Source organism: Pseudomonas parafulva (assembly GCF_000800255.1).
In the GTDB taxonomy this organism is placed as follows: Bacteria; Pseudomonadota; Gammaproteobacteria; order Pseudomonadales; family Pseudomonadaceae; genus Aquipseudomonas; species Aquipseudomonas boreofloridensis.
On the sequence record NZ_CP009747.1, the window covers coordinates 569,866 to 626,641 of the forward strand.

The 56,776-nt window shown below is 61.7% G+C and carries 49 protein-coding genes, 2 tRNA genes and 3 rRNA genes (2 of these 54 running past the window's edge); 28 read left to right on the forward strand and 26 right to left on the reverse strand.

Translation table 11 applies throughout. The features are described 5' to 3' along the window. The 8 genes from nhaA to NJ69_RS02555 all read right to left on the reverse strand — a co-directional run. On the reverse strand, positions 1–185 hold the start of the coding sequence (gene nhaA / locus NJ69_RS02520; protein WP_029613211.1) for a Na+/H+ antiporter NhaA. 1,006 nt of this gene lie to the left of the window's left edge; the window shows 185 of its 1,191 coding nt (coding positions 1–185); it begins with the start codon at positions 183–185; its stop codon lies beyond the left edge, outside the window. A gap of 228 nt (positions 186–413) precedes the next feature. Next, positions 414–2,027: an NAD(P)/FAD-dependent oxidoreductase gene (locus tag NJ69_RS02525; protein ID WP_039575986.1), complete on the reverse strand. Its 1,614-nt coding sequence runs from the start codon at positions 2,025–2,027 to the stop codon at positions 414–416. Between the two features lie 102 nt (positions 2,028–2,129). Then, on the reverse strand, positions 2,130–2,804 hold the full coding sequence (locus NJ69_RS02530; protein ID WP_039575987.1) for a COG3650 family protein: 675 nt from the start codon (positions 2,802–2,804) through the stop codon (positions 2,130–2,132). Between the two features lie 110 nt (positions 2,805–2,914). Continuing rightward, positions 2,915–3,616, reverse strand: coding sequence for an ABC transporter ATP-binding protein (locus tag NJ69_RS02535; RefSeq protein ID WP_029613208.1), 702 nt, complete (start codon positions 3,614–3,616; stop codon positions 2,915–2,917). Continuing rightward, on the reverse strand, positions 3,617–4,384 hold the full coding sequence (gene livG, locus NJ69_RS02540; protein WP_029613207.1) for a high-affinity branched-chain amino acid ABC transporter ATP-binding protein LivG: 768 nt from the start codon (positions 4,382–4,384) through the stop codon (positions 3,617–3,619). Then, complete coding sequence (locus tag NJ69_RS02545; RefSeq protein WP_039575988.1) at positions 4,381–5,637, reverse strand: high-affinity branched-chain amino acid ABC transporter permease LivM; 1,257 nt, start codon at positions 5,635–5,637, stop codon at positions 4,381–4,383. Before NJ69_RS02545 ends, livG begins: the two co-directional genes overlap by 4 nt. Beyond that, a complete protein-coding gene (gene livH / locus NJ69_RS02550; protein WP_039575990.1) occupies positions 5,634–6,557 on the reverse strand; it encodes a high-affinity branched-chain amino acid ABC transporter permease LivH in 924 nt (307 codons plus the stop codon). Before livH ends, NJ69_RS02545 begins: the two co-directional genes overlap by 4 nt. 189 nt (positions 6,558–6,746) lie before the next feature. Beyond that, positions 6,747–7,862, reverse strand: coding sequence for a branched-chain amino acid ABC transporter substrate-binding protein (locus NJ69_RS02555; protein WP_039575992.1), 1,116 nt, complete (start codon positions 7,860–7,862; stop codon positions 6,747–6,749). Between the two features lie 360 nt (positions 7,863–8,222). Between NJ69_RS02555 and NJ69_RS02560 the strand changes: the two genes are divergently transcribed. Both NJ69_RS02560 and NJ69_RS02565 read left to right on the forward strand, forming a co-directional pair. Next, positions 8,223–8,534 carry a DUF2288 domain-containing protein gene (locus tag NJ69_RS02560; RefSeq protein ID WP_039575994.1) on the forward strand — a complete coding sequence of 104 codons (312 nt, stop codon included), beginning with the start codon at positions 8,223–8,225 and terminating at the stop codon, positions 8,532–8,534. A 173-nt stretch (positions 8,535–8,707) separates the two neighbouring features. Continuing rightward, a complete protein-coding gene (locus NJ69_RS02565; protein ID WP_039575996.1) occupies positions 8,708–9,595 on the forward strand; it encodes an NAD(P)-dependent oxidoreductase in 888 nt (295 codons plus the stop codon). Here NJ69_RS02565 and NJ69_RS02570 read toward each other — a convergent pair. From NJ69_RS02570 to rapA, 3 genes are all read right to left on the reverse strand, one after another. Further along, positions 9,495–11,759, reverse strand: a complete 2,265-nt coding sequence (locus tag NJ69_RS02570) for a putative bifunctional diguanylate cyclase/phosphodiesterase (RefSeq protein ID WP_039575998.1) — start codon at positions 11,757–11,759, stop codon at positions 9,495–9,497. The two genes, NJ69_RS02565 and NJ69_RS02570, sit on opposite strands and share 101 nt — an antisense overlap. A gap of 187 nt (positions 11,760–11,946) precedes the next feature. Then, positions 11,947–12,576, reverse strand: coding sequence for a hypothetical protein (locus NJ69_RS02575; protein WP_039576000.1), 630 nt, complete (start codon positions 12,574–12,576; stop codon positions 11,947–11,949). 71 nt (positions 12,577–12,647) lie between these two features. Next, on the reverse strand, positions 12,648–15,494 hold the full coding sequence (gene rapA, locus NJ69_RS02580) for an RNA polymerase-associated protein RapA (protein WP_039576002.1): 2,847 nt from the start codon (positions 15,492–15,494) through the stop codon (positions 12,648–12,650). Between the two features lie 118 nt (positions 15,495–15,612). Between rapA and NJ69_RS02585 the strand changes: the two genes are divergently transcribed. The 7 genes from NJ69_RS02585 to NJ69_RS02610 all read left to right on the forward strand — a co-directional run bounded on the left by NJ69_RS02585 (position 15,613) and on the right by NJ69_RS02610 (position 20,477). Next, a complete protein-coding gene (locus NJ69_RS02585; RefSeq protein WP_039576004.1) occupies positions 15,613–16,311 on the forward strand; it encodes a M949_RS01915 family surface polysaccharide biosynthesis protein in 699 nt (232 codons plus the stop codon). A 109-nt stretch (positions 16,312–16,420) separates the two neighbouring features. Next, positions 16,421–16,759, forward strand: a complete 339-nt coding sequence (locus NJ69_RS02590) for a hypothetical protein (RefSeq protein WP_039576006.1) — start codon at positions 16,421–16,423, stop codon at positions 16,757–16,759. Between the two features lie 84 nt (positions 16,760–16,843). Then, entirely contained in the window at positions 16,844–17,005 is a 162-nt protein-coding gene (locus NJ69_RS22715) for a hypothetical protein (protein ID WP_162889493.1), read from the forward strand. Between the two features lie 133 nt (positions 17,006–17,138). Next, positions 17,139–17,249, forward strand: a complete 111-nt coding sequence (gene ccoM, locus NJ69_RS22990) for a cytochrome c oxidase subunit CcoM (RefSeq protein WP_029613199.1) — start codon at positions 17,139–17,141, stop codon at positions 17,247–17,249. A 165-nt stretch (positions 17,250–17,414) separates the two neighbouring features. Then, positions 17,415–19,403, forward strand: a complete 1,989-nt coding sequence (locus tag NJ69_RS02600; protein WP_039576008.1) for an FUSC family protein — start codon at positions 17,415–17,417, stop codon at positions 19,401–19,403. Then, on the forward strand, positions 19,390–19,596 hold the full coding sequence (locus NJ69_RS02605) for a DUF1656 domain-containing protein (protein WP_029613197.1): 207 nt from the start codon (positions 19,390–19,392) through the stop codon (positions 19,594–19,596). Before NJ69_RS02600 ends, NJ69_RS02605 begins: the two co-directional genes overlap by 14 nt. Positions 19,597–19,607: 11 nt before the next feature. Beyond that, a complete protein-coding gene (locus NJ69_RS02610) occupies positions 19,608–20,477 on the forward strand; it encodes an efflux RND transporter periplasmic adaptor subunit (protein ID WP_029613196.1) in 870 nt (289 codons plus the stop codon). Between the two features lie 31 nt (positions 20,478–20,508). On the opposite strand, the gene NJ69_RS02615 is transcribed toward NJ69_RS02610, so the two are convergent. Then, positions 20,509–21,705, reverse strand: coding sequence for a GAF domain-containing sensor histidine kinase (locus NJ69_RS02615; RefSeq protein WP_039576010.1), 1,197 nt, complete (start codon positions 21,703–21,705; stop codon positions 20,509–20,511). A 200-nt stretch (positions 21,706–21,905) separates the two neighbouring features. On the opposite strand from NJ69_RS02615, the gene NJ69_RS02620 reads away from it, so the two are divergent. Next, positions 21,906–22,229, forward strand: a complete 324-nt coding sequence (locus NJ69_RS02620; protein ID WP_029613195.1) for a DUF2025 family protein — start codon at positions 21,906–21,908, stop codon at positions 22,227–22,229. An 8-nt stretch (positions 22,230–22,237) separates the two neighbouring features. Here NJ69_RS02620 and NJ69_RS02625 read toward each other — a convergent pair whose 3' ends face one another. Beyond that, on the reverse strand, positions 22,238–23,305 hold the full coding sequence (locus tag NJ69_RS02625; protein ID WP_039576012.1) for a diguanylate cyclase: 1,068 nt from the start codon (positions 23,303–23,305) through the stop codon (positions 22,238–22,240). A gap of 165 nt (positions 23,306–23,470) precedes the next feature. On the opposite strand from NJ69_RS02625, the gene NJ69_RS02630 reads away from it, so the two are divergent. Then, positions 23,471–24,502 carry an MBL fold metallo-hydrolase gene (locus tag NJ69_RS02630; RefSeq protein WP_039576015.1) on the forward strand — a complete coding sequence of 344 codons (1,032 nt, stop codon included), beginning with the start codon at positions 23,471–23,473 and terminating at the stop codon, positions 24,500–24,502. A gap of 3 nt (positions 24,503–24,505) precedes the next feature. On the opposite strand, the gene NJ69_RS02635 is transcribed toward NJ69_RS02630, so the two are convergent. Continuing rightward, positions 24,506–25,399: a formate/nitrite transporter family protein gene (locus tag NJ69_RS02635; RefSeq protein WP_029613193.1), complete on the reverse strand. Its 894-nt coding sequence runs from the start codon at positions 25,397–25,399 to the stop codon at positions 24,506–24,508. A 455-nt stretch (positions 25,400–25,854) separates the two neighbouring features. Between NJ69_RS02635 and NJ69_RS02640 the strand changes: the two genes are divergently transcribed. The 8 genes from NJ69_RS02640 (at position 25,855) to NJ69_RS02675 (ending at position 34,943) form a co-directional block, all read left to right on the forward strand. Further along, positions 25,855–27,390 (forward strand): 16S ribosomal RNA (locus NJ69_RS02640). A gap of 86 nt (positions 27,391–27,476) precedes the next feature. Then, positions 27,477–27,553: transfer RNA gene (locus NJ69_RS02645), tRNA-Ile, on the forward strand. Positions 27,554–27,590: 37 nt separating this feature from the next. Next, positions 27,591–27,666, forward strand: a tRNA-Ala gene (locus tag NJ69_RS02650). Between the two features lie 254 nt (positions 27,667–27,920). After that, positions 27,921–30,812 (forward strand): 23S ribosomal RNA (locus NJ69_RS02655). A gap of 137 nt (positions 30,813–30,949) precedes the next feature. Next, a 5S ribosomal RNA gene (rrf, locus tag NJ69_RS02660) occupies positions 30,950–31,065 on the forward strand. The 16S, 23S and 5S rRNA genes sit together here with 2 tRNA genes alongside, the layout of an rRNA operon. Before the next feature lie 283 nt (positions 31,066–31,348). Continuing rightward, positions 31,349–32,992: an acetolactate synthase large subunit gene (locus tag NJ69_RS02665; RefSeq protein WP_039576017.1), complete on the forward strand. Its 1,644-nt coding sequence runs from the start codon at positions 31,349–31,351 to the stop codon at positions 32,990–32,992. Between the two features lie 177 nt (positions 32,993–33,169). Continuing rightward, positions 33,170–33,724, forward strand: coding sequence for a UPF0149 family protein (locus NJ69_RS02670; RefSeq protein WP_029612939.1), 555 nt, complete (start codon positions 33,170–33,172; stop codon positions 33,722–33,724). Between the two features lie 757 nt (positions 33,725–34,481). Continuing rightward, positions 34,482–34,943 carry a hypothetical protein gene (locus NJ69_RS02675; RefSeq protein ID WP_029612937.1) on the forward strand — a complete coding sequence of 154 codons (462 nt, stop codon included), beginning with the start codon at positions 34,482–34,484 and terminating at the stop codon, positions 34,941–34,943. 65 nt (positions 34,944–35,008) lie between these two features. Here the strand turns inward: NJ69_RS02675 and NJ69_RS02680 are convergent, their stop codons facing one another. Then, positions 35,009–36,262: a ribonucleotide-diphosphate reductase subunit beta gene (locus NJ69_RS02680; protein WP_039576020.1), complete on the reverse strand. Its 1,254-nt coding sequence runs from the start codon at positions 36,260–36,262 to the stop codon at positions 35,009–35,011. Positions 36,263–36,529: 267 nt separating this feature from the next. Beyond that, complete coding sequence (locus NJ69_RS02685) at positions 36,530–39,409, reverse strand: ribonucleoside-diphosphate reductase subunit alpha (RefSeq protein WP_039576021.1); 2,880 nt, start codon at positions 39,407–39,409, stop codon at positions 36,530–36,532. A 675-nt stretch (positions 39,410–40,084) separates the two neighbouring features. Here NJ69_RS02685 and NJ69_RS02690 point away from each other — a divergent pair. Together NJ69_RS02690 and NJ69_RS02695 are read left to right on the forward strand one after the other, a co-directional pair. Further along, complete coding sequence (locus NJ69_RS02690; protein ID WP_039576023.1) at positions 40,085–40,786, forward strand: response regulator transcription factor; 702 nt, start codon at positions 40,085–40,087, stop codon at positions 40,784–40,786. After that, entirely contained in the window at positions 40,783–42,387 is a 1,605-nt protein-coding gene (locus tag NJ69_RS02695) for an ATP-binding protein (RefSeq protein WP_039576025.1), read from the forward strand. Before NJ69_RS02690 ends, NJ69_RS02695 begins: the two co-directional genes overlap by 4 nt. 3 nt (positions 42,388–42,390) lie before the next feature. Here the strand turns inward: NJ69_RS02695 and NJ69_RS02700 are convergent, their stop codons facing one another. Next, positions 42,391–43,092: a 4'-phosphopantetheinyl transferase family protein gene (locus NJ69_RS02700; protein WP_039576026.1), complete on the reverse strand. Its 702-nt coding sequence runs from the start codon at positions 43,090–43,092 to the stop codon at positions 42,391–42,393. 51 nt (positions 43,093–43,143) lie between these two features. After that, on the reverse strand, positions 43,144–43,935 hold the full coding sequence (locus NJ69_RS02705) for a dienelactone hydrolase family protein (RefSeq protein ID WP_039576028.1): 792 nt from the start codon (positions 43,933–43,935) through the stop codon (positions 43,144–43,146). 138 nt (positions 43,936–44,073) lie between these two features. Between NJ69_RS02705 and NJ69_RS02710 the strand changes: the two genes are divergently transcribed. From NJ69_RS02710 to NJ69_RS02725, 4 genes are all read left to right on the forward strand, one after another. Further along, complete coding sequence (locus tag NJ69_RS02710) at positions 44,074–44,679, forward strand: outer membrane protein (protein ID WP_039576030.1); 606 nt, start codon at positions 44,074–44,076, stop codon at positions 44,677–44,679. Positions 44,680–44,787: 108 nt separating this feature from the next. After that, positions 44,788–45,465 carry a response regulator gene (locus NJ69_RS02715; RefSeq protein ID WP_039576032.1) on the forward strand — a complete coding sequence of 226 codons (678 nt, stop codon included), beginning with the start codon at positions 44,788–44,790 and terminating at the stop codon, positions 45,463–45,465. Then, positions 45,462–46,808, forward strand: coding sequence for an ATP-binding protein (locus NJ69_RS02720; protein WP_029612929.1), 1,347 nt, complete (start codon positions 45,462–45,464; stop codon positions 46,806–46,808). Before NJ69_RS02715 ends, NJ69_RS02720 begins: the two co-directional genes overlap by 4 nt. 303 nt (positions 46,809–47,111) lie before the next feature. Then, positions 47,112–48,437 carry a dicarboxylate/amino acid:cation symporter gene (locus NJ69_RS02725; RefSeq protein ID WP_039576034.1) on the forward strand — a complete coding sequence of 442 codons (1,326 nt, stop codon included), beginning with the start codon at positions 47,112–47,114 and terminating at the stop codon, positions 48,435–48,437. A 69-nt stretch (positions 48,438–48,506) separates the two neighbouring features. Here the strand turns inward: NJ69_RS02725 and NJ69_RS02730 are convergent, their stop codons facing one another. Further along, complete coding sequence (locus NJ69_RS02730; protein ID WP_039576036.1) at positions 48,507–49,001, reverse strand: SprT family zinc-dependent metalloprotease; 495 nt, start codon at positions 48,999–49,001, stop codon at positions 48,507–48,509. A gap of 163 nt (positions 49,002–49,164) precedes the next feature. On the opposite strand from NJ69_RS02730, the gene ttcA reads away from it, so the two are divergent. Together ttcA and NJ69_RS02740 are read left to right on the forward strand one after the other, a co-directional pair. Further along, positions 49,165–49,989 carry a tRNA 2-thiocytidine(32) synthetase TtcA gene (gene ttcA / locus NJ69_RS02735; protein ID WP_029612927.1) on the forward strand — a complete coding sequence of 275 codons (825 nt, stop codon included), beginning with the start codon at positions 49,165–49,167 and terminating at the stop codon, positions 49,987–49,989. A 4-nt stretch (positions 49,990–49,993) separates the two neighbouring features. Further along, positions 49,994–50,665 carry a DNA-3-methyladenine glycosylase I gene (locus NJ69_RS02740; RefSeq protein ID WP_039576038.1) on the forward strand — a complete coding sequence of 224 codons (672 nt, stop codon included), beginning with the start codon at positions 49,994–49,996 and terminating at the stop codon, positions 50,663–50,665. 17 nt (positions 50,666–50,682) lie between these two features. On the opposite strand, the gene NJ69_RS02745 is transcribed toward NJ69_RS02740, so the two are convergent. From NJ69_RS02745 to arsC, 3 genes are read right to left on the reverse strand one after another with little or no spacing between them, the layout of a single operon-like run. After that, complete coding sequence (locus tag NJ69_RS02745) at positions 50,683–51,096, reverse strand: DUF2069 domain-containing protein (protein WP_039576039.1); 414 nt, start codon at positions 51,094–51,096, stop codon at positions 50,683–50,685. Beyond that, complete coding sequence (gene wrbA, locus NJ69_RS02750) at positions 51,089–51,694, reverse strand: NAD(P)H:quinone oxidoreductase (protein ID WP_039576041.1); 606 nt, start codon at positions 51,692–51,694, stop codon at positions 51,089–51,091. Before wrbA ends, NJ69_RS02745 begins: the two co-directional genes overlap by 8 nt. Beyond that, complete coding sequence (gene arsC, locus NJ69_RS02755) at positions 51,691–52,044, reverse strand: arsenate reductase (glutaredoxin) (RefSeq protein WP_039576043.1); 354 nt, start codon at positions 52,042–52,044, stop codon at positions 51,691–51,693. The genes wrbA and arsC overlap by 4 nt, the downstream gene beginning before the upstream one ends. 87 nt (positions 52,045–52,131) lie before the next feature. On the opposite strand from arsC, the gene NJ69_RS02760 reads away from it, so the two are divergent. Further along, a complete protein-coding gene (locus NJ69_RS02760; protein WP_039576045.1) occupies positions 52,132–52,596 on the forward strand; it encodes a TlpA disulfide reductase family protein in 465 nt (154 codons plus the stop codon). A 72-nt stretch (positions 52,597–52,668) separates the two neighbouring features. Here NJ69_RS02760 and NJ69_RS02765 read toward each other — a convergent pair whose 3' ends face one another. The 4 genes in view from NJ69_RS02765 to NJ69_RS02780 are tightly spaced (at most 27 nt apart) and all read right to left on the reverse strand, a layout consistent with a single transcriptional unit that may run on beyond the window. Next, positions 52,669–53,073 carry an META domain-containing protein gene (locus tag NJ69_RS02765; RefSeq protein WP_039576047.1) on the reverse strand — a complete coding sequence of 135 codons (405 nt, stop codon included), beginning with the start codon at positions 53,071–53,073 and terminating at the stop codon, positions 52,669–52,671. Further along, a complete protein-coding gene (locus tag NJ69_RS02770; protein ID WP_039576049.1) occupies positions 53,070–53,507 on the reverse strand; it encodes a hypothetical protein in 438 nt (145 codons plus the stop codon). The genes NJ69_RS02765 and NJ69_RS02770 overlap by 4 nt, the downstream gene beginning before the upstream one ends. A gap of 25 nt (positions 53,508–53,532) precedes the next feature. Next, positions 53,533–54,522 carry a 2-hydroxyacid dehydrogenase gene (locus NJ69_RS02775; RefSeq protein WP_039576051.1) on the reverse strand — a complete coding sequence of 330 codons (990 nt, stop codon included), beginning with the start codon at positions 54,520–54,522 and terminating at the stop codon, positions 53,533–53,535. Between the two features lie 27 nt (positions 54,523–54,549). Beyond that, positions 54,550–56,776: the 3' portion of a response regulator gene (locus NJ69_RS02780; protein WP_039576052.1), read on the reverse strand. It continues 530 nt past the right edge of the window; the window shows 2,227 of its 2,757 coding nt (coding positions 531–2,757); the start codon falls outside the window, past its right edge — the gene reads right to left on this strand; its stop codon occupies positions 54,550–54,552.

Here is a 56,776-nt window from a genome sequence, read left to right on the forward strand (position 1 = left end):
CACAGCAGCAGGGGCTTGGCGATAAGCAGGTCGCTGATCTGCACGGCCACCGGCACGTCGAGAAAACTGACGTACCACGGCGAGAGTGAAGAGTTGTTGACGATCAGGGCAATGACCGCTGCAGTGATCAGCAGCAGGCCGCTGGCGGATTCCAGCTGAAGGAAGCGATTGATAAGACTGCGCACGGATGAACGGCTCCACGACTTGGGCGAACAGGGGATACACCCTAGCGTGCAGCGTTATGCTTTAGAATAAAAACTATATTCTTTTTTGTTATAACGTGTTGCCGTTCGGGTAGGGGAAGGCTAGAGGTCTTAAAGGCTGAGTGCTGAGCGAAAAGTCTCTGCGTGGCGTCGAAAGTTCCGAAAATTGGCTACAGCCCCGGGGGCGACGTTGCCCCCAGGACAGCGCGATCAGGCGTCGATACCCAGCATGCTTCTGGCCACCGCTTCGGCAATGCGAATGCCGTCCACACCGGCCGAAAGAATACCGCCGGCATAGCCTGCGCCCTCACCGGCAGGGAACAGCCCTTTGAGGTTCAGGCTCTGGTAGTCCTGCCCGCGGGTAATGCGCAGTGGCGAGGATGTGCGCGTTTCGATGCCCGTGAGTACCGCGTCGTGCAGGTTGTAGCCTTTGATCTGCCGGTCGAACGCTGGCAGTGCCTCGCGGATCGCTTCGATGGCGAACGCAGGTAGGCTGGGCGCCAGGTCGCCGAGGCTGACGCCCGGCTTATAGGAAGGCTCCACGCTACCCAAGGCGGTGGACGCACGCCCGGCGACGAAGTCGCCCACCAGCTGCGCAGGCGCCTGGTAGTTGCTGCCGCCCAGCACGTACGCGTGTGCCTCCAGACGCTCCTGCAACTCGATACCGGCCAGTGGACCCCCTGGGTAGTCCCGCTCCGGATCAATACCCACGACGATGCCCGAGTTGGCATTACGCTCGTTGCGCGAATACTGGCTCATGCCATTGGTGACCACCCGGCCTGGCTCGCTGGTGGCGGCCACTACCGTGCCTCCCGGGCACATGCAGAAGCTGTACACCGACCGGCCGTTGCTGGCGTGGTAGACCAGTTTGTAGTCCGCCGCGCCCAGTTTCGGGTGTCCGGCATACTTGCCCAGGCGCGCTTTGTCGATCAGCGATTGCGGATGCTCGATGCGAAAGCCCACCGAGAACGGCTTGGCTTCCATGAACACGCCCCTGGCGTGCAGCATGCGGAAGGTGTCGCGGGCGCTATGCCCCAACGCCAGCACCACATGTCGCGAGTGCAGTTGCTCGCCGCTTTCCAGCACGACCCCCGTGAGTTGCTCGCCCTCGGTCAGCAGGTCAGTGACTTTTTCCTGGAAACGGATCTCACCGCCCAGGGCAATGATTTCCTCTCGCATCTTTTCGACCATGCTGGTCAGACGGAACGTACCGATGTGCGGCTTGTTGATGTAGAGGATTTCCTCCGGCGCGCCGGCCTTGACGAACTCGTCGAGCACCTTGCGGCCGTGATGCTGGGGATCCTTGATCTGGCTGTACAGCTTGCCATCGGAGAACGTACCGGCGCCGCCTTCGCCGAACTGCACGTTGGACTCGGGGTTGAGCACGCTTTTGCGCCACAGGCCCCAGGTGTCCTTGGTGCGTTGGCGCACTTCCTTGCCGCGCTCCAGCACGATCGGCCTGAAGCCCATCTGCGCCAGCAGCAGGCCGGCGAAGATACCGCAGGGGCCGAAGCCGACTACCAGCGGACGCTCGGCCAGTTCGGCAGGCGCATGGCCGACGAATTTGTACGTGACATCCGGCGCCACACCGACATTGCGATCGTCGACGAAGCGGCGCAGCACTTCGTCTTCGTTGCTGGTTTCCAGGTCGATGGTATAGATGAACAGCAGCTCGCTGTTCTTCTTGCGCGCATCGTAGCTGCGCTTGAACAGGTTGAAGCTCAGCAGTTGATCGTCACGGATGCCCAGGCGCTGGACGATGGCCTCGCGCAGGGCCTCGTCGGGATGGTCCAAGGGCAGCTTCAGTTCGGTGATTCGTAGCATGGCACGTCCAGTATCGCGGCCATGGGCGGCCGGCGGCTTTAAACAAACCGCCAAGTATAAGCTGTTCGCCGCCTCGACTGGCAGGATAAAAGTGTCCGGCGATCACTTGTCCCGCGCACCACCGTAGTAGGCGCAGCCTTGCAGGGTCTGGCCGTCGATGCGCAGTTCGGCGCGCAGGTGACGCATGGCGCCCGTACCCCGCTCGACGCAGCGTTGCGGCGCCACCCACAGTTCGACACGCTGACCGTCGGCTTCGCTGGACAGACTCAAGCCACCACCGGGCATCTGCTCTTCGAGGAACGGCAATGGTAGCGGATCCTTGCCTGCACGGTTGATCACCATACCCTTGCCGCTGGCCTTGATGTCCCAGTCGGGCTCATGCCCGCCGGCGCGTAGCGTCAATTGCTTGAAGTTCGGGTCTTCGCAGGCGTTGGCCGACGCTTCTACGCGGTACAGCCGAGTCACCTCCAACTGCCCATCGCTGTTGGCAGCGCGACTGCCGGCCAGACGCCCGCGAACATCGGCGAACAATGTGGCTTTTGGCCCGCCGGCCAGGTTGGCCGCCTCCTGAAGAATGCCGGTGCCGGCCGCGTCCTTGACCACGAAGTGGCGCGCTTCGCTGCAGGGTTTGAACAGCAGTTGACCGTCGGCCGCGCTCAATTCGCCCTGCAAGCGTGTGCTGCCGACGTTGGGATCGCTCGGTTGCTCGGCGAACATCTGGCAGCCGGCGAACAGCGGCAGCATGGCAGCGAGCAGAAGAGGGGAGGTGAAGCGCATCGGGTGGACTCCGGGGTCGCGTGGGTCGAGGGAGCTCACGTTACCCAGCGTAGGTCCGGTCCACAAGAGGGGGGCAGGAGCGACGAAGCGCCACTCCTGTCGCGCGAGCATCAGCCGCCGAGGTAGGCGTCGCGCACTTTCGGATCGGTCAACAAGGCTTCGCCTGTGCCTTGCATCACGACCTTGCCGTTTTCCAGCACATAGGCGCGGTCGGCGATCTTCAGGGCCTGATTGGCATTCTGCTCCACCAGGAACACCGTTACGCCATCGCGGCGCAGTTGCTCGATGATGTCGAAGATCTGCTGAATGATGATCGGCGCCAGGCCCAGCGACGGCTCATCGAGCAGCAGCAGCTTGGGCTTGCTCATCAATGCCCGACCGATGGCGAGCATCTGCTGCTCGCCGCCGGACATGGTGCCACCACGCTGGTTGAAGCGCTCCTTCAGGCGCGGGAACAGGGCCAGGACCTTGTCCATCTGGGCTTGATAGTCGCCCTTGTCGGTGAAGAAACCGCCCATGGCCAGGTTTTCCTCGACCGTCAGACGGGCGAACACGCGGCGGCCCTCGGGTACGACCGCGATGCTCTTGCGCATGATGTGCGAGGAGGGCTGGCCCACCAGTTCTTCGCCCAGGTAGCGGATACTGCCGCTATGCGCCTGCGGCGAGCCGCACAGGGTCATCAGCAACGTCGACTTGCCCGCGCCGTTGGCACCGATCAGGGTGACGATCTCACCCTGATTGATCTCCACATTGACGCTGTGCAGCGCCTGGATCTTGCCGTAGAAGGTGGAAACGTTCTCGAACTTCAGCATTTACGCTTCCCCCAGGTAGGCCTTGATCACATCAGGGTTGGCCCGGATCTGCTCCGGTGTGCCATCGGCCAAGGGAGTACCCTGGTTGATCACCACGATATGGTCGGAAATGCTCATCACCAGTTTCATGTCGTGCTCGATCAGCAGTACGGTCACGTCATGGGACTCGCGCAGATACCCGATCAAGGCCTTGAGGTCTTCGGTTTCCTTGGGGTTCAGGCCAGCGGCCGGCTCATCGAGCATGATGATGCGCGGCCGGGTCATCATGCAGCGGGCGATTTCCAGGCGGCGTTGCTGACCATAGGCCAGCGTGCCAGCGGTGCGGTTGGCGAACTCGGTCAGGTTGACCTTGTCCAGCCAGTACTGGGCGCGCTCCATGGCTTCCTTCTCGCTGCGGCGGAAACCTGGCGTCTTGAACAGCCCGGCGAAGAAGTTGGTATTCAGGTGGCGGTGCTGGGCGATCAGCAGGTTTTCCAGCGCGGTCATTTCCTTGAACAGGCGAACGTTCTGGAAAGTGCGCACCACGCCTTTGCGGGCAATCTGATGTCCGGCCAAGCCCTGAATGGGCTGGCCATCGAGCAGGATAGTGCCGCCGCTGGGCTTGTAGAAGCCGGTCAGGCAGTTGAACACGGTGGTCTTGCCGGCACCATTCGGACCGATCAAGGCCACCACCTGTTTTTCCTTGACGGTCAGGCCCACGCCATTGACCGCCAATAAGCCGCCGAAGCGCATGCTCAGGCCGCTGACTTGCAGAATTTCGCGGCTCATCGACGCAGCTCCATATGAGGACGTTGCATGGGCAGCAGGCCCTGCGGACGCCAGATCATCATCAACACCATCAGCGCACCGAACATCAGCATCCGATACTCGCTGAACTCGCGCATCAACTCAGGCAACAGGATCATCACGATGGCCGCGAGAATTACGCCCAACTGAGAACCCATGCCGCCGAGCACGACGATGGCGAGGATGATCGCTGACTCGATGAAGGTGAATGACTCCGGTGTCACCAGTCCCTGGCGCGCGGCGAAGAAACTGCCGGCGAAGCCGGCGAAGCTCGCGCCGAGAGTGAAGGCGGAGAGCTTGATGATGGTCGGGTTCAGGCCCAGCGCACGGCAGGCGATCTCGTCTTCGCGCAGCGCTTCCCATGCTCGTCCGATGGGCATGCGCAGCAGGCGGTTGATCACGAACAATGCGAGCAATGCCAATACCAGCGCTACCAGGTAGAGGAAGATGACCTTGTTGATCGAGTTGTATTCCAGACCGAAGAACTCGTGGAAGGTCTGCATCCCCTCGGCGGCGCGGCGCTCGAAGGTCAGGCCGAAGAAGGTCGGCTTCTCGATGCCGCTGATGCCGTTGGGCCCGCCGGTCCAGTCGGTGAGGTTGCGCAGGAACAGGCGAATGATCTCGCCGAAGCCCAGCGTGACGATCGCCAGGTAGTCGCCGCGCAGGCGCAGTACCGGGAAACCGAGCAGGAAGCCAAAGGTCGCGGCCATCAGGCCGGCGATCGGCAGGCACACCCAGAAGCTCCAGCCCAAGTAATGCGAGAGCATGGCGTAGCTATAGGCGCCGACGGCATAGAAACCGACGTAACCCAGGTCGAGCAGACCGGCCAGGCCCACCACGATGTTCAGCCCTAAGCCCAGCAGAACGTAGATGAGGATCAACGTGGCGATATCGACCGCCCCGCGTGAGCCGAAGAACGGCCATACCAGTGCAACTGCGATCAGGCCGAGGATGACCCAGCGCTGGGTCTTGGGCAGGGTCAGGAAGTTGCTCACCGAAGGCGGAATCAGTTTGCGTTCGGTGCGGCTACCCATGACCGCGCTCCACTGCCGGTCGAACAGCACGCGCAGGAACATCAGCAGCGAGCACGCGGCGATCACGGCGAGGGTGAATTCGCCCTGGCTGTGCACGACCAGGTTGATGCCGTCGATGCTCAGCTTCAGACCCAGCACCGGGAAGGCCACGGCCCAGACCAGCAAGGCGCTGAACAGCGCCTGTTTGAGATTTTTGTTCATACTTTTTCAACCTCCGGACGGCCCAGGATGCCGGTCGGCCGGAACAACAGGACAAGAACCAACAAGCCGAACGCCACGACGTCCTTGTATTGGTCGCCGAAGATGTCTGCGCCGAACGCTTCGGCCACACCCAGCACCAGCCCGCCGAGCATGGCCCCCGGGATGCTGCCGATGCCGCCCAGTACTGCTGCGGTGAATGCCTTCAGCCCCACGAGGAAGCCGGCGTTGGGGTTGATCACCCCGTACTGCATGCTCAGCAGCACGGCTGCGACAGCCGCCAGTGCGGCGCCGATGACGAAGGTCAGGGCGATGATGTTGTTGGTGTTGATGCCCAGCAGGTTGGCCATCTTGATGTCCTCGGCACAGGCGCGACAGGCGCGGCCCAGGCGGGAGCGGGAGATGAACAGCGTCAGGCAGGTCATCGCCACCAAGGTGACCACGAACACCAGGATCTGCATGTAGGACACCAGCACTTCTTCCGCGCCGCCCGGACCGAAGGAGAAGGCTCCCGGAATCAGGTTGGGGATGGATTTGTCCTTGGAGTCCTGCGACAGGAGCACGGTGTTCTGCAGGAAAATCGACATGCCGATCGCGGAAATCAGCGGGATCAGGCGATTGCTGTTGCGCAGCGGACGGTACGCCACCCGCTCGATGCTGTAGCCATAGGCGCTGGTGACGCAGATGGTGGCGACGAAGGCCACGGTCATCAGGATCGGCAGCGAGTGAATGCCCATCATGGCTAGCCCGGCAAGGGCGATGAAGGCCACGTAGGATCCGATCATGTACACCTCGCCGTGGGCGAAGTTGATCATCCCGATGATGCCGTACACCATCGTGTAACCGATGGCGATCAAGGCATAGGTGCTGCCGATGGTCAATCCATTAACCAGTTGTTGGAAGAAATGGTAGATCTCAGGCATTACAGCGCTCCTAAAAACCTGATGTGCATTTCGCTGGCCGGGGTAACGGCCAGGAAACCGCGGGTGACGGTTTTAAGATTTTCAGGTGAGTCCGCCCCCGGATCGCGGGAGTCGGGCCCATGAACCTCGTAAAACAAAGCCCACTGCTCGCACAGTGGGCTTCTACGGTCAGCTATTTAGTCACGCGTATTACTGAGGGGAGACTTCGGTCTTCGGCTTGCCGAAGTGCCATTCGTAGACCACGAACTTGAAGTCTTTCAGGTCGCCCTTGGCATCGAAGGACAGGGTGCCGGTTGGGGTCTTGAAGGAGCCAGCGTGGAGCGCATCAGCCACCTTGGTGGTGTCTTCGGACTTGGCAGCCTTGATGCCTTCGGCGATCAGCTCGACGGCCGAGTAGGCCGGGAACACGAACGGACCGCTCGGGTCCTTGCCGTCGGCCTTGATGGCGTCGACGATGGCCTTGTTCTCTGGATCGGCGTCGAACGACTTCGGCAGGGTCACCAGCAGGCCTTCGGCAGCGCCTTGGGCGATCTGCGAGATGGAGTCGTTGCCGACGCCTTCCGGACCCATGAACTTGGCTTTCAGGCCTTTTTCCTGAGCTTGGCGCAGGATCAGACCCAGTTCTGGGTGGTAGCCACCGTAGTAGACGAAGTCGACGTTGTTCTGCTTGAGCTTCTGAATGATCGAGGAGAAGTCTTTGTCGCCCGCGTTGAGGCCTTCGAAGACGGCGACCTTGACGCCTTTCTTCTCGAGGGTCTGTTTGACCGCGGTGGCGATGCCCTCACCGTACTGTTGCTTGTCGTGCAGCACTGCAACGACCTTGGGCTTGACGTGATCGGCGATGTAGTTGCCGGCCGCTGGACCCTGGGCGCTGTCCAGACCGATGGTACGGAAGATCAGCTTGTAACCGCGGGCGGTGATCTCCGGAGACGTGGCAGCAGGGGTGATCATGATCACGCCTTCGTCTTCGTAGATGTCCGACGCGGGCTGAGTGGAGCTGGAGCACAGGTGGCCGATGACGAACTTGACGCCGTCGTTGACCACTTTGTTGGCGACGGCCACGGCCTGTTTAGGGTCGCACGCGTCGTCGTATTCCTTGGCCTCGAGCATCTTGCCATCGACGCCACCCTTGGCGTTGATGTCCTTGATAGCCTGGTTGGCGCCGATGAACTGCATGTCGCCGTACTGGGTCACAGCGCCCGTCTTGGGACCGGCGATACCGATCTTGATGGTGTCGGCGGCCATCGAATGGCTGGCTACCCCGGCCAGAACCATTGCGGCGAACAGCTTGGAAATCTTGATCATAGTGCTCCACTCATTCTGTTGTAATTCTTAGAGTCCTGGCGGCCAGGGCTACAGACCGGGCGAGATTCGCGGCACGCTCGTGCCATGTCGCGAGCCCACCTTCCCCCGGAACATGTCCCGGAACTGTACCGGTACAGTGTAGAGCGCTCTCCGAGCGCTTGAAAAGCGGGCGAAAAGTCCCTGTTCTGCGGGTTGTCGCATGCTCGACATGAAAATACAGATAAGCGCCATCAAAATGCCTGTATTTACGGGTTTTCTGGTGGAGACGAATACCTGTCGAGCAAATTACTTATTTGAAACGTGGGTTTTTCTGCAAAAATGCGGGCTTTTTAGTTGGCCATGCCATTGGCAGGAATCCCCATGACTGATCACACAAGCACCCTCTATGCCAAATTGCTCGGCGAGACGGCGATTATCGAATGGAGCGCCTTGGAGCGTTTTTGGGCCAAGGGTGACCTGATTTGGGTCGACCCCACCTTGGACTTGATCGCCGTGGCCCAAGCCATGGCAGAAAACCGCAGTGATCTCGTTGCTGCGTGGCGTGAGCAGGGCGCTGTCGCGGCGGTCGATGCAGAGCAGGCGCTAGACATGCAGACGCGTAATCCGCAGATCTGGGCCGTGGTGGTCTCACCGTTCATCCTCATCCAAGTGAAGTCAGCGAAAAACGACTGATCTATTCTGGTGCGGCTGGATGTAAATCGGCACCTTCATGGTGCTTGCGCGGGTTGCGTTACAGTAGCTGTAGGTAACAAAAGAGGTTCGACGGCGCCGTTGCGGTAACAGTTTACGCCATGCGTAATGCCGGCCCGGCCTTGTGTCTATATCGAATATGTCTGGAGTCGTCCATGAGCACAGCCATGCCAACCCTCGGATTTGCCGGAATCGGCTTGATGGGACTGCCGATGTGCCACCGGCTACTCGCCGCAGGCTATTCGCTGACGGTATGGAATCGCAGCGCGCACAAGTGCGCGGAGTTGGTCGCTGCAGGAGCACGACTGGCCGAAAGTCCGGCAGCGCTGTGCCGCGACAGCGATGTGGTGATGCTGTGCCTGGCCGACACGGCGGTTGTGCGCGAAGTGGTGTTCGCAGAGCAGGGGGTGGCCTGCGGTGCAAAGCCAGGTCAGTTGCTGGTCGATTTGTCCAGCCTGGAGCCCGGCGCCACCCGTGAAATGGCCGCCGCACTGGCGGCGCGTTGTGGCATGGCCTGGCTTGACGCTCCAGTGTCCGGCGGCACTGCGGGTGCACAAGCCGGAACCTTGGCGATCATGGTCGGTGGCGAGGCGGCCGACTTGGCGCGCGTGCGCGCAGTGCTGCTCACCCTCGGGCAACGCGTCACGCACATGGGCGGCGTGGGGGCCGGCCAGGTGACCAAGGCCTGTAATCAGATGATCGTCGCCTGCAATGCCCTGGTGATCGCCGAGGCGGTGGCGCTGGCTGAACGCTCCGGGGTCGATGCCAGCCTCATCGCCCAAGCCTTGGCCGGCGGTTTTGCCGATTCGCGACCCTTGCAGATACTCGCGCCACAAATGGCGCAGAGCCAGTATTCGCCGGTCAAATGGCATGTACGCACCTTGCTCAAGGATCTCGATACGGCAGTGAAGCTGTCCCGCGAACAAGGCTCGGCGACACCGATCACCGGCCTCGCCGCGCAATTGATGCGCCTGCACGGCGGCCAGGGGCATCTGCAGGACGACCCTGCAACCCTGGTCGAGCTGTTTCGCACTCGCCTATGACCGTGCTGTCCATGCGATCTAGCCGCTCCAGCACGGCCGGTAACTCGCTCAGTGCCACGGGGCGACTGAGCAGGAAGCCCTGAGCGAAGTCGCAGCCCTGGGTCGCCAGGAAGGCCAGTTGCTCATCGGTCTCCACGCCCTCGGTCACCACCTGCAAGTGCAGGGTGTGCGCCATGATCAGAATCGCCTGGACGATCTCGCGGTCCTGCTGGCTACCCGGTACGTCCTGGATGAACGAACGATCGATCTTCAACACATCCAGCGGTAGGCGCTTGAGGTAGGCGAGCGACGAATAGCCGGTGCCGAAATCGTCGATCGACAGTCCCACGCCCTGGCCACGGATGCGCTTGAGCAGATTGATGGTACGGTGAATGTCGCCCATCAGCGCATTTTCCGTGACCTCCAGTTCCAATTGGCGGGCAGCCAGTCCGGCCTGCAACAAGGCCATCTCGACATCGCTGGCCAGTTCCTCGCGGCCAAGGGTGACTGCCGAGCAATTGACCGTGACCTTCAGATGTCCATAGCCACGACGGGTGAGGTCGGCCAGGTCCTGGCAGGCGCGCTGCAGCACCCACTGGTCGAGCTCGGCGATCAGTCCGTTGGCCTCGGCGATGGCGATGAAACGGTCAGGGCCGATCAGGCCCTGTTGCGGATGGTGCCAGCGCACCAGTGCTTCGAGCTTGGCCACGCGAGCGTCGTGCAGATCGAAGATCGGCTGGTAGTACACGCACAGCCCGCGTTCCTCGAGCAATGCCACGCGCAGTTCTTCCTCCAACTGCAGTTCGAGGGTGGCCCGGGTCTTCAAGCTGCTGTTGAAGAAGTTCAGGTTGTTGCGCCCGCCATCCTTGGATTGATAAAGCGCCAGATCGGCATTTTTCAGCAGTTCCTCAGCACTGCGGCCATCATCCGGGAAAATGCTGATGCCGATGCTGGTAGTCATGACCATGCGCCGCCCACCCAGGTCGATGGGCTCCTTCATGCGCTGCATGATCCGCTGGCCGAGTTTGCGCGCCTCGTCACGGTTGTGCAGGCTGGTGACGATGCAGAACTCGTCGCCGCCAAAGCGCGCCACCAAGTCCTGACTGCGGGTCGCTGCCCGGATATGGGCGGCGATCACCTTGAGCAACTCGTCGCCGGCGGCGTGGCCGAGGCTGTCGTTGATGCGCTTGAAGTGATCGATGTCGAGAAACATCACTGCCAGCAGGCTTTCTGTGACCGCGTGCTCGGCCAGGCGCTCGGCAAAGACCTGGTTGAAGCCCCTGCGATTGACCAGATTGGTCAAGGCGTCGTAGTGAGCGGCCTGCTGCAGCGAAACCCGGGCCTGGTCGAGTTGACTGAGCAGCACATTCACCCTGCGCAGGTCGTGCTCCTTGCTCTGCAGCTTCTTGTCGGCCAGTGCTGCGCTGATGCTGCTGGCGCTGATCAGCAGGGTGATGAAACCGATGCTCAGGCCCAGTTGCAAGCTGTTGTCGGCTGAGGGCAGTTGTGCAGGGGCGCCCTCGGCAATCACCAGCGACAGTGCGGCCATTCCCGTGTAGTGGGTGAAGACGATGCCTGCCGCCATGATCAGGGCTGCCCCATACTTCATCGCCAGGTGCCGCGTACCACTGCCGCTGCCCAGGTAGCGAGTGACCCACACCGCCACCAGGCTGGTGACCACGGCAATACCCAGCGAGGCCACCACCAGCGGGGTCTGATAGTACTGTCGGGCGCTGCTCTGCAGGGCCGCCATGCCGACGTAATGCATGACGCCGATACCCAAACCAATGGCCAGTGCCGCCTGGAGGTAATGGCGCGGTTGCATGTGCAACCGATCCAGCTGGTTCATTGCCAACCAGGCGGCGATCAAGGCTATGAACAAGGAAAGCGCTGTCAACGTCATGTCGTAATGCACTTCCAGCGGTGGCTGGTAGGCCAGCAGGCTGATGAAGTGCATGGCCCATATGCCGCTGGCCAGACAGCAGGCGCCCAGGCCTTTCCATTGGCGACGCGCGCGTGGCTCCTCGCTGTGGATCTGTCGATCAGCCATGTCCAGGGTGGCGAAACAGGCTGCGCCGGCGACCACATAGGCGAGCACTACAAGGAAAGGGTTGTGGTGACAGTCGAGGACGACCTGTCCGTGCGCCGGCAGCTCGGCGAATAATTGAAGTCCCAGCCACTCCATTGCCTGTCTCTTCGTCGAGTACGCGGGGGCCTTCTACGCTCATGGAGAAGACCATCGAGCCGTGAGTATAGGAAAGGCGCTGACCGCGTTCCTGATTGATGGCGATTTGATTTCAATTATTTGGGCATTTGCCATATAGCCGATGGCTATATGTCAGCCCGAGCAACAGGTGGGAGACGATCCCAGGCTATCGGTCGATGGTGGAGGAACGGTCGAAATGCAAGGTGACCAACCTGGCCTCATCATCCTTGTCGAACCGCACGCTCACGCCGTACACGTCGTGCAGCAGGCGCGTGGCGTCGAGGTACTCATCCTTGACCACGGAACTGCCACGACCGGCGGAACTGCGCGTCATGCCCACATTGATCAGCACTCGTGCGTAAGGGTCATCGGTATCTGGAACGTAGCGATGAGCCACTTCAGCGTCGTGACCGATAATGTCGTAGCGCGTGACGCTGTCTACCACGTTGAGGTAGTGCCTGGAGGTGAGTACGTAAGCCTTGCTCGAGGAGTAGTCGACCGTGCCGTCGAGGTAGGGGTTGTCGCGGTTGTCGTTGAACGTCACTTCACCCTTGGCGAGAGCGATCAGATACTTCAGGTCTTCGGCTTGGCAGAAAAAGTGTCCTGTTTTTTCGCTGATAGCTGTACGCCCTGCGCTCAGCCACAGAGGCGAATAACGCTTGCCGCCCATTTCCACAGCCAGTTGGTAGTTGCGCAATACCCGTTCTTCCTGGAACAGGCCGTAGTACCCCGCTACCAGGCAGCCAATGGCCAGCAGCGTTGCAATGACCAACAGTTTGGCAAAGGTCCTGAACATCTTCATTCCACGATGGACGGGCGGCGAGGCGTCCCCTCGCCAGCTTGGCCGAGGGGAGCGCGGTACGGATGTCAGCCGGCGACCAGCACGCGAATCGCTTCCAGGCGCAGAGCGGCCTTGTCGAGCATTGCCAGACCCTGCTCGCGCTGCAGGCGCAGCGCATCGATCTCGCTGTCACGCACGCTCGGGTTGACCGCCTTGAGCGCGGTCAGGCGTGCCAGTTCCTCGTCGGCCTCGGCACTCAGGCGGCGTTGCGCTTCGGCGACGCGCTCGTCGTGCACCGGCAGTACCTTGGCTTCGCCAGCGGCAATGCGCTTGGCCAGCACCTCGCGCTGGGCCTGGATGAACTTGTTGGCGCTGGCCCTGGGCACGCTTTCGAGCTGGTCGTTGAGTGTTTCGAAGGCCACCCGCGCCGCCAGGTCATTGCCGTTGGCATCGAGCAGACAGCGCAGCGCCGCCGAAGGCAAGTAGCGGCCCAACTGCAGGCTGCGCGGCGCCACCACCTCGCTGACGTACAGCAGTTCGAGCAGCACGGTACCGGGCTTGAGCGCCTTGTTCTTGATCAGCGCTACCGCGGTATTGCCCATCGAGCCGGACAGCACCAGGTCCATGCCGCCCTGCACCATGGGGTGCTCCCAGGTGAGGAACTGCATGTCCTCGCGCGACAGTGCCTGGCCGCGGTCGTAGGTGATGGTCACCCCTTCGTCGTCGCCCAGTGGGAAGCTGGCATCGAGCATCTTTTCGCTGGGCTTGAGCACCAGCGCGTTCTCGGAATGGTCCTCGCTGTCGATGCCGAAAGCGTCGAACAAGGTTTCCATGTAGATGGGCAGGGCGAACTGGTCGTCCTGCTCGAGAATGGCTTCGACCAGTGCCTCGCCTTCGCCGGCGCCACCGGAGTTGAGCTCCAGCAGGCGGTCGCGCCCCGTGTGCAGCTCGGCTTCCAGGCGCTCGCGCTCGGCGCGGGCCTCAGCGACCAAGGCGTTCCAGGCGCTGCTGTCATTGGCGGCCAGTAACGTCAACAGGCGCGGGCCGAACTGGTGCTGCAAGGCGTTGCCGGTCGGACAGGTATTGAGGAAGGCGTTCAGGCCTTCCTGGTACCACTGGAACAGGCGTTCCTGAGGACTGTCCTGTAGGTACGGAATGTGCAATTGAATGGTGTGCAGTTGACCGATCCGGTCCAGGCGACCGATGCGTTGTTCGAGCAGGTCCGGGTGGGCTGGCAGGTCGAACATCACCAGGTGGTGAGCGAACTGGAAGTTGCGGCCCTCACTGCCGATTTCCGAGCAGATCAACACTTGGGCACCGAATTCCTCGTCGGCGAAATAGGCCGCTGCGCGGTCGCGCTCGAGAATGCTCATGCCTTCGTGGAACACCGTGGCCGGAATACCGGAGCGCACGCGCAGGGCGTCTTCCAGGTCCATGGCGGTTTCGGCATGGGCGCAGATCACCAGCACCTTGGTGCGCTTGAGCATTTTCAGGGTGTCGATCAACCAGTCGACTCGCGGATCGAAACGCCACCAGCGCTCGTCCTCACCCCCCTCGCCCTGGGCCTGGAACGCCACTTCCGGGTACAGCTCGGCGCGCTCGCCGGCCGGCAGCTCGCTGTACTGTGCGGGATTGGCCAGCGGGTAGGGGTGCAGTTGACGCTCGGGGAAGCCTTGGATCGCCGCGCGGGTGTTGCGGAACAACACGCGACCGGTGCCGTGACGGTCGAGCAGTTCGCGGATCAGCCGCGCGCTGGCCTGGGTGTCGCCATCGGCCACGGCTGCCAGCAGAGCTTCGCCTTCGGCACCGAGGAAATTGTGGATGGTGGCATGGGCCTTGGGCGACAGGCGGCCTTCGTCGAGCAGTTCCTGAACCGCCTCGGCCACCGGACGATAATGTTCGCTCTCGGCGCGGAACGCGGCCAAGTCGTGGAAGCGGTTGGGATCGAGCAGGCGCAGACGCGCGAAGTGACTGTCCTGACCCAGTTGCTCGGGAGTGGCGGTGAGCAGCAAAACGCCGGGAATGACTTCGGCCAGTTGCTCGACCAGCGCATACTCGGCGCTGGCCTGCTCCTCATGCCACACCAGGTGGTGGGCTTCGTCGACCACCATCAGGTCCCAGCCCGCCGCGAACAGCGCATCCTGAGCCTTCTCGTCGTCGACCAGCCACTCCAGTGCCACCAGCGCAAGCTGGGCGTCTTCGAACGGGTTGCTGGCATCGCTTTCGATGAAACGCTCGGCGTCGAACAGCGCCACCTGCAAGTTGAAGCGTCGGCGCATTTCCACCAGCCACTGGTGCTGCAGGTTCTCCGGCACCAGGATCAGCACGCGGCTGGCTCGGCCGGACAGCAGTTGGCGATGGATCACCAGGCCGGCTTCGATGGTCTTGCCCAGGCCGACTTCGTCGGCCAGCAACACACGCGGTGCGATACGGTCGGCCACTTCGCGGGCGATATGCAATTGGTGGGCGATCGGCTGGGCGCGGCAGCCGCCCAGGCCCCAGAGCGGGGAGAGCAACTGCTTGCTGTTGTGCTGCAGGGTGTTGTAACGCAGCGAGAACCACGACAGCGGGTCGATCTGGCCGGCGAACAAGCGGTCGCTGGCCAGACGGAACTGAATGAAGTTCGACAGTTGCGTTTCCGGCAAGGTACGAGGCTGGTTCTGCCCGTCCAGACCGTGATAAACCAGCAGGCCATCGACATCATCGACCTCTTGCACGGTGAGCTTCCAGCCGTCGAAATGGGTGATCTGGTCACCTGGCGAGAAGCGCACGCGGGTCAACGGTGCGTTGCGCAGGGCGTACTGACGGGTATCGCCCGTGGCCGGATAAAGCACGGTCAGCAGGCGGCCATCCTGCGCCAGGATGGTTCCCAGGCCGAGCTCCGCTTCGCTGTCGCTGATCCAGCGTTGCCCCGGTTGATACTGCTGCGCCATACTGCCGAACTCCCGCGATGAAAAAAACGGCCCATCTTAACGGATCGCCCGGGCGGACCAAAGCGTTCAGCCACTTCATCGACGAATCCTGTCTTGCCGACGAGGGCCGTGCGCCAACATGCCTGTCACCCACCGCTGGTTGAATCTTTCCCTGGCCCTGGGCAGCCTGGCCCTGGTCGCTGCCTGCGAGCAGAAGAAGAGTTTCGAAATCCTGGCCCCGTTGCCGGTCGACCAGCTCCAGGCGCTGGACGTGCAGTCGCCGCTCAAGAGCGTTCATTTCCGCGACCGTGAGGGCGAGGGGCTGCTGGTACTGAGTCGGCTCGACGGCCAGGCCGTCGAGCCGGGCAGCGAGCAAGAAGTGGACAAGGTGGTGCTCAAGGCCACGCTGTATGGCCGTGACAACGACCGTGAGGCGTTCAAGCCGCGTTGGCAGATCGATCAGCAGACCACCTGTCCGGGGCTCGACCTGGACGTCGACTTCTACACCGATGTCAGCGATGTCACGGACCTGGACAATAACGGTGTCGCCGAAGTCACCGTGGCCAGCCACGCGTTCTGCGGCGGTGGCATCGACCCGCACGACATCACCATCGAGATGCATCAGGGCCAGGCGGTCTACGGTATCCACGGTCAGTCGCTGATCAGCCCCGCAGGCGAAGAGCCGATCGGCGGCGAGCGCGAAGACAGTGCCTCGCTCAAGGATGCGCCGCCCGTGCTGCGTGAGCACCTGGATGCGGTCTGGCAGCAGGTCTATAAACGTCCCTGGAGCGACGCTAGCGGCCCGGTCGACGATGATTCCGATGACGAAAGCGAGTAAGCGCGGTCTACACTCCACACGCGACCTGTGACAGGCCGCACAAACCTGTGTAGCTGCGCTCAAGGCGATTGCCAGTTGGCCGATAAAGGGGCTACAGGAGAACCGACCCATGCTGCTGCCTATCGTACCGCTCAGTGCTGCCCCCGTGACCTCGCAACACGACCCGGTCAAGCCGACGCCGGACATTCCTCCGGTGGTGCCGGCTCAGCCTGCCTCCAGTGATGGCACCATCGACCTGCGGCATCAGCGCGATCCCGAGGAGCAGGCCTACCTGCTGCGCGAAGAACAGCGCCGTCAGCAGCAGCGTCGTGAGCAGCGCCGCCAGGACGACCAGACCGATCTCTACAGCGCCATGCCAGGCGATGAACTCAACGCCGACAATACCGTGCCGGTCGCGCCGCTGGGTGAGCGCCCCCGGCAGGGCCTGCTGGTGGATATCGAGATCTGACGACACCTGCGTGCAGCGTCTGTCTTGAAACCCGCTGCTTCCAGCCCCCATCATGGACACATCCGCTGTCATCCGAGCCTGCCCATGAGCCAAGACAACCTCATCGACTTCGGCGCCGAGCGCGCCAAACGCATTCACGACATCAAGGACAAGCGCCTCGACGACATGCGCCAGGCCTTCGAGCAGGCCATGCCCCTGGCTCCGGCCAAAAAGAAGAAGAGCAAAGGCAAGCCCAAGAAGCGCTGAAAACTGATGCAGGTCAACCCTGCACCCCCTCCTGTGCCCGGTCCCGGGCAGCATTGACCCCGATCAATTTTCCCTGCCGTCGCTTTGGTTACCTTGGCCACATCGGACAACGGTAACGGGCAGGGAGGCCGACATGTTTTTCGACAACGTGGTGATCGCCGGTGTGGTGACGGTCGGATTGATGGTGGTGTTCTTTGCCGGTCTAGGGATTTTCATCTGGAAGGATGCGAACAAGCGCAAGTAGCGCTGATCCTTCCCGATCTACGAGCACGCAAGGCATTTAGGGCGACTTCGGTCGCCCATTTTTTTATTCATTGCTTAGATGCTTAGCTAGCTAATTGTTTGGTTACACTTTATCCTTGCCGCTGTTGTCTATCGTTCACTCAACAGTCTGTGCAAGGTCCGCTTCGTGCCCATCACCTTTCAGGCCCTGTTCGCGCCCACCGGCCTGGCGCTGAAGTTTGCCGTCAAGACCCTCCTGGGAGGAGGGCTGGCGCTGTGGCTGGCGCTGCGCTGGGGGCTCGAGCAACCCGCGTGGGCGTTGATGACGGCATTCATCGTCGCCCAGCCGCTGTCGGGCATGGTGGTGCAGAAGGGTCTGGCGCGACTGGCTGGCACGCTGGTCGGTACCTTCATGTCAGTGGTGTTCATAGGGCTGTTCGCTCAGACGCCATGGCTATTCCTGTTGGCCTTGGCCCTGTGGCTGGCGTTGTGCACCGCCGCCTCGACCCAACTGCGCAGCGCCTGGGCGTATGCCTTCGTGCTGGCCGGATACACCGTGGCGATCATTGCCCTCCCAGCGATCGATCATCCCCTCCAGGTGTTCGACCAGGCCGTGGCGCGCTGCACCGAGATCTGCCTGGGCATCGTCTGCGCCACACTCAGCAGTGCGCTGGTCTGGCCGCTGCGTGTCGAACAGCAGTTGGGCGACCAGGCACGGCAGGCGTGGCGCAGTGGATTGCAGACCGCCAGCGCGATGTTGGGCGGCGAGGATGAAGCACGCAAAGGCTTGCTGGACATCCTTGGTCGGGTGGTGGCCATCGATGCGCAGCGCGAGCATGCATGGTTCGAAGGCGCACGAGGACGGCAGCGCGCCAGGGCGATCCGTGGCTTGAGCCAGAAACTGATGGTGTTGCTTCGCCTCTCGCGTTCGGTCCGCCGTCAGTGGCGCCAGCTCGATTCGCCGCAGGCTGCACGATTGGCGCCCTGGCTAGAGGAAGTGCGCAGGCAGCTGGCGAGTCCGGAGTTGGCCAGTCTGCTGCTGTTGCGCCAGCGCATTTGGGATGCGGCCCAGGACGAGGCGATCAGCTCGGCGGAACACTTCTGCCTGGCGCGCCTGGCCCTGCTGCTGGACTTCGCCATGGCTGCCACCCAAGCCTTGCTGGATATGGAACAAGGGCGCACGCCCAAGGATGTCTCCCAGGGGCTCGCCGTTCACCGTGACCTGACCCTGGCGCTGCTTTTTGGCTCACGCAGTGCGCTGGCCTTTCTGGTGATGAGCAGCTTCTGGCTGGCAACGGCCTGGCCTTCGGCGCCGGGTGGTCTGGTGCTGACCTGTGTGGTCTGCAGCTTGTTCGCCAGTCGTGAGAACGGTGCCCAGATTGGCCTGAGTTTCCTGCGCGGCATTCTGCTGGCGATTCCCACGGCATTTTTCGTCGGGCAGATCCTGTTGCCGCAATGGAGCAGTTTTGCCCTGCTGGCCCTGGCCATGGGCGTGCCGCTGTTCTTCGCTGCGCTGGGTATGGCACATCCGCGCACCGGACCCACGGCCACCGCGTTCTGCCTGCATTTCATCGTGCTGGTCGGGCCTGCCAACGTCATGCACTACGACGTGGCGACGTTGCTCAACAGTGCCCTGGCCATGCTGGTCGGTGTGTCGGCGGCGGTGCTGGCCTTTCGTCTGGTGGTGCTGCGTCATCCGAGGTGGTTGGGGCGGCGGTTGCGTTCTGCTACCCAGAGCGATCTGGTGCGCTTGACCCACCGTGACCTGCGCGGCGCCGACAGTTGGTTCGGCGGACGCATGGCCGATCGTCTGATGCAACTGGCGCGTCATGCCAGTGAGCTGCCGGAGGTCGAGCGCAAGCGCTGGGACGATGGCCTGCTGGGGCTGGATATCGGCGATGAGCTGGTGCACCTGCGCATGTGCCTGGCGGTGGCCCAGGCACCCTTGGCCGGCGCCGAGCGCCAGTATCTGCAGCAGTTGGAGGCGGTGCTGGCCAGTGGTCCGGCACCGGGTCGTGGGCAGCGCCTGGATGCGCCTAGCGAAGTCTTCATCGAAGCCTTGCGTGGCCAACCGTCGAGTGATCCCTTGCGCCTGGCTATCGGGGCAGTGGCGCAATTGCAGAAGAGCTGGCACCAGTGGTGCCGCTGGCAGGAGGAGATTCATGGGCTTGCGTGAATGGGCGTTGGGTGGCGTGCTGCTCAGTCCGTTTCTGATCTACGTGTTGCTGGCGCTGGCGCTTACCGGCGCACTGCGCCTGCTGGTTCAGGTCACCTCGCTGGGGCGTTGGATCTGGCATGAAGCATTGTTCGATGCGGCACTGTTCGTCTGCGTGCTGTCGTTGCTGGTACATCTGTTAGGACCTTTGTAAGGAGTCAATCCATGCGTGCAGCGGTACGTACCTTGGTCACCCTGTGCGTGGTGGCCATCGCGGTGTTCGCCGGTTATCGGCTCTGGCAGTACTACATGCTCACACCCTGGACCCGCGATGCGCGGGTCAGAGCCGACGTCGTGGTGATTGCCCCGGATGTATCCGGTTGGGTGCGGGAGTTGAAGGTAAGGGACAACCAGCCGGTCGAGGCCGGTGAGCTGCTGATGTCCATCGACCGCGAACGTTTCCAGGCCGCGTTCGACCAGGCCAGCGCGGTCACCGACACCCGTGCCCAGCAATTGCGCCTGCGCGAGCGTGAGGCAGCGCGGCGCGTGGCGCTGGGGCCAGAAGCGATCAGCGCCGAGCTGCGCGAGAATGCCCAGATCAATGCCGCCATCGCCCGCGGCGAGTTGCACGAAGCTCAGGCACAACTGCAGGTGGCGAGAATCAATCTGGCCCGCAGCGAAGTCCGCGCACCGCGCAGCGGCCATATCACCAATTTGCGCCTGGCCCAAGGCAACTACGTCAATGCCGGTCAATCGGTGATGGCCTTGGTCGACGACTCGACGTTCTACATACAGGCGTATTTCGAAGAAACCAAACTGCCGAGGATCAAGGTCGGTGATCCGGTGAAGGTCTGGCTGATGGGAGCAGGGGAGGCCATGCGCGGCCATGTGCAGAGCATCAGTCGAGGCATCACGGACCGCAACTCGACGCCTGACGGCCAACTGCTGCCGGAGGTGGAACCTACGTTCAACTGGGTGAGATTGGCCCAGCGTATCCCGGTACGCATCGTTCTGGACGAGTTGCCGGCAGGTGTGACCCTCAGCGCAGGCATGACCGCAAGCGTGCAGGTGCGTGAGGACGAGATCCAGCGCTGAACCGCCTAAGCAGCGTGCCGGCGTCTGTGCTTTAGGAGGCGTTGGCTTGCGTGGGTGTCAGTGGCAGGCGGAAGCTGAATAGCGTGCCGTGCTCGGCACTGGACGACACTTCCATGGAACCCCCGTGGGCCAGGGCGATCTGGTTGGCGATGTATAGGCCTAGACCGAGTCCTTGCTGAGGGGCCGTACTGACCTGACGGGTGAAGGGCTGGAACAGTTGTCCCATGGCCTGCGGCGCGATGGGCTCTCCGGTATTGCGCACGCTCAGCACGAAGGCATCGGGCTGAAGGCTGGCGCAGACCCACACCGGCCCGTCGGGGTCGCCATGCTCCAGGGCATTGGCGATCAGGTTGGAGAGTAGCTGGGTCACCCGTTCGCGGTCGCAGCGCAGGCCTTCGATCGGTCCGATATCCAGGAGGATCCGGCGCTGCGGATGCACTCGCTGCAGTTCAGACGCTACATGACTCAGGGCTTGAGCAAGGTCTGGGCAAGATTGCAGATTCAAGGGGATGCCAGCGCCGAGGCGTCCGCGGGCGAAGTCCAGCACATCGCGCACCAAGTGCGCGGCCCGTCGGCCGCAGGTCAGAATGTGCCGGGCAATGGCCCGGCTTTTCTCATCGTTCAGGCGCTGGGCGAGCAGTTCGGCGCCTGCGGTGATGGCAAACAGCGGATTGCGCAGGTCATGCCCGAGCACGGCAATGAACTGCTCGCGCACCTCGGCCATGGCGCGCTCCTCACGCAAGGCAAGTTCGGTGCGCTGAACGCTTTCCTCGCTTTCGATCTGTATCGACAACAGGCGTGCGAAAGACGCCATCATCGGTTCTATGGCCGTGCCCTTCAGACGTGCCGGCTTGGGGTCGAGTGCACAGATGGTGCCGAAGAAGCTGCCATCGGCCCGAATGACCGGTACCGAAATGTAGCTTTCAAAACGGTATTTGCGTCGGGTCGGATGGTTGCAGTAAACGGAGTCTTCGCTGGCCTTGTCGATGACGATGGTCTGCCGGGTGTTATGGATTTCATGGCAGAGGGTGCTGACGACGTCCAACTCACCCCCGACCTTGAGGCCGAAGCCCAGGTTATCGAGGACGGCGCAGGCCGTCCAGCTGTCGTCCGTTACCCGTGCCACAGCCGCGAATCGCAGTCCACTGGTCTCGCAGATCACCTGAAGAATCGCGGGCACAGCATTGATCCGCGCAATAGTGGCAAGGTCGGAAGTCACGTCGGTCATAGTGCTTTGCTGATGTCCTCGGGAGTGGTCTTGCAAGCTGGCGATCATCAGTCTAGCGCGCCTTTGGGGGCGCGATGTAAAACCTTGGCACGGGTAGCGCGGGTTGCGGTAGGCTGCGCAGGAAGCCACCTGCGCGTTGCCCGTCAGAGGCAACCGTCTGCCTGCGTGCGTTCCTTCCAATTTCTTTGCGAGGTAACGTCATGGCCATCACTTCACAAGATATTTGCAGCGCTGCTGATCAACTCAAGGGTTTTGTCGGCTTTCACCGCAAGCGAGGGGCGTATATCGTGCGTTTCAGCGAAGATGCCTTTGGGATGGACGTCGCCGACGACAGTATCGTCCCGTGCGCCGAATTCGTCTGGCAACCGGCATCGGGTCAGCGCATGGCACTGTGTCGAGAGCGTCTGGCGCTGCTGTTGGCGCAGCATGTGGACGATCGATTGAACATCGGCGAGCCATTGCGTGTTTACCTGCGTCGCACCGACCTACCGGAAATCGTCGCTGAGCGCAGCCTGGCGCAGTAAGGGGCGCGTCAGGCCAGCCTGAGCGGCACCACCTCGCGGTGGGCGAAGTTCACCTGATTGCGGCCTTGATGCTTGGCTGCATAAAGCGCCTTGTCGGCGTCCTCCAGCCACTGCTCCGGCGTTTTCAAGCTTTCGTGATAGACCGAGAGGCCGATGCTCAGGCTGATACGCAGTTCCGGTAGCTGCGGGTTGCGATAGGCACTGACTTGCTGGCGCAGACGCTCCATGGCCAGGCCGGCCTGATGCTGGTCGGTATCGGGCAGGATCAGACAGAACTCGTCGCCGCCGTACCGTCCAGCCAGGTCGTCGGCGCGCAGCAGGTGACGAATCTCCAGGCTCAGTTGGCGCAGCACGCAGTCGCCCACCACATGACCGAATGTGTCGTTGATGGCCTTGAAATGATCGATGTCGATCAGTGCGATGACCGCAGGCGTCCGTTGCTGCTGGCACATCTGGAACCTGAGCAGCAGCAGGTCTTTCCATGACCCATGGTTGAGCAGTCCAGTAAGACTGTCGGTGCGGCTCAGTGCGCTGAGCCGTCCCTTGTGCTCGGCCAGCTTGATCGCCAGGCGGTAGCAGACCCAACCCAGCGCGACCGGGTACAAGGTCAACATCGGCAGGCAGGCGTAGACCTGCAGCGAGGTCGCCTGCAATTGCAGGCCCGGGCCGAACAGTGCCAAGGCGAGCAGCATGCCGACCACTTGCGCAAGTACACCTCGCAGCAGTAGCCGCTTGCCTCCGGCCGACACGTTGTTCATGGTCATCATCGATAGAATGGTCACGGTGGGCAGCGGATTGAAGTGAAAGGCTGCCGCCCAGAAGCCTCCACCCAGCGAGTCGAACAGCAGGTTGCGCTGCTCGGCGCGATACGGTGCTGGCGAGTGTATGGCCCACTGATACGCCAGGTGTGGCCACACCAGGCCGTTGAACAGCATCAGCAGCCATACCCAAGGCGCTGGATGCAGCGGTGCCATCGCCGCCATGACACTGAACAGGCCAATACCCATGCCGATGATGCGTGGCACGTAGATGCGCCTGACGAAGGAGAGTCCTTTGCCACTTCTGTTGTCTATCATGTCTGTCGTTCTTTTATACAGGCGGCGTTTATCGCACAAGTTGCATGAAGATTGTCGGACAATCATTCATTCATGAAAAATGACCTTACAAGCCAATTCACGGTTACGCGGATCACCGTGAGTTAGGATGACTCCCTTGTGTTTCTTTTTAGAGGGTCTGTTTTCATGAGCGTGATCGATCCTCCGCCAGGTCCGCCAGGTCCGCCGGCACGCTTCAGCGAGGGGCGTTTCCATAATGGTGCCGAGTTGCCCAAGGACGGCGTGGGCAAGAAGTTGCGCATCGGCTTGAAGTATCTGCTGCGACGCAAGCCGGCGCACACGCGTCCGGCGGTCATGCCCGACCTGCTACCGATGACTCGCCAACAGGTGCTGGATGCCCCCGACCGCAGCCTGTGGCGGCTTGGTCACTCCACCGTATTGCTCAAGCTGCGCGGACGCTACTTCATCACCGATCCGGTCTTCGCTGAGCGTGCTTCACCAGTGCAATGGGCGGGGCCGCTGCGCTTTCATCCCGCGCCGCTGCCACTGGAGCAAGTGCCGCCGCTGGCAGCCGTGATTCTTTCCCATGACCATTTCGATCACTTGGACGAGTCTGCTGTGCGCCGGCTGGCGCCGCGCACCGGACGGTTTCTGGCGCCGTTGGGTGTCGGTCAGCGTCTCATTAAATGGGGCGTGCCGCACAACAAGGTGTGTGAGTTAGGCTGGTGGCAAGAGGCTGAGGTAGACGGCGTGCGTTTCATCGCTACGCCTGCTCAGCATTTTTCGGGTCGCGGCCTGTTCGACAGCAACAGCACCCTGTGGGCTTCGTGGGTCATGATCGATGGCGAGCGCCGCGTGTTCTTCAGTGGAGACACAGGTTATTTCGAAGGTTTTCGCGCTATCGGCGAGCGCTATGGTCCATTCGACCTGACATTGATGGAAACCGGCGCCTATAACGTGGCGTGGCCGAATGTGCATATGCAGCCTGAACAGAGCCTGCAGGCTCATCTGGATGTGCGTGGACGCTGGATGCTGCCGATCCACAATGGCACCTTCGACCTCGCCATGCACAGTTGGCAGGAGCCTTTCGAGCGTATCGTCGCGCTGGCAGCCGCTGCCGGGGTCGACCTGAGTACACCGCAGATGGGCGAGCGGGTCTGCCTCGACACCCCGCACCGCGGGCAGGCGTGGTGGCAACGGACTGCGCCTGCCCGTTAAACGTCAGTCGTGGTTACGTTGCTTGGCCTCTTCCTGTTCTTCGTCCTTCAGCAACTTCGAGGGGGCCTTGCCACTGTCGCTACGCACCTGCGCGTGGCTGATCAGAGCAAAGATGAAACTGCCACCGATGATGTTGCCGGCCAGTGTCGGCAGTGCGAAGTCCAGCCAGAACGTGCGCCAGCTTTCTTCGCCGGCCCATACCAAGTAGGACACTTCCACGGAGCCGACGACGATGTGGGTGAAGTCCCCCAGGGCCATCAGATAGGTGATCATCAGGATGATCCAGATCTTGGCGTGTTCCATCGAGGGAATCATCCACACCATGGTGGCGATCATCCAGCCTGAGACGATGCCCTTGGCGAACATCTGACCCAGGTCGTTGTGCATGACCTTGCGCCCGACTTCCAGGAAGGCCATGTCCGTCTTGGTGTCGAAGATCGGCAGCTCGAGCATCACCCAGGCCACCAGCAAGGTGCCAGCCAGGTTGCCGAGCAGCACCACCGACCACAGGCGGAACAAACGGCCGAAGTTGCCCAGGGTAGGGGCGGTCATCACCGGCAGCACTGCGGTGAGTGTGTTTTCAGTGAACAGTTGCTGGCGTGCCAGGATTACGGCCAGAAAGCCCGCGCTGTAACCGAGACTGGCAATCACCTGGCTGCTTTCATTGTCCGGCAAGCGTGAATAGAGCAATCCCATCGCCATTAGCGACAAGCCCATGGTCAAGCCCGCCGCCAGGGCCGACCACCAGAGCGCCGCCAAGGTACGCTCCAATTCATGATCGCCCTGGAAGCGAATGATTTCGTGCAATACCGCAGGCCTGGGGGGCTGGTTGTGGCTGACCTCCTGTTCTTCGTCTGCCGACAATCCAGGGGTCTTCTCGTTTTCCGCCTCGCTCATGATGCGCCTGCTCCAAGGATGTTTCTCTACAGATCGACCGCGCCGCAATTAGTTGCTGTAGACCTCATGGAGGCCGATAAAACTTTTTTGGATCAAGGTGTTGACTCTGATTTCAAAGCGCGTATTATTCGCCTCCTCGCAGCGATGCACGCAGCGAGACAGGCGGTTAGTTGTTGAGGTTGAAAGCTTTCGAATGAAAGCGTTTCAAAAAAACTTCAAAATAAACGCTTGACACGAAGTAAGGCTGCTGTAGAATGCGCGGCCTCGGTTGAGACGAAACGCTCTTAGCCAAACGCTCTTTAACAAATCGAATCAAGCAATTCGTGTGGGTGCTTGTGAGTATGGACTGATCGTCGCCTAGATTATCAGCATCACAAGTGGCCATGCGAGAAATCACATAGTCATTTGAGATTGCTGAGCCAAGTTTAGGGTTTCTTAAAAACCCAAGCAGTATTGAACTGAAGAGTTTGATCATGGCTCAGATTGAACGCTGGCGGCAGGCCTAACACATGCAAGTCGAGCGGATGAGAGGAGCTTGCTTCTCGATTCAGCGGCGGACGGGTGAGTAATGCCTAGGAATCTGCCTGGTAGTGGGGGACAACGTTTCGAAAGGAACGCTAATACCGCATACGTCCTACGGGAGAAAGCAGGGGACCTTCGGGCCTTGCGCTATCAGATGAGCCTAGGTCGGATTAGCTAGTTGGTGAGGTAATGGCTCACCAAGGCGACGATCCGTAACTGGTCTGAGAGGATGATCAGTCACACTGGAACTGAGACACGGTCCAGACTCCTACGGGAGGCAGCAGTGGGGAATATTGGACAATGGGCGAAAGCCTGATCCAGCCATGCCGCGTGTGTGAAGAAGGTCTTCGGATTGTAAAGCACTTTAAGTTGGGAGGAAGGGTTGTAGATTAATACTCTGCAATTTTGACGTTACCGACAGAATAAGCACCGGCTAACTCTGTGCCAGCAGCCGCGGTAATACAGAGGGTGCAAGCGTTAATCGGAATTACTGGGCGTAAAGCGCGCGTAGGTGGTTTGTTAAGTTGGATGTGAAAGCCCCGGGCTCAACCTGGGAACTGCATCCAAAACTGGCAAGCTAGAGTACGGTAGAGGGTGGTGGAATTTCCTGTGTAGCGGTGAAATGCGTAGATATAGGAAGGAACACCAGTGGCGAAGGCGACCACCTGGACTGATACTGACACTGAGGTGCGAAAGCGTGGGGAGCAAACAGGATTAGATACCCTGGTAGTCCACGCCGTAAACGATGTCAACTAGCCGTTGGAATCCTTGAGATTTTAGTGGCGCAGCTAACGCATTAAGTTGACCGCCTGGGGAGTACGGCCGCAAGGTTAAAACTCAAATGAATTGACGGGGCCCGCACAAGCGGTGGAGCATGTGGTTTAATTCGAAGCAACGCGAAGAACCTTACCAGGCCTTGACATGCAGAGAACTTTCCAGAGATGGATTGGTGCCTTCGGGAACTCTGACACAGGTGCTGCATGGCTGTCGTCAGCTCGTGTCGTGAGATGTTGGGTTAAGTCCCGTAACGAGCGCAACCCTTGTCCTTAGTTACCAGCACGTTATGGTGGGCACTCTAAGGAGACTGCCGGTGACAAACCGGAGGAAGGTGGGGATGACGTCAAGTCATCATGGCCCTTACGGCCTGGGCTACACACGTGCTACAATGGTCGGTACAGAGGGTTGCCAAGCCGCGAGGTGGAGCTAATCTCACAAAACCGATCGTAGTCCGGATCGCAGTCTGCAACTCGACTGCGTGAAGTCGGAATCGCTAGTAATCGCGAATCAGAATGTCGCGGTGAATACGTTCCCGGGCCTTGTACACACCGCCCGTCACACCATGGGAGTGGGTTGCACCAGAAGTAGCTAGTCTAACCTTCGGGGGGACGGTTACCACGGTGTGATTCATGACTGGGGTGAAGTCGTAACAAGGTAGCCGTAGGGGAACCTGCGGCTGGATCACCTCCTTAATCGAAGACATCAGCCTGCTGATGAGCTCCCACACGAATTGCTTGATTCATTGTGAAAAGACGATGCTGTAACGCGACCCTGTTATAGGTCTGTAGCTCAGTTGGTTAGAGCGCACCCCTGATAAGGGTGAGGTCGGCAGTTCAAATCTGCCCAGACCTACCAATTACTTGGTGCGGCCTACGAGATGTAGCAGATACACGGGGCCATAGCTCAGCTGGGAGAGCGCCTGCCTTGCACGCAGGAGGTCAGCGGTTCGATCCCGCTTGGCTCCACCACCTTTGTACAGCACTGTTAGAACTCAGAAATGAGCATTCGCGCGTCGCGTTGACGCCGCGTTGGAATGTTGATTTCTGGCTTTTGCCAGATCGTTCTTTAAAAATTCGGATATGTGATAGATACAGACTGATGACCAGTTTCACTGCTGGAAATCAGGCTGAGGTAAAATTTGTGAGTTCTGCTCGAAAGAGCGACGTGCGAATTTTCGGCGAATGTCGTCTTCACAGTATAACCAGATTGCTTGGGGTTATATGGTCAAGTGAAGAAGCGCATACGGTGGATGCCTTGGCAGTCAGAGGCGATGAAAGACGTGGTAGCCTGCGATAAGCTTTGGGGAGTCGGCAAACAGACTGTGATCCAGAGATCTCTGAATGGGGGAACCCACCTAGGATAACCTAGGTATCTTGTACTGAATCCATAGGTGCAAGAGGCGAACCAGGGGAACTGAAACATCTAAGTACCCTGAGGAATAGAAATCAACCGAGATTCCCTTAGTAGTGGCGAGCGAACGGGGACCAGCCCTTAAGTTGATTTGAGATTAGTGGAACGCTCTGGAAAGTGCGGCCATAGTGGGTGATAGCCCCGTACACGAAAGTCTCTTTTCAATGAAATCGAGTAGGACGGAGCACGAGAAACTTTGTCTGAACATGGGGGGACCATCCTCCAAGGCTAAATACTACTGACTGACCGATAGTGAACCAGTACCGTGAGGGAAAGGCGAAAAGAACCCCGGAGAGGGGAGTGAAATAGAACCTGAAACCGTATGCGTACAAGCAGTGGGAGCCTACTTTGTTAGGTGACTGCGTACCTTTTGTATAATGGGTCAGCGACTTATATTCAGTGGCGAGCTTAACCGAATAGGGGAGGCGTAGCGAAAGCGAGTCTTAATAGGGCGCTTAGTCGCTGGGTATAGACCCGAAACCGGGCGATCTATCCATGGGCAGGTTGAAGGTTAGGTAACACTGACTGGAGGACCGAACCGACTACCGTTGAAAAGTTAGCGGATGACCTGTGGATCGGAGTGAAAGGCTAATCAAGCTCGGAGATAGCTGGTTCTCCTCGAAAGCTATTTAGGTAGCGCCTCATGTATCACTGCTGGGGGTAGAGCACTGTTTCGGCTAGGGGGTCATCCCGACTTACCAAACCGATGCAAACTCCGAATACCAGCAAGTGCCGAGCATGGGAGACACACGGCGGGTGCTAACGTCCGTCGTGAAAAGGGAAACAACCCAGACCGTCAGCTAAGGTCCCAAAGTCATGGTTAAGTGGGAAACGATGTGGGAAGGCTTAGACAGCTAGGAGGTTGGCTTAGAAGCAGCCATCCTTTAAAGAAAGCGTAATAGCTCACTAGTCGAGTCGGCCTGCGCGGAAGATGTAACGGGGCTCAAACCATGCACCGAAGCTACGGGTATCACCTTTGGTGATGCGGTAGAGGAGCGTTCTGTAAGCCTGTGAAGGTGAGTTGAGAAGCTTGCTGGAGGTATCAGAAGTGCGAATGCTGACATGAGTAACGACAATGCGAGTGAAAAACTCGCACGCCGAAAGACCAAGGTTTCCTGCGCAACGTTAATCGACGCAGGGTTAGTCGGTCCCTAAGGCGAGGCTGAAAAGCGTAGTCGATGGAAAACAGGTTAATATTCCTGTACTTGCAGTTATTGCGATGGAGGGACGGAGAAGGCTAGGCCAGCCTGGCGTTGGTTGTCCAGGTTTAAGGTGGTAGGCTGAAATCTTAGGCAAATCCGGGATTTCAAGGCCGAGAGCTGATGACGAGTTGCCTTTAGGCGACGAAGTGGTTGATGCCATGCTTCCAAGAAAAGCTCCTAAGCTTCAGATAACTGGGAACCGTACCCCAAACCGACACAGGTGGTTAGGTAGAGAATACCAAGGCGCTTGAGAGAACTCGGGTGAAGGAACTAGGCAAAATGGCACCGTAACTTCGGGAGAAGGTGCGCCGGCGAGGGTGAAGGACTTGCTCCGTAAGCCCATGCCGGTCGAAGATACCAGGCCGCTGCGACTGTTTATTAAAAACACAGCACTCTGCAAACACGAAAGTGGACGTATAGGGTGTGACGCCTGCCCGGTGCCGGAAGGTTAATTGATGGGGTTAGCGCAAGCGAAGCTCTTGATCGAAGCCCCGGTAAACGGCGGCCGTAACTATAACGGTCCTAAGGTAGCGAAATTCCTTGTCGGGTAAGTTCCGACCTGCACGAATGGCGTAACGATGGCGGCGCTGTCTCCACCCGAGACTCAGTGAAATTGAAATCGCTGTGAAGATGCAGTGTATCCGCGGCTAGACGGAAAGACCCCGTGAACCTTTACTATAGCTTTGCACTGGACTTTGAGCTTGCTTGTGTAGGATAGGTGGGAGGCTTTGAAGTGGGGACGCCAGTTCTCATGGAGCCATCCTTGAAATACCACCCTGGCAACCTTGAGGTTCTAACTCAGGTCCGTGATCCGGATCGAGGACAGTGTATGGTGGGTAGTTTGACTGGGGCGGTCTCCTCCCAAAGAGTAACGGAGGAGTACGAAGGTGCGCTCAGACCGGTCGGAAATCGGTCGTAGAGTATAAAGGCAAAAGCGCGCTTGACTGCGAGACAGACACGTCGAGCAGGTACGAAAGTAGGTCTTAGTGATCCGGTGGTTCTGTATGGAAGGGCCATCGCTCAACGGATAAAAGGTACTCCGGGGATAACAGGCTGATACCGCCCAAGAGTTCATATCGACGGCGGTGTTTGGCACCTCGATGTCGGCTCATCACATCCTGGGGCTGAAGCCGGTCCCAAGGGTATGGCTGTTCGCCATTTAAAGTGGTACGCGAGCTGGGTTTAGAACGTCGTGAGACAGTTCGGTCCCTATCTGCCGTGGACGTTTGAGATTTGAGAGGGGCTGCTCCTAGTACGAGAGGACCGGAGTGGACGAACCTCTGGTGTTCCGGTTGTCACGCCAGTGGCATTGCCGGGTAGCTATGTTCGGAAGAGATAACCGCTGAAAGCATCTAAGCGGGAAACTTGCCTCAAGATGAGATCTCACTGGGATCTAGAATCCCCTGAAGGGCCGTCGAAGACTACGACGTTGATAGGTGGGGTGTGTAAGCGCTGTGAGGCGTTGAGCTAACCCATACTAATTGCCCGTGAGGCTTGACCATATAACACCCAAGCAATTTGAGCGTGAGCGCCGAATTGTGGTGGTGAAGACGAGAGAACCGAAAGTTCGCGACGAACCACAGAATCACATATCCGAATAGGCTGGGGTGTCCGTAAGGACGCACTGGCAACCGAATTTCTTGACGACCATAGAGCATTGGAACCACCTGATCCCATCCCGAACTCAGCAGTGAAACGATGCATCGCCGATGGTAGTGTGGGGTTTCCCCATGTGAGAGTAGGTCATCGTCAAGATTCATTTCGCAAAACCCCTATCTGCGTGAGCAGGTAGGGGTTTTGTCTTTGGTGCGCTAAAAAAGCGCCACCATCAGTTAGCTGTCTCTTTGCCCTCCGGCCGCCACCCAAGTCTCCTCATCGGTGCGACAATGTTGCTGTCACAATACGTGACTTCCCCGTACCTACCCTGCGTCAAGACTTAGGTTCGGGGCAATCCTGGCACCTGGACCGAGCGATGCCAGCGTAGCGCGCTGCGCATTTCTGGACTTTCACCGTCCTATTACTTGAGGTTAGAAGCAAGATGGCCAAGGCCGCCGATGTCGTTGTGCAATGCCTGGAAAACGAAGGTGTCGAGTATGTGTTCGGCATCCCCGGCGAGGAGAACCTCGACCTGCTCGAATCCCTGCGCAAGTCGAAGATCAAGCTGGTACTGACCCGCCACGAACAATCCGCAGGCTTCATGGCTGCAACCTATGGACGCCTGACCGGCAAGACCGGCGTCAGCCTGTCGACCCTGGGTCCCGGCGCGACCAACTTGGTCACCGCCAGCGCCTACGCCTATCTGGGCGGCATGCCGATGATGATGATCACCGGCCAGAAGCCGATCAAGAAGTCCAAGCAGGGTCGATTCCAGATCATCGACGTGTGCGGCATGATGGACCCCATCACCAAGTACACCCACCAGTTCGCTTCGGCCGACAACATTCCGGCGCGTATGCGCGAAGCCTTCCGCCTGGCCGAAGAAGAGAAACCCGGCGCGGTGCACCTGGAGTTGCCTGAAGACATCGCCGCCGAGCAGACCGATGCCTTGCCGATCCCGCGCAGCCTTCACCGCCGTCCGCTGGCCGAGCACGTGGCCATCGACGCCGCCGTGCAGAAACTGCAGAACGCACGCAATCCGATCCTGGTGATCGGCGCCGGTGCCAACCGCAAGATGACTGCCAAGGTGCTCAAGCAGCTCATCGATAAGACCGGCATCCCGTTCATCACTACGCAGATGGGCAAAGGTGTGGTCGACGAGCGTCACCCGCGTTTCCTGGGCAACGCTGCGCTGTCGTCTGGTGATTTCGTGCACCGCGCTGTCGAAGCGGCCGACCTGATCATCAACATCGGCCACGACGTGATCGAGAAGCCGCCGTTCTTCATGGTCCGCGGCGGTACCGAAGTCATCCACATCAGCTTCCGTTCGGCGGAAGTGGATGCGGTGTACTTCCCGCAGGTCGAAGTGATTGGCGATATCGCCAACGCCGTGTGGCAGATTAGCGAAGCGTTGGGCGACACCTCGCATTGGGACTTCACCCGCCTGATGGCCATCCGTGAAGCCAACGAAGCGCAGATCGTCGAAGGCGCCGACGACGACCGCTTCCCGGTCTACCCACAGCGTCTGGTGGCCGACATCCGTCGCGTGCTGCCGTCCGAAGGCATCGTCGCCCTCGACAACGGCATCTACAAGATCTGGTTCGCCCGCAACTACAAAGCGCACAAACCCAACACCGTGCTACTGGACAACGCCTTGGCGACGATGGGCGCCGGCTTGCCGTCGGCCATGGCATCGCACCTGGTGTACCCGGACCGCCCGGTGATCTCGGTGTGCGGCGATGGCGGCTTCATGATGAACAGTCAGGAGCTGGAAACGGCTGTGCGTCTGGGCATGCACATCACTGTGGTGATCCTGCGCGACGACGGCTACGGCATGATCCGCTGGAAGCAGGCCAACATGGGCTTCACCGATTTCGGCCTGGACTACGGTAACCCCGACTTCGTCAAATACGCCGAAGCCTACGGCGCCAATGGTCACCGCGTGGAAAGCGCCGAAGGGCTGCTGCCGCTGCTGGAGCACTGCATCAAGACGCCAGGCGTGCACGTCATCGATTGCCCGGTCGATTACAGCGAGAACGACCGGATCTTGAATAGCGAGCTGCGTGAGCGCGCACTAGCTGTTTGACTCAGCGACGCCCCCGCCTGTACTACCTCTGGCTAGTGCAGGCGGCTTCTTCCAACTGACCATCGACCTCGAATGTCGGCTGGCTTGGCCACCACTAGCCAGCATGCCCCTTCCAGCAAAATCCTTCCTTCGCCGTGCCTGTGCTAGGGTGCATCTTCCCTTATCCAGGACTGTCCCATGCTGCCCACTCTGAGTGAAAAAGAACTCAATCGTCTTGAAGATCTGTTGATCAGCTACGGTAATGAATACTCAGTGATCAACCTTGCTGAACTCAACGGCTTCTTTACCGCCTTGGCCAGTTCGCCAGTCAAGGTCACGCCTGAACATTGGCTTCCGGCCGTCGCAGGCGGCAAGGTGCCAAAATTCAAGAAGCCCGCCCATGAAGAAGCCTATACCGCGCTGATGTTGCGCTACGCCAGTCAGGTCGCCGAGGAGTTGGCCGATGACCTTGATCGATTCCAACCGCTGTTGGAAGAGAGCGAGACCGAGGAGGGCACGGTCATCGTGCTGGAGGAATGGTGCTTCGGTTACATGCGTGGCACTCAAGTCACTCAATGGCCGACCCTGCCCCGCGAACAGGACGCCTTGCTAAAGGCGATTTCCCTGCACGGTCTTGAAGACAACGTCGAACTGCTCGATACAATGAGCGCCGCGGATCGTCAAGCCTGCGTGCCGCAGTTGCTTGAGGCCATCCGAGCGCTTTATCGTTACCATCATCGGCCCATGCATTGAATAAAGCAGCGTAGGCCAATGTAACCATTTCTTCAGGCCAAACGAGCAATTGTTTCCCGCAGACATGCTCGCGCCAGTTAATTGTGCGCAGGATCAGCCTAACGGTATGGCGTGCTGACGGTATTCGAAGAGTCACTCTGGTCCAATCCTGTATCACAGCGGGAGAGCACATCTGGCTCGGCCGAGGTGCGGAGCCTCATTGATCGTCTAGTGACTTACCTGCGCAGCCACCGGCATCTGATCGAACATTGAGGGTTATCTGAACCAGTGAGCCTATTTGGCTACCTGTGAAAGGTGGGGTCATCACCTCGCTCATCCACACCATCCTGGAGGTACTCTGCGCAACCTGGCCATTAGCCAGATCACCACCGCACCATTGACCTTGCAAGAGGACGCAGGTGTCTGGACTTGTACAACAGCTGGCAAGATGTCGGGCTGCTTGAGAGCATCAGTGCCTAAGGGCTGTTTCGGGTGCAACTGGCCGACTGGCGTCGTCCGCGCTCGCTGCATGATAGCCGCGCGCTGGGGCGCCACCTACCGTTTGTCCGCTGCTGGAGAAGCTGAGCGCCTTCGGTTACCACGGCAACTACGTTCTGGAGATCCTTTCCGAGGGTGTCGTCGACTCGCTGTGGACGAACAAAGTCACATTGGTGCAGGCCGACGAAGCAAGCGCCAGCGTCTTCGCCGCATTGCGCGCTGGCCTACAGGATGCGTAGGCTATAGCCCCGGTAATGATGAACTACAGCGAACCTCCACGATGATTCTGCGTACTCTCCGAAATAGACTCGGTCTGCTGGCCATGCCGCTGCTCGCCGCCTGCAGCGGCCACCAGACAGAGCGTCACGTGGTATACGAGAACACCGTTTACCACTGGCGAATCGAACATGTGGTCCAGCACAACTTTCCTGCGAGCACCCATCAGTATTATCAAGTATTCCTCAACGACCGGCCGCTGGTACTACCGGCCAAGGCATTCAACGACGAGCGCAATATCGAGGTATTTCTGGCAGCAGGCGGTTTCGATATCGCCCACTGGCGCAACAAATCGATCGTCGTGACGTTCGAGAATACTCAAGCTCGTGGCGGGGAAACGATTCGCCTCATTCGTTCGGTGATGATTACGCCCGATTTGAATGAGCGCGATATCATTCTGACGGATCTGCTGACGCAGCAGGAAGTGGTAGTGGAGCGGGTCGAGGCAGATGCCCCACAGCCTTGAGGATGTATTAGGCCCTTCGATACCAATCAAAGGTACAAAAAAGCCACCTTTCGGTGGCTTCTTCATCAATCCCAGCTCAACGCCCCGCCGGTCTGATACTCGATCACGCGCGTCTCGAAGAAGTTCTTCTCCTTCTTCAAGTCCATGATCTCGCTCATCCATGGGAACGGGTTGGTGGTCCCTGGGTACTCTTCTTTAAGACCGATTTGAGTCAGACGACGGTTGGCAATGAACTTGAGGTAGTCCTCCATCATTGCCGCGTTCATGCCCAGCACGCCGCGTGGCATGGTGTCGCGGGCATATTCGATCTCCAGCTGAGTCCCTTGCAGGATCATCTGGGTCGCTTCTTCCTTCATCGCCGCATCCCACAGGTGCGGGTTCTCGATCTTGATCTGGTTGATCACGTCGATACCGAAGTTCAGGTGCATCGACTCGTCGCGCAGGATGTACTGGAACTGCTCGGCGACGCCAGTCATCTTGTTGCGGCGACCCATGGACAGGATCTGGGTGAAGCCGCAGTAGAAGAAGATGCCTTCCAGGACGCAGTAATAGGCGATCAGGTTGCGCAGCAGTTCCTTGTCGGTTTCGACGGTGCCGGTGTTGAATTCCGGATCGGAAATGGCGCGGGTGTACTTCAGGCCCCAGGCGGCTTTTTTCGCCACCGACGGGATCTCGTGGTACATGTTGAAGATCTCGCCTTCATCCATGCCCAGCGACTCGATGCAGTACTGGTAGGCATGGGTGTGGATCGCCTCTTCGAAGGCCTGGCGCAGGATGTACTGGCGGCATTCGGGGTTGGTGATCAGGCGGTAGACGGCCAGGGCCAGGTTGTTGGCGACCAGCGAGTCGGCGGTGGAGAAGAAGCCGAGGTTGCGCATGACGATGCGGCGCTCGTCTTCGGTCAGGCCGTCCATGCTCTTCCACAGTGCGATGTCGGCGGTCATGTTGACCTCTTGCGGCATCCAGTGGTTGGCGCAGCCATCGAGGTACTTCTGCCAGGCCCAATCGTACTTGAAAGGCACGAGTTGGTTGAGGTCGGCGCGGCAGTTGATCATGCGCTTCTCGTCAACGGCGACGCGGGCCGACGAGCCTTCCAGCTCAGCCAGGCCCTCGGCGATGTCGAGGGCGTCGAGGGCGGCCTTGGCGCGCTTCACGGCTTCGGAATCGGCAGCGGTGGCGGCACGGGCTTCCAGGGCGGCGGCACCACCGGCGCTGTCCAGCTTGTCCAGGGTGGCGGCGGCGTGGGCCTGTGCGGGGGTGTTGCCTTTGGCGGCGACTTCGCCGTCATCTTCTTTGTCGAATTCGTCCCAGCTCAGCATGCTAAGTGCTCCTGCTTGAGGGCCATCTCTGGAGTATGGCCGGTGGATCTTGGTTGCGCTGCTTTGGTCCCGAAGGGGGTACTACCGTGCACGCAAATCTGATTGCCCTTTGAGAGGCTGGCCCAGGCAATGGCGCCCAGGCTTATTGTGTTTGGCTGTGGGGCAGGCGACGGCAATGCCGGCCGCGTCGCGGGTAAACCCGCTGCCACAGGGTTCCGTGTGGTGACACGGAAAAAGAGGCTTCCCGGGGGAAGCCTCAGCCAAGCCTTACTGGCAGGCTTCGCAATCCGGCTCGTCGATGGCGCAGGCCTTCGGCACTGGCGCAGGGCCTGCGGCCTGGACCGGGGCGCTGTCGCCGCCGCTGGAAACGGCGTTGAGCTTGCCGGTGTTGATGGTCGATTTTTCGGTGCTGGTGGCGGCCAGGGCACGGAGGTAGTAGGTGGTCTTCAGACCACGGTACCAAGCCATGCGGTAGGTCACGTCCAGCTTCTTGCCCGAGGCGCCGGCGATGTACAGGTTCAGCGACTGAGCCTGGTCGATCCACTTCTGGCGACGCGAGGCGGCATCGACGATCCACTTGGTGTCGACTTCGAAGGCCGTGGCGTACAGGTCTTTGAGCTCCTGCGGGATACGCTCGATCTGCTGCACCGAACCGTCGTAGTACTTCAGGTCGTTGATCATCACCGAGTCCCACAGGTCGCGGGCTTTCAGGTCGCGGACCAGGTACGGGTTGATCACGGTGAACTCGCCCGACAGGTTCGACTTGACGTACAGGTTCTGGTAGGTCGGTTCGATCGACTGCGATACGCCGGTGATGTTGGCGATGGTCGCGGTCGGTGCGATGGCCATGATGTTCGAGTTGCGGATGCCTTTCTTGACCCGATCGCGCACCGGAGCCCAGTCCAGCGACTCTTCCAGGTTGACGTCGATGTACTTGGCGCCACGGGCCTCGATCAGGATCTGCTGCGAGTCCAGCGGCAGGATCCCTTGGGACCACAGGGAACCGTCGAAGGTCTGGTAGGCGCCGCGCTCGTCGGCCAGGTCACACGAGGCCTGGATGGCGTAGTAGCTGACCGCCTCCATGGACTTGTCGGCGAACTCGACGGCCGCGTCCGAGCCGTACGGGATGTGCTGCAGGTACAGCGCGTCCTGGAAGCCCATGATGCCCAGGCCGACCGGACGGTGCTTGAAGTTCGAGTTCTGCGCCTGGGGCACCGAGTAGTAGTTGATGTCGATCACGTTGTCGAGCATGCGCACGGCGGTCTTGACGGTACGCGCCAGTTTCGCGGTGTCCAGCTTGCCGTCGGCGATGTGGTTTGGCAGGTTGATAGACCCCAGGTTGCACACGGCGATTTCGTCGGCGTTGGTGTTCAGGGTGATCTCGGTGCACAGGTTCGAGCTGTGCACCACGCCCACGTGCTGCTGCGGCGAGCGCAGGTTACACGGGTCCTTGAAGGTCAGCCAAGGGTGGCCGGTCTCGAACAGCATCGACAGCATCTTGCGCCACAGGTCTTTGGCCTGGACGGTCTTGAACACCTTGATCTTGTTGTACTCGGTCAGGGCTTCGTAGTACTCGTAGCGTTCTTCGAAGGCCTTACCAGTCAGGTCGTGCAGGTCCGGCACTTCCGAAGGCGAGAACAGGGTCCATTTGCCGTCGTCGAAGACACGCTTCATGAACAGGTCTGGAATCCAGTTGGCGGTGTTCATGTCGTGGGTACGACGACGGTCGTCACCGGTGTTCTTGCGCAGCTCGAGGAATTCCTCGATATCCAGGTGCCAGGTTTCCAGGTAGGCGCAGACCGCGCCCTTGCGCTTGCCACCCTGGTTGACGGCCACGGCGGTGTCGTTGACCACCTTGAGGAAGGGCACGACGCCCTGCGACTTGCCGTTGGTGCCCTTGATGTACGAACCCAAAGCACGCACCGGGGTCCAGTCGTTGCCCAGGCCACCGGCGAATTTGGACAGCATGGCGTTGTCGTGGATGGCCTTGTAGATGCCCGACAGGTCGTCCGGAACGGTGGTCAGGTAGCAGCTCGACAGCTGCGGACGCAGGGTACCGGCGTTGAACAGGGTCGGGGTCGAGGCCATGTAGTCGAACGACGACAACAGGTTGTAGAACTCGATGGCACGGGCTTCGCGGTCTTTTTCCTGCAGCGCCAGGCCCATGGCCACGCGCATGAAGAACACCTGCGGCAGTTCGAAGCGCACGCCATCCTTGTGGATGAAGTAACGGTCGTAAAGGGTCTGCAGGCCCAGGTAGGTGAACTGCTGGTCACGCTCGTGGTTGATGGCCTTGCCCAGGCGCTCCAGGTCGTAGCCCTTGAGAGCCGGGTCGAGCAGCTCGAACTCGACGCCTTTCGCGACGTAGGCTGGCAGGGCCTTGGCATACAGCTCGGCCATCTCGTGGTGGGTGGCGCTGTCGGCCACGCCGAGGAAGCCCAGGCCTTCGGCGCGCAGGGTGTCCATCAGCAGGCGGGCGGTGACGAACGAGTAGTTCGGCTCGCGTTCGACCAGGGTACGGGCGGTCATCACCAGGGCGGTGTTGACGTCCTTGAGGGCCACGCCGTCGTAGAGGTTCTTCAGGGTGTCGCGCTGGATCAGTTCGCCATCGACTTCGGCCAGGCCTTCGCAGGCTTCGCTGATGATGGTGTTCAGGCGCGCCATGTCCAGCGGCGCCAGGCTGCCGTCGGCCAGGGTGATGCGGATGCTCGGGTGCGGCTCGACCACCGAATCGGTGTTGGCGCGAGTGGCACGCTCTTTGGCGCGCTGGTCACGGTAGATCACGTAGTCGCGGGCGACTTTCTGCTCGCCGGCGCGCATCAGGGCCAGTTCGACCTGATCCTGGATTTCTTCGATGTGGATGGTGCCACCCGACGGCATGCGACGCTTGAACGTGGCGGTGACCTGTTCGGTCAGGCGCGCGACGGTGTCGTGGATACGCGACGAAGCGGCGGCGGTGCCGCCTTCAACTGCGAGGAACGCCTTGGTGATGGCAACGGTGATCTTGTCGTCGGTGTAGGCCACGACAGTGCCGTTACGCTTGATCACGCGCAGTTGGCCCGGAGCGGTCGCAGCCAGATCCTGATTCGAATCGGTGGCCTGCGGCGCCTTGGCCTGCGGGTTCTCGCGAGTTGTGTCGGTGTGCATGGGTGGGTGTCTCCACAGTTTCTATAGTGTTCGGGCGCCTTGTGGGCGCCCACCGTTCCATCCAGTCAGTTAGCTCGGCCCGTGGGCGGACGGCACGCGAAGGTGCGTCGGCCACTCGGGCTTACCGACTTCGGGACAGACTCAGGAATAAGGGCAATCGCTTGCCGCTCCCTGGCCGAAGTCAAAGATCCTGGGCGAGCCCAGGAACTGTTGCTGTTGGGTGTCAGGCCATGCCTGCAACACCCATACCCGAACAAGGCCACGGGGGCTTGCCTCGGTCGCGCCTGTGCAGGAGCGGTTTGGCTGCTGAAATCAGCGTAAGTTCCGGCAGAAAAATCGCTTGAGTTTCTGCGTTGACTTATGGTTGTGCTCAAGGTCGAAGCCACAACATGTAGTGGTTCGCCGCGCTGGGGATACAAGATAATGCGGTATGGGGGGTATTGCAAGGCAGCGGGCTGTGGATATCTTGTGGGTACTTTGTGAGTGAATAGCCGACCGCCGCTGTAGGCCTAGTCGCTACAGGTCCGGACGTTTTTTTGCGCTATCCGGACCTGTGCAAGAAGCTGCCGAGTGGTTGGCAGTCACTACGGCTGGACGTAGTATCCGAGGGCAACATTACCCTCTGTCCTATAGGTCAGGATGCCCCCGACCACCACAACAAGAAGGGAGAAGGCGATGGAACAGCCCCTCCAGCGCATCCTCATCGTCGAGGACGATCAGCGTCTGGCCGACCTCACTGCCGAGTACTTGCAGGGTAATGGTTTCGAGGTGGCGGTCGAGCATGATGGCGCGCGGGCCGTGCGGCGTATCCTCGACAGCCAGCCCGATCTCGTGGTGCTCGACCTGATGCTGCCTGGCGAAGACGGTTTGAGCATTTGCCGAAAGGTCCGTGGTCAGTTCGCCAATCCCATCCTCATGCTGACAGCGCGCAGTGACGAACTCGATCAGGTCCAGGGCCTGGACCTGGGCGCCGACGATTACGTGTGCAAGCCGGTGCGCCCGCGTCTGCTGCTGGCGCGCATCAATGCGCTGCTGCGACGTAGCGACGCGCCTCTGGGCAAGGCCCACAGCCTGTGCTTCGGTGCACTGCGCATCGACAACCGTGCGCGCGAGGCCTGGCTGGGCGAGCAGGCCATCGAGCTGACCGGCGCGGAGTTCGACCTGCTCTGGTTGCTGGCCAGCCATGCCGGTCGGGTGCTGTCGCGCGAGCAGATCTGCACGTCGCTGCGCGGCGTCGGTTATGACGGCCAGGACCGCTCCATCGATATCCGCATCTCCAAGATTCGCCCGAAGATCGGCGACGATCCTGTACACCCGCGCCTGATCAAGACGCTGCGCAGCAAGGGTTATCTGTTCGTCGGCGATGTCGGGCCATGAATTCGATCTTCCTGCGCATTTATGGCGGCATGCTGGCGGTGCTGGTATTGGTCGCCGTGCTCGGGGTCCTGAGCCTACAGCTGGTCAACCACGTGCGTGCCGCGCAGTACCGAGAGGATCTGGCGCAAGGCACCTTCAGTCTGATGGCGGACAACCTGGCGCTGCAGAGCGAGGTCGAGCGCAAGCGATCGCTGGTGATCTGGGAGCGGCTGCTCGGCGTGCCACTGGATCTGCTGGCGCTGTCCGCGCAACCCCTGGATGCCGGCCAACGCAGCCGTCTGGCGCGTGGTCTGGTGGTGGTCGAAAAGACCGGGCCGCACGCGGCCAAGGTACTGCGCCAGTTGGCCCAGGAGGACCAGGTGCTGGTGGCACAGGTCAAGCAGATCAGCGAGCAACTCGCCCGCGCGACGTTGTACCTGCTGGCCGACGAGCTGGTGCGCTACCCGGTGACCGAGCAGCCACAGCGCCTGGCGCAGATCCGTCAGAGCAAAGGGTTTGGTTTCGACATCGGCTTGCAGCGCATCGAGCGCGCGGATCTGGACGACGATCAGCGACGGCGGGTGGAGGAGGGCGACACGGTGATGGCGTTGAGCCGCGACGGGGACGCCATCCGCGTGTTCTCTGGACTGTCCGGCTCGCCCTGGGTGCTGGAGATTGGACCACTCTACCCGTTCAAACCCTATCCAGCGGCATTGCTGGTGTTGATCGCGGCAGTGGGTTTGTGCTTGATCGGTTTGGTGGTCTACCTGCTGGTGCGTCAGCTCGAGCGCCGCGTCTCGGGGCTCGAACTGGCGGCCTCACACATCGCCCAGGGCAGCCTGCAGACGCGGGTGCCGGCCGGCGATGCCGACTCGGTCGGACGCCTGGCCGCAGCGTTCAACCGCATGGCCGAGCACTTGCAGCGCTCGCTGAGCATGCAGCGCGAGCTGGTGCGTGCGGTGTCACACGAATTGCGCACGCCGGTGGCACGCCTGCGTTTCGGCTTGGAGATGATCGAGGAGGCCGACACCGAACAGGCGCGGGCCAAGCACCTGGCGGGGATGGACAGCGACATCCAGGACTTGGACCGGCTGGTCGACGAGATGCTCACCTATGCCCGCCTGGAACAAGGCGCCCCGGCCCTTCATTTCGAGCGCGTCGATGTACGGCAATTGCTGGACAGGATCGTGGCCGAGCTGGCCCCGTTGCGCGCGGATATCCGGGTGACGCAAGCTGAGGATCCAGACCGTGACGGCGCGCCACGGTGGGTCGAAGCCGAGCCGCGTTATCTGCACCGCGCGTTGCAGAATCTGGTAGGCAATGCGTTGCGCCACGCCGAGTCGCAGGTGCGCTTGAGTTACCAGCTCGACGCGCAGCGCTGCCGCATCGACGTGGAAGACGACGGGCCGGGCATTCCGGAGGGGTTCTGGGACCGCATCTTCACGCCGTTCACGCGCCTGGACGACAGCCGCACCCGCGCCTCGGGCGGTCACGGTCTGGGACTGTCGATCGTGCGGCGGATCATCTATTGGCATGGTGGGCGGGCACTGGTTGGGCGCAGCGAAGGCCTGGGCGGCGCCTGCTTCAGCTTGAGCTGGCCCGCCCGGCAGCCGCGCCACTGAGGGTCAGGCGCTGACCAGACTGAGCAGATGGCCGTCCTGCACACAGTACTGACCCGCCAGCTCGCGGCCGCTGCGCCATTCGGCCGACAGATCGGTGAGCAGGCGCAAGCGCGCGTGGCCGTCGGCGCTCCATTCGAGCAGCTCGGCGTGCTCGAAGTAAAAGCGCTTGAGCGTCAGCGGATAGAGCGCTTTGAACAAGCTTTCCTTGAGCGAAAAGGTCAGCGTCACGCTTAGGCCGATCTGCGCCGGATCCAGGCGCTGCAATTCGCTGGGGGTGAGGATTTCAGCGGCCAGGCGCTCGGCGCGCGCGTCGTCGAGCAGGCTTTCCTGATCGATGCCGATGCCCTGGCAGGCCGTGGCGGGCGCGACTACGGCGGCGGCCCAGCCCTGGCCGTGGGTGATGGAACCACGGATGTCCCCAGGCCAGATGGGCGAGCGGTCCTCATGGGTGCCGGGCACGTGATCGCGACCGTCGAGGTGCTGAAGAGCCGCACGCGCACAGACGCGCCCGGCCAGGTACTCGGCCTGGCGCTTGGCCACCGAGCGTTGCAGGCTGGTGCTCTGCTCGATGCCGGCGCGCTGGAAGTCGTCGGCGGCCAGGCGCTGGGGATCGAAGGCGCAACTGACCAGCACCGCGTCGGGCACGGGCTGGGGCAGGGGCCAGTGGTGCTGGAGCGGGGCGCAGCAGATAGGCAGTCTGTTCATGGGCGCTATTGTGCCATCTGCCGGGCCCGCCCCGCACGCCGGGCTGACCGCCTACTTGAAGGCCTGTTTGAAGAACGCCTGCATATCCCGCCAGGAGCTTTCATCAGCAGCCTTGTCATAGCCGATGTCCGGCCCGCCATGCTCGCCATGGCTCAGGCGGTCGGCGTCGGGGTTGGTGAAGCCGTGCTTGGCACCGGGAATGCCGACGAACGTCATGTCGGCACCGGCAGCGGCCATTTCCTGCTTGAAAGCCTCCACCTGCTGCGGTGTGACCATGCTGTCGGCTTCGCCATGCTCGACCAGAATCTTGGCCCTGACCACGCCTGGCTGGGCGGGTGTCTGGGTGACCAGCGCGCCATGGAAGCTCACCACGCCATCGAGCTTCTCGCCCCGGCGAGCGGCATCGAGCACCACCTTGCCGCCGAAGCAGTAACCCACTGCACCCAGCTCATGCTTGTTGGTGTTGGGTTGCAGCTTGAGCAGCGCCAGGCCCGCGTCGAAGCGCCGCGCGGCCGCAGCCGGGTCCTTCAGCGCGGCGGCCATGAAGGCCTGGGCGTCCTGTGGGTGCTCGGTGTGCTTGCCGTCGCCATACATGTCGATGGCCAGCGCGTTGTAGCCCAACGCGGCAAGGTCGCGGGCGCGACGCTTGGCGTAATCGTTCAGCCCCCACCACTCGTGCACCACGACGATGCCGGGGCGCTTGCCATCGAGGGCGTCGTCATAGGCGTAGTAGCCGATCAGCGGCGTGCCGTCGGCGTCCTGGTAGCGAATCTCGCGGGTCTGTACCGCCGCCTGGGCGAGGGCGGCGCTGCACATCAGGGCCAGGGCAAGCAGGAAACGCATGGGGGATCTCCAGGTGCGGGTGCTGTTCACGTTCGGTTCGTTCAGCCGAGGTTCAGTCGGGGTTCAGGGGCGGTTCAGGCTGCCCTGCTTACTCTAGCCCTCACACCCACACAGCGCACCTCACTGGAGAAACAAAGCATGAAAGCACTCAATACCCTGATGGTCGCCATGGCTGTCTGCGCCTCCGGCTTCACCGCTACCTCCCAGGCCGACGACACGTTCGCCAGCGTGACTTACGGCCAGACCAGCGACAAGATTCGCAAGTCCGGTCTGCTGCAACGCAACACCGATCACCTCAACACCGACGGCATCATCAACAAGGACGGCACCTGGGGCCTGCGGGTCGGGCAGATGAATGACCAAGGCCGTTACTACCTGACCTACGACAACGTCTCCAACAGCCATAGCGGCATCAAGCTGCGCCAGGAAAACCTGCTTGGCAGCTACGACCTGTTCCTGCCGGTCACCGATACCGCCAAGCTGTTCGGCGGTGCCAGCCTGGGCATGACCAAAATGACCCAGACCTCATCCGGCTACAGCCGCGACACCAACTACGGCTACGCCGCCGGGCTGCAGGCCGGTGTGATCCAGCAGGTCACCGACAACACCTCGGTGGAACTGGGCTACCGCTACCTGCGCACCAACGCCTCCACCGAACTCACGCCCCACGCCGGCAACAAGGAAGGTGCACTGCGCCTGACCAGCAGCGCCCAGACCTACCTGGCCGCCACCTACAAGTTCTGACGCGACAGGCTCGACGAAACCGGCTGGGGGTCCCCCTGCCGGTTCGCTGTTATGCTGTGCCAGCCCGCCTTTAGTTCAGGCGGGGCGAGAGAAACCAAGGAGAACGACATGAAGTTGCTGGTGGTCGAGGATGAAGCGCTGCTGCGTCACCACCTGTACACACGACTGGGCGAGACCGGACATGTGGTCCAGGCAGTCGGCGATGCCGAGGAGGCGCTGTACCAGGCCGGCCAGTACAACCACGATCTCGCCGTCATCGACCTTGGGCTGCCGGGCATGAGCGGCCTGGACCTGATCCGCCAACTGCGCAGCCAGGACAAGACTTTTCCCATCCTGATTCTCACCGCCCGCGGCAACTGGCAAGACAAGGTCGAGGGCCTGGCCGCGGGGGCCGACGACTACGTGGTCAAGCCTTTCCAGTTCGAGGAACTGGAAGCCCGCCTGAACGCGCTGCTGCGCCGCTCCAGCGGGTTCACCCAGTCGACCATCTCCGCCGGGCCTTTGGTGCTGGACCTCAATCGCAAGCAGGCCACCCTCGACGAGCAGCCGCTGGCACTGACCGCCTACGAGTACCGCATCCTCGAATACCTCATGCGTCATCACCAGCAGGTGGTGGCCAAGGATCGACTGATGGAACAGCTTTACCCGGACGACGAGGAGCGTGATCCGAACGTCATCGAGGTGCTGGTCGGTCGGCTGCGCCGCAAGCTCGAGGGCGACAACGGCTTCAAACCGATCGACACCGTTCGCGGCCTGGGCTACCTGTTCACCGAGCGCTGCCGATGATTCGTTCGCTGCGCGTGCGCCTGATGCTGGCCGCCGCCGTGCTGGCGCTGCTGTTCATGCTGGCGCTGCTGCCGGCCTTGCAGAAGGCCTTCAGCCTGGCCTTGCAGGAGTCGATCGAGCAGCGCCTGGCCTCGGACATCACCACGCTGATTTCTGCCGCGCGCGTCGAGCACGGCCATTTGCAGATGCCCGATCTGCTGCCTGACGAGCGCTACAACCTGCCCAGCGTCGGCCTGCTCGGCTACATCTTCGACCGAGAAGGGCGTCTGGTGTGGCGTTCGCGTGCCACCACCGACCGGCACATCAACTACCAGCCCCGCTATGACGGCCATGGCAACGAGTTCGCCCGAATCCGCCAGGACAATGGCGACGAATTCTTCGTCTATGACGTGGAAGTCAAGCTGCTCGGTGGTCGCAGCGCAGCATTCAGCATCGTCGCCCTGCAACCGGTGCGCGAGTACCAGCACACCCTCGACGGCCTGCGCGAGAAGCTCTACTTGGGCTTTGGCGCGGCCTTGCTGGCGCTGATGGTGTTGCTGTGGGCCGGCCTGACCTGGGGGCTGCGTTCACTGCGCAGGCTCAGCCACGAACTGGACGAGGTGGAGAGCGGCGCCCGCGAGGGCCTGAGTCGCGAGCATCCGCGCGAACTGCTGCGCCTGACTGGCTCGCTCAACCGGCTGCTGCACAGCGAGCGCGAACAACGCCAGCGCTACCGCGATTCGCTGGACGACCTGGCGCACAGCTTGAAGACGCCGCTGGCGGTGTTGCAAGGCATGGGCGAGAGCATGGGGCGCGGCGGTGGCGAGCGTGAACAGGCGCGCGTGCTGCAGAGCCAGATCGAGCGCATGAGTCAGCAGATCGACTACCAATTGCAGCGCGCCAGCCTGCGCAAGAGTGGCCTGGTGCGACACCAGGTGCGCCTGGCGCCGGTGCTCGACAGCTTGTGCAGCACCTTGGACAAGGTGTATCGCGACAAGCGCGTGGCGGTGACACTGAACGTTGCGCCGCAGGCGCGCGTGCCGATCGAGGAGGGCGCCTTGCTCGAACTGCTCGGCAACTTGCTGGAGAACGCCTATCGCCTGTGCCTTGAGCAGGTGCGGGTGAGCTTCGAGACGTTGCCGGGCCAGCAGGTGCTGTGCATCGAAGACGACGGCCCCGGTGTCCCGGCCGATCAACGTGAGCGGATTCTGCAGCGCGGTGAGCGCCTGGATCGCCAGCATCCAGGTCAGGGCATCGGCCTGGCGGTGGTCAAAGATATCATCGACAGCTTCGACGGGCGCCTGACGCTCGAGGATTCGCCGCTCGGCGGCGCCGCGTTCAGGATCACCTTCAACCAGGAATGATCCGCCCAGGTTTCGCTGGCCTTGGGCGGATTTCCGCCACTCAGGGTGTACGAATTTCGCCACAGGGCGGAATTCCGCCATATCCTACACGTCTTGTTGCCCTGTCCTTGGGCAGAAACTTCCCGTAAACACTCGTGTTGCACCCGGATCGGGCATTTTGGCATCAGCCTTGCTAAAGGTTTGTCAGAGACCTGCCCAGGCAGCTCTAACACAATGACAAATCCCTCCAGGTGCAGGAGGGTTCGCGCTTTAGGTGCCTCGCCCTGGGAAGGGTGAATCGGCACACTTGAGGAAGATCACGCCATGACGAAACGTCAGCCGCTGTACAAATCCCTGTATTTCCAGGTGATCGTTGCCATCACCATCGGTATTCTGCTCGGCCATTTCTATCCGGAAACCGGCGTCGCCCTCAAACCGCTGGGTGACGGCTTCGTCAAACTGATCAAGATGGTCATCGCTCCGATCATCTTCTGTACCGTGGTCAGCGGCATCGCCGGCATGCAGAGCATGAAGTCGGTTGGCAAGACCGGCGGCTACGCACTCCTGTACTTCGAGATCGTTTCCACCATCGCCCTGATCATCGGCCTGATCGTGGTCAACGTGGTCCAGCCTGGCGCCGGCATGCACGTCGACGTCAGCACCCTGAACGCCAGCAGCGTCGCGGCCTACGCCTCGGCCGGTGCGCAGCAGACCACCGTCGGCTTCCTGCTCAACGTGATCCCGGCCACCGTGGTCGGTGCCTTCGCCAACGGCGACATTCTGCAAGTGCTGATGTTCTCGGTGCTGTTCGGCTTCGCCCTGCACCGCCTGGGCAGCTACGGCAAACCGCTGCTGGAGATGATCGATCGCTTCGCCCATGTGATGTTCAACATCATCAACATGATCATGAAGCTGGCGCCGGTCGGTGCCTTCGGTGCCATGGCCTTCACCATCGGCCAGTACGGTGTCGGTTCGCTGGTGCAACTGGGCTACCTGATGGCCTGCTTCTATATCACCTGCCTGTTGTTCGTGCTGGTGGTGCTGGGCGCCATCTGCCGCGCCCACGGCTTCAGCGTCCTCAAGCTGATCCGCTACATCCGCGAAGAGCTGCTGATCGTGCTGGGTACGTCTTCGTCGGAGTCGGCCCTGCCACGCATGCTGACCAAGATGGAGCGCCTGGGCGCGAAGAAATCCGTCGTTGGCCTGGTGATCCCGACCGGCTACTCGTTCAACCTGGACGGCACCTCGATCTACCTGACCATGGCTGCGGTGTTCATCGCCCAGGCCACCGACACCACCATGGACATCACTCACCAGATCACCCTGCTGCTGGTGCTGCTGGTCGCCTCCAAAGGGGCTGCGGGTGTGACCGGTTCGGGCTTCATCGTCCTGGCCGCCACCCTGTCGGCGGTCGGTCACCTGCCGGTTGCTGGCTTGGCGCTGATCCTCGGGATCGACCGCTTCATGTCCGAAGCCCGTGCGCTGACCAACCTGGTCGGTAACGCCGTTGCCACCGTCGTGGTCGCCAAGTGGGTCAAGGAGCTGGATACCGACAAGCTGCAGTCCGAGCTGGCCTCCGGTGGCTCGCCGCTGGTCGAGACTCGTCCGACCGACGATCTGGGCGTAGCCGAAGGCCCGGCCGTGCGTTGATCGTGGTGGTAGTGCGATAAAGGAAGGCGACCCTCGGGTCGCCTTTTTCATGGCCAGCGCGGCTGGTGCTTACTCGACTCGGGTCTGTCCGCTGAAGACCAGCACTTGCCGACAGCGCCGACACAGGTAGCGGCGCCCCTGGCGTACCAGTGTGTGGCGCTGGGCGGTGAAGGCGAAGTCGCTGTCCGGGCAGGGGCAGCGATAGATGTAGCGCGTGGCCACGCGACGCTGCACTTCGTAGCGGTGGCAGCGCTCGGGCGGCAGCTCGTAGACCCCGCGCATGATCAACTGCCATTCCTCGCCGTGGGCCTGGATGCGGTCGCCGAACAGCTGGTGAGCGATCAGGTGCGCCACTTCATGGGCCACGGTCTGGCGCAGGAAGTCGTCGTGGTTCTCGCGGTACAACTGCAGGTTGAAGCGCAGCAGGTTTTCATGCAGATGGGCGACGCCGGCCTTCTGCCCGCGCAGCTTGAAGCTGACCTGCGGGCGCGGGAAGGTGCGTTTGAAAAAGGTTTCGGCTAGCTGGTAACAGGTTTCGACGCGTTGCGTGAGCAGCTCGGGCATGGCGGGGTAATTCTCCTGGCTCGCCATTATGCCGCAAGCCATCGGCGGCCGACGAGCCGCCGGTCAGCCTCGGCATGGCGCTGCTGATCAGAAGGCCCTACGCCTGGGCTCGGTTTGCAGGTAAAATGCTCGGCTTTTGTCACACCTCGCGGATTCAAGCGCTATGGGCACCCTCTCGGTCAACCAGAACAAACTGCAAAAACGCCTGCGTCGTCTCGCTGGCGAAGCCATCACCGACTACAACATGATCGAGGATGGCGACAAGGTCATGGTCTGCCTGTCCGGGGGCAAGGACAGCTACACCATGCTCGACGTTCTGCTGCACCTGCAGAAGGTGGCGCCGATCAGCTTCCAGATCGTCGCGGTGAACATGGACCAGAAGCAGCCGGGCTTTCCCGAGCATGTGCTGCCTGCCTACCTGAAGACCTTGGGCGTCGAGTATCACATCGTCGAGAAAGACACCTATTCGGTGGTCAAGGAACTGATCCCCGAGGGCAAGACCACCTGCTCGCTGTGCTCGCGCCTGCGCCGGGGCACCCTGTACACCTTTGCCGATGAAATCGGCGCGACCAAGATGGCGCTCGGTCATCACCGCGACGACATCGTCGAGACCTTCTTCCTCAACATGTTCTTCAACGGCGCGCTCAAGGGCATGCCGCCGAAGCTGCGCGCCGACGACGGTCGCAACGTGGTGATCCGTCCGCTGGCCTACTGCAGCGAGAAGGACATCCAGGCTTACTCGGACATGAAGGAATTCCCGATCATCCCGTGCAACCTGTGCGGCTCTCAGGAAAACCTGCAGCGCCAGGTGGTCAAAGACATGCTGGTGGAGTGGGAGCGCAAGCACCCAGGACGCACCGACAGCATCTTCCGCGCGCTGCAGAACGTCGCGCCGTCGCAACTGGCCGACCGCAACCTGTTCGACTTCACGGGCCTGAAGATCGACGAAAGCGCCACGCCGCGCTTTCTCGATGTGCTGAACGTCTGATCCGATGCGCGACTATCAGTGGCTGCACACGTACTGCCTGAATCGCTTCGGCTCGGCCAAGGCGCTCGAAGCCTTCCTGCCGCAACCGCGCTCGGCCGCCCAGTTGCGCGCCCTGCCGGATGATCGCTACCTCTCGACCCTGGCGCTGCGGGTCTTCCGAGCCGGGCTCAAGCACAGTCTGGTGGATGCCAAGTGGCCCGCGTTCGAGCAGGTGTTCTTCGGCTTCGACCCGGAAAAGGTGGTGCTGATGAGCGCCGAGCACCTGGAGCGGTTGATGCAGGACACCCGCATCATCCGCCACTTGGGCAAGCTCAAGAGTGTGCCGCGCAACGCGCAGATGATCCTCGACGTGGCCAAGGAAAAGGGCAGCTTCGGCGCGTTCATCGCCGACTGGCCCGAGAGTGACATTGTCGGCCTGTGGAAGTACCTGGCCAAGCATGGCAACCAGCTCGGTGGGCTGTCGGCGCCGCGCTTTCTGCGCATGGTCGGCAAGGATACCTTCGTGCCCACCGAAGACATGGCCGCCGCGCTGATCGCCCAGAAGGTGATCGACAAGGCGCCGACCAGCCAGCGCGACCTGGCGTTGGTGCAGGAGGTGTTCAATCGCTGGCACGAAGAAAGCGGGCGGCCGCTGTGTCAGTTGTCGGTGATGCTGGCCCATACTGTCAATCACTGAGACGGCGAGGCGGGCGCCTACCGACCTTCGCCCGCCATACGCCGTTCGAACTGGAACTTCCAGCGCACGAACAGCAAGGCGCTGACGAACAGCGCCAGGCTCACCAGCACTTCGATCCAGCCGAACAGCGCCCTGGCCGGGTCGAAGGCCGCCAGCACACCCTTGATGAAATAGAGGTTCACCACGAAGCAGGTCCAGGCATGTGCCCGGGCGCTGCCGATCAGCATGCCGGGCAGCAACAGCAGCAGCGGCACCAGCTCGATGGCCAGGATCACCGCGACGCGGGCGCCGTGCAGGTCGGCGAACCACACATCGTTCACCACCAGCAGGGCGATCAGGCCACAGAAGCAGGCCAGCGCCAGTGCGCGGGTCAGGCGCAGGCGTGGAGCCAGCCAGTCGAGTGTCGGCAGTACCTTGGGTTTTTTAGCCACGTGCGTGACTCAGCGCCTTGGCCGTGCTCGCCAAGCGTTGGCCCAGGGCGCGGCACAGGGCGATTTCGTGCTCGTCCAGCTCGCGCTTGCCATCGGCGCCGGCATGGTGACTGGCGCCATAGGGCGTGCCGCCGCCACGGGTTTCCAGCAAGGCGGACTCGCTGTAGGGCAGGCCGGTGACCAGCATACCGTGGTGCATCAGCGGCAGCAGCATCGACAGCAGGGTGGTCTCCTGGCCGCCGTGCAGGCTGGCGGTGGAGGTGAACACGGCCGCAGGCTTGCCCACCAGTTCGCCACCCAGCCATAGGCTGCTGGTGCCGTCGAGGAAGTACTTCAGCGGCGCTGCCATGTTGCCGAAGCGGGTCGGGCTGCCCAAGGCCAGGCCCGCGCACTGGCGCAGGTCGTCCAGGTTGGCGTAGAGCGCGCCGCTGGCGGGGATGTCCGGCGCCACGGCTTCGCACTCGGTGGAAATGGCCGGTACGGTGCGCAGCCGCGCTTCCAGCCCGGCCATTTCGACGCCGCGGGCGATATGCCGGGCCATCTCGCTGGTGGAGCCGTGACGGCTGTAGTACAGCACCAGGATGTAGGGTTCGCTCATGGCAAGAGCTCCAGGACGTTTTCCGGGGGACGGCCGATCACGGCCTTGTCGTCGGCGACGAGGATCGGGCGTTCGATCAGTTTCGGATGCTGGACCATGGCCTCGATCAGTTGTGCATCGCTGAGGGCGGGGTTGGCCAGGCCCAGGGTCTTGAATTCGTCTTCGCCGCTGCGCAGCAACTGGCGCGCGCCGATGCCGAGCTTGCCGAGCAGCGCGTGCAGGGTGGCCGCATCGGGCGGGGTTTCCAGGTAGCGCACGATGGTCGGTGCCAGGCCGCGGGCTTCCAGCAGTTCCAGGGCACCACGGGATTTCGAGCAGCGTGGGTTATGGTAGAGGGTCAGTTCGGGCATGACGGGTCGCATCCAGCTGGGTGTGGCGGCTATTCTACCCGCTGCGTCCGACATTTCATGCTTTAAAACTTCGAGAAGGATTGACCCATGGCAAGGCGTTTGGCGGCTGCACTGGCGATCACCGCGAGCCTGTTGCTCGGCGGCTGCGGTGCAGACTACGGCGTGGACCAGCACGGCAACACGGTAAAGGCCGAGCAGCTCGACGGGCACTGGCTGGTGCTCAACTACTGGGCCGAGTGGTGCGGTCCGTGCCGCACGGAAATCCCGGAACTGAACAGCGCGGCCCAGCAGTGGCAGGCGCAGGGCATCAAGGTAGTGGGGGTGAACTTCGATGGCCTGCAGGGCGACGATCTCAAGCAGGCGGCCCAGGCGCTCGGCATCGAATTCACCGTGCTGGCGCAGGATCCTGCCGAGCACTACGAGTTGCCGCGCAGCGAGGCGCTGCCGGTGACCTACATCATCGATGACAAGGGCAAGGTGCGCGAGCAGTTGCTCGGCGAGCAGACGCTCGAAGGGCTCCAGGCCAAGATCAAGGCATTGAAGGGAGCCTGACGGTTATCAGGGCTGCTGCGCAGTCCATCGCGGGTCGACCGGCGATGGCGTGCTTGGCAGCCCTGAATGACTTCAGTCTTCGTCAGCCCAGAAGCGCAGGGGCTTGCCTTCGGCAGGCCACAGGCGGATCTGCTCGATGCTCGAGACATCCCAGCGCTGCACGCTCTGCAGCGCTTTCAGATAGCGTTCTTCCTGCTCCATCAGTGCCGGGGCGCACAGCTTGCGGGTCTTGCCGACCTGGCCGAAGCTGAGCCGCTCGCCGTTCTGCGTGTAGCTGGCGAACCAGTGGTTGCAGCCGGCGGTGCCATAGGCGCGACCATCGTCGGCCAGGGTCAGGGTCAGGTGACTGTTGTCGATCAGCGGGCGTTCGCCGATCCATTCCAGGACATAGCTACGCTCGTGCTGCAGCTTCGAAGGCTCGGCGGCGCAGCCGAGCAGACCACCGAGCAGCGCCGCGCAGGTCAACAGATGCTTCATTGGGCGCCTGCCTGGCACTGACGGCACAGGTGACGCTCGCCTTCGCTGCGCCAGCCCAGTTCGGCGATGCGGGCGCTGGCGGCCGGTTGGCGGGCCTTCTTGCCCAGTTTGGCGTCGACGGCGAACTCGAAGTCGAGCACGGCTTCGCACTGGTCGCACTTGACCTGCCAGGTGAGGATTTCCAGCTCGTTGAACACCGGGCCGCTGGCCACGGCAACCCACTGGCCGCGCGGGTTGATCAGGTGGCGCACGCTTTCGACGGTCAGGCGCATGGACAGGTCCTTGCTGCCCTTGAGGGTGACCAGCAGGGCGTCGCCCTTGTGCATCGAGCCGCCGTTGCCGGTCACCTGGTAGCGACCTGGCACCAGGGCGCGGCATTCGATCAGGGTGTGTTGCGGGTTGAAAAGGGTGTAGCGGAAATCGTGCTCGACCATGGGTCCTCCAGAAATGCCGCGTATCCTAACCCGTGACGGTGTTGCGCGCATCGCCTGCCGCCCAGTGGAGCACGTTGTCCAGCGTGGTGGCAGCGATCGCCGCCAAGGCTTCCTGGGTGAGGAAGGCCTGGTGGGCAGTGACGATGACGTTGGGGAAGGTCAGCAGGCGGGCCAGTACGTCGTCCTGCAGCGGCTGGTCGGAGCGGTCCTCGAAGAACAGCTGCGCTTCTTCCTCGTAGACATCCAGGCCCAAGTAGCCGAGTTGACCGTTCTTGAGCGCGTCGATCAGCGCCGGTGTGTCGACCAGCGCGCCGCGTCCGGTGTTGATCAGCATGGCGCCTGGCTGCAGGCTGGCCAGGCTGCGGGCGTTGATCAGGTGACGGGTGGCGTCGGTCAGCGGGCAGTGCAGGCTGATGATGCGCGACTCGCTGAGCAGCTCGGGCAGCTCCAGGTAGCGGGCCCCCAGTGCCAGCAACTCGGGATTGGGCTGCGGGTCGTAGGCCAGCAAGCGACAGCCGAAGCCGGCCATGATGCGGGCGAAGGTCGCGCCGATCTGTCCGGTGCCGACCACGCCTACGGTCTTGCCATGCAGGTCGAAGCCGGTCAGCCCGTGCAGGGTGAAGTCGCCGTCGCGGGTGCGGTTGTAGGCGCGGTGCAGGCGACGGTTGAGCGCCAGGATCAGCGCGACCGCGTGCTCGGCCACGGCGTGCGGCGAGTAGGCTGGTACCCGCACCACGGTCAGTCCCAGGCGCGCCGCTGCGGCCAGGTCCACATGGTTGTAGCCGGCCGAGCGCAGGGCGATCAGGCGGGTGCCGCCGCTGGCCAGGCATTCCAGTACCTCGGCATCCAGCTCGTCATTGATGAAGGCGCAGACCACGGCGAAACCTTGCGCCAGCGGTGCCGTGTCCAGGGTCAGGCGAGCGGGTTGAAAGTGCAGTTCCAGGCCGCTGTCGAGGGCGGCCTGGCTGAAGCTTTCCTGGTCGTAGTGCTGGCTGCTGAATAACAGGATGCGCATGCGCGATACTCCTTCGGCAATCGGTTGTCAGGCGCTCAAGTGCGCCTGTTGCGCCAGACGCTCGATGGCCAGGTCTAACTCGTCTAGCGCCTGGGTGGTCTGTGGGCTGTCCTGCTTGAGCAAGGTCTCGGCGCGCTGGCAGGCCGCACGCAGTTGCGGCACCCCGCAATAGCGCGAAGCCCCGTTGAGGCGATGCACGCGCTCGATCATCGCCGCGCGGTCACCCAGCTCGCGCGCGCTGGCGATGGCCTGACGGTCGCCCTCCAGCGACGCCAGCAGCATGGCCAGCATGTCGGCGGCCAGGTCCGCTTTGCCGGCTGCCAGGCGCAGGCCTTCCTCGTGATCCAGCACCAGCAGTTCGCTGCTGTCGGGCAGGCGTTCGCTGGCGCGCTCTGGCGGCGGCGTGCCGAGGTTCAGCCCGGTCCATTTCATCACCACCTGGGCCAGTTGGCGCTCGCTGATCGGCTTGGTCAGATAATCATCCATGCCGCTGTGCAACAAGGCGCGCTTTTCATTGGCCATGGCGTGCGCGGTGAGGGCGACGATGGGCAACGGCGGATCGTTCTGGCGCGTTTCCCAGTCGCGGATCTGTTCGGTGCAGGCGCAGCCGTCCATGCCCGGCATCTGCACGTCCATCAGCACCAGGTCGAAGGGCGCAGCCTGGACTGCCTCCACCGCCGCGAAGCCGCTGTCCACCGCGACCACTTGGGCGCCCATGTCCTCGAGCAGGGTTTGCACCAGCAGCAGGTTGGCCGGGTTGTCGTCGACGCACAGGATGCGCGGCAGGCGCGTGCCGATGCCCTGGCGCACATCGACGTTGGGGCGACTCGGTTGCATCAGCTCCAGCAGCAGGCGCCGCAGCTTGCGGGTGCAGGTGGGCTTGGACAGCAGTTGGCCGTGGCCATTGGGCAGGAACGGGTGGTACTGCGCCTGCTCGGTGGTCGGGCACAGCACCACGCATTGGCAGCCCAGGCGCTCGAGCTGCTGGTGGTACTGGCCGAGGCGTTCCGGCGCGAGGATGCCGAGGTGGGCGCCAAGCACCGCCAGTTCGAACGGTTGCCCGGCCTGACTGGCCGCCTGTACCCCTTGCAGCAGTTGGTCGAACGAGCCGAACAGACTGACACTCAGGCCGCAATCCTCCAACTGATGCTGCAATGCCTGGCGCGCCAGTTCATGCCCATCGACGATCGCGGCGCGGCGACCGATCAGGGCCTGCAGCGGCAAGGCGTCGGTATCGTCATGGGCCTTGGGCAAGTTGAGGTTGATCCAGAACTGCGAGCCTTCGCCGGGTGTGCTGTCGACGCCGATTTCGCCGCCCATCTGCTCGATCAGGCGCTTGGAGATCACCAGTCCCAAGCCGGTACCGCCGGGCTGGCGAGACAGCGAGTTGTCGGCCTGGCTGAAGGCCTGGAACAGCGCGCGCACGTCCTGCGGTGACAGACCGATGCCGGTGTCCTGCACGCTGATGCGCAACTGTGCGGTGTCCTCGTGTTCGTCCTCGACCATGGCGCGCACGACGATGGTGCCTTCGCGGGTGAACTTGATGGCATTGCTCACCAGGTTGGTGAGGATCTGCTTGAGCCGCAATGGGTCGCCGATCAGCGACAACGGCGTGTCGCGGTAGACCAGGCTGACCAGTTCCAACTGCTTGGCGTGGGCGGCGGGCGCCAGGATGGTCAGGGTGTCCTGGATCAGGTCGCGCAGGTTGAACGGAATGCTGTCGAGCACCAGCTTGCCGGCTTCGATCTTGGAGAAGTCGAGAATTTCGTTGATGATGCCCAGCAGGTTGTCGGCCGATTTCTCGATGGTGCCCAGGTAGTCGAGCTGGCGCGGCGTGAGCTCGCTCTTTTGCAGCAGGTGGGTGAAGCCGAGGATACCGTTGAGCGGGGTGCGGATTTCGTGGCTCATGTTGGCGAGGAATTCGGACTTGATGCGGCTGGCCTCCAACGCTTCCTTGCGCGCCATGTCCAACTCGATGTTCTGGATCTCGATGGTTTCCAGGTTCTGGCGCACGTCCTCGGTGGCCTGGTCGATGCTGTGCTGCAACTCCTCGTGGGCATTGTGCAGGGTCTCGGCCATGCGGTTGATGCCGGCAGCCAACTCGTCCAGCTCGACGCTGCCCATCGGTGGCAGGCGTTCTTCGAGGTGGCCTTCCTTGAGCTGGGTGACGGCATGCTTGATGCGCCCGATCGGGCCGTTGATCGCCCGGCTCATGCGCAGCGCCAGCAGGGCGTTGAGGCTCAGGCAGGCAAGG

Bases quoted from the DNA above. Each gene is read 5' to 3' on its own strand.
- NJ69_RS02525 (WP_039575986.1), bottom strand. From the start codon at position 2,027: ATGCTACGAATCACCGAACTGAAGCTGCCCTTGGACCATCCCGACGAG.
- NJ69_RS02530 (WP_039575987.1), bottom strand. From the start codon at position 2,804: ATGCGCTTCACCTCCCCTCTTCTGCTCGCTGCCATGCTGCCGCTGTTC.
- NJ69_RS02535 (WP_029613208.1), bottom strand. From the start codon at position 3,616: ATGCTGAAGTTCGAGAACGTTTCCACCTTCTACGGCAAGATCCAGGCG.
- livG (WP_029613207.1), bottom strand. From the start codon at position 4,384: ATGAGCCGCGAAATTCTGCAAGTCAGCGGCCTGAGCATGCGCTTCGGC.
- NJ69_RS02545 (WP_039575988.1), bottom strand. From the start codon at position 5,637: ATGAACAAAAATCTCAAACAGGCGCTGTTCAGCGCCTTGCTGGTCTGG.
- livH (WP_039575990.1), bottom strand. From the start codon at position 6,557: ATGCCTGAGATCTACCATTTCTTCCAACAACTGGTTAATGGATTGACC.
- NJ69_RS02555 (WP_039575992.1), bottom strand. From the start codon at position 7,862: ATGATCAAGATTTCCAAGCTGTTCGCCGCAATGGTTCTGGCCGGGGTA.
- NJ69_RS02560 (WP_039575994.1), top strand. From the start codon at position 8,223: ATGACTGATCACACAAGCACCCTCTATGCCAAATTGCTCGGCGAGACG.
- NJ69_RS02565 (WP_039575996.1), top strand. From the start codon at position 8,708: ATGAGCACAGCCATGCCAACCCTCGGATTTGCCGGAATCGGCTTGATG.
- NJ69_RS02570 (WP_039575998.1), bottom strand. From the start codon at position 11,759: ATGGAGTGGCTGGGACTTCAATTATTCGCCGAGCTGCCGGCGCACGGA.
- NJ69_RS02575 (WP_039576000.1), bottom strand. From the start codon at position 12,576: ATGTTCAGGACCTTTGCCAAACTGTTGGTCATTGCAACGCTGCTGGCC.
- rapA (WP_039576002.1), bottom strand. From the start codon at position 15,494: ATGGCGCAGCAGTATCAACCGGGGCAACGCTGGATCAGCGACAGCGAA.
- NJ69_RS02585 (WP_039576004.1), top strand. From the start codon at position 15,613: ATGCCTGTCACCCACCGCTGGTTGAATCTTTCCCTGGCCCTGGGCAGC.
- NJ69_RS02590 (WP_039576006.1), top strand. From the start codon at position 16,421: ATGCTGCTGCCTATCGTACCGCTCAGTGCTGCCCCCGTGACCTCGCAA.
- NJ69_RS22715 (WP_162889493.1), top strand. From the start codon at position 16,844: ATGAGCCAAGACAACCTCATCGACTTCGGCGCCGAGCGCGCCAAACGC.
- ccoM (WP_029613199.1), top strand. From the start codon at position 17,139: ATGTTTTTCGACAACGTGGTGATCGCCGGTGTGGTGACGGTCGGATTG.
- NJ69_RS02605 (WP_029613197.1), top strand. From the start codon at position 19,390: ATGGGCTTGCGTGAATGGGCGTTGGGTGGCGTGCTGCTCAGTCCGTTT.
- NJ69_RS02610 (WP_029613196.1), top strand. From the start codon at position 19,608: ATGCGTGCAGCGGTACGTACCTTGGTCACCCTGTGCGTGGTGGCCATC.
- NJ69_RS02615 (WP_039576010.1), bottom strand. From the start codon at position 21,705: ATGACCGACGTGACTTCCGACCTTGCCACTATTGCGCGGATCAATGCT.
- NJ69_RS02620 (WP_029613195.1), top strand. From the start codon at position 21,906: ATGGCCATCACTTCACAAGATATTTGCAGCGCTGCTGATCAACTCAAG.
- NJ69_RS02625 (WP_039576012.1), bottom strand. From the start codon at position 23,305: ATGATAGACAACAGAAGTGGCAAAGGACTCTCCTTCGTCAGGCGCATC.
- NJ69_RS02630 (WP_039576015.1), top strand. From the start codon at position 23,471: ATGAGCGTGATCGATCCTCCGCCAGGTCCGCCAGGTCCGCCGGCACGC.
- NJ69_RS02635 (WP_029613193.1), bottom strand. From the start codon at position 25,399: ATGAGCGAGGCGGAAAACGAGAAGACCCCTGGATTGTCGGCAGACGAA.
- NJ69_RS02665 (WP_039576017.1), top strand. From the start codon at position 31,349: ATGGCCAAGGCCGCCGATGTCGTTGTGCAATGCCTGGAAAACGAAGGT.
- NJ69_RS02670 (WP_029612939.1), top strand. From the start codon at position 33,170: ATGCTGCCCACTCTGAGTGAAAAAGAACTCAATCGTCTTGAAGATCTG.
- NJ69_RS02675 (WP_029612937.1), top strand. From the start codon at position 34,482: ATGATTCTGCGTACTCTCCGAAATAGACTCGGTCTGCTGGCCATGCCG.
- NJ69_RS02680 (WP_039576020.1), bottom strand. From the start codon at position 36,262: ATGCTGAGCTGGGACGAATTCGACAAAGAAGATGACGGCGAAGTCGCC.
- NJ69_RS02685 (WP_039576021.1), bottom strand. From the start codon at position 39,409: ATGCACACCGACACAACTCGCGAGAACCCGCAGGCCAAGGCGCCGCAG.
- NJ69_RS02690 (WP_039576023.1), top strand. From the start codon at position 40,085: ATGGAACAGCCCCTCCAGCGCATCCTCATCGTCGAGGACGATCAGCGT.
- NJ69_RS02695 (WP_039576025.1), top strand. From the start codon at position 40,783: ATGAATTCGATCTTCCTGCGCATTTATGGCGGCATGCTGGCGGTGCTG.
- NJ69_RS02700 (WP_039576026.1), bottom strand. From the start codon at position 43,092: ATGAACAGACTGCCTATCTGCTGCGCCCCGCTCCAGCACCACTGGCCC.
- NJ69_RS02705 (WP_039576028.1), bottom strand. From the start codon at position 43,935: ATGCGTTTCCTGCTTGCCCTGGCCCTGATGTGCAGCGCCGCCCTCGCC.
- NJ69_RS02710 (WP_039576030.1), top strand. From the start codon at position 44,074: ATGAAAGCACTCAATACCCTGATGGTCGCCATGGCTGTCTGCGCCTCC.
- NJ69_RS02715 (WP_039576032.1), top strand. From the start codon at position 44,788: ATGAAGTTGCTGGTGGTCGAGGATGAAGCGCTGCTGCGTCACCACCTG.
- NJ69_RS02720 (WP_029612929.1), top strand. From the start codon at position 45,462: ATGATTCGTTCGCTGCGCGTGCGCCTGATGCTGGCCGCCGCCGTGCTG.
- NJ69_RS02725 (WP_039576034.1), top strand. From the start codon at position 47,112: ATGACGAAACGTCAGCCGCTGTACAAATCCCTGTATTTCCAGGTGATC.
- NJ69_RS02730 (WP_039576036.1), bottom strand. From the start codon at position 49,001: ATGCCCGAGCTGCTCACGCAACGCGTCGAAACCTGTTACCAGCTAGCC.
- ttcA (WP_029612927.1), top strand. From the start codon at position 49,165: ATGGGCACCCTCTCGGTCAACCAGAACAAACTGCAAAAACGCCTGCGT.
- NJ69_RS02740 (WP_039576038.1), top strand. From the start codon at position 49,994: ATGCGCGACTATCAGTGGCTGCACACGTACTGCCTGAATCGCTTCGGC.
- wrbA (WP_039576041.1), bottom strand. From the start codon at position 51,694: ATGAGCGAACCCTACATCCTGGTGCTGTACTACAGCCGTCACGGCTCC.
- arsC (WP_039576043.1), bottom strand. From the start codon at position 52,044: ATGCCCGAACTGACCCTCTACCATAACCCACGCTGCTCGAAATCCCGT.
- NJ69_RS02760 (WP_039576045.1), top strand. From the start codon at position 52,132: ATGGCAAGGCGTTTGGCGGCTGCACTGGCGATCACCGCGAGCCTGTTG.
- NJ69_RS02765 (WP_039576047.1), bottom strand. From the start codon at position 53,073: ATGAAGCATCTGTTGACCTGCGCGGCGCTGCTCGGTGGTCTGCTCGGC.
- NJ69_RS02770 (WP_039576049.1), bottom strand. From the start codon at position 53,507: ATGGTCGAGCACGATTTCCGCTACACCCTTTTCAACCCGCAACACACC.
- NJ69_RS02775 (WP_039576051.1), bottom strand. From the start codon at position 54,522: ATGCGCATCCTGTTATTCAGCAGCCAGCACTACGACCAGGAAAGCTTC.